At 72.5% G+C, this 52,017-nt stretch carries 39 protein-coding genes, 1 rRNA gene and 1 other RNA gene; 18 read left to right on the top strand and 23 right to left on the bottom strand.

From position 1 onward, the window contains the following. Positions 1–489: SH3 domain-containing protein (locus ACZ518_RS20585; RefSeq protein ID WP_469114401.1), on the top strand; the 489-nt coding region annotated here is incomplete at its 5' end. A gap of 70 nt (positions 490–559) precedes the next feature. On the opposite strand, the gene ssrA is transcribed toward ACZ518_RS20585, so the two are convergent. The 5 genes from ssrA to ftsE all read right to left on the bottom strand — a co-directional run bounded on the left by ssrA (position 560) and on the right by ftsE (position 4,528). Beyond that, positions 560–949: a transfer-messenger RNA gene (ssrA, locus tag ACZ518_RS20590) on the bottom strand. Positions 950–1,051: 102 nt separating this feature from the next. Next, positions 1,052–1,537 carry an SsrA-binding protein SmpB gene (gene smpB, locus ACZ518_RS20595; protein ID WP_469114402.1) on the bottom strand — a complete coding sequence of 162 codons (486 nt, stop codon included), beginning with the start codon at positions 1,535–1,537 and terminating at the stop codon, positions 1,052–1,054. 18 nt (positions 1,538–1,555) lie between these two features. Next, positions 1,556–2,764 carry a S41 family peptidase gene (locus ACZ518_RS20600; protein ID WP_469114403.1) on the bottom strand — a complete coding sequence of 403 codons (1,209 nt, stop codon included), beginning with the start codon at positions 2,762–2,764 and terminating at the stop codon, positions 1,556–1,558. A gap of 67 nt (positions 2,765–2,831) precedes the next feature. Continuing rightward, complete coding sequence (gene ftsX, locus ACZ518_RS20605) at positions 2,832–3,821, bottom strand: permease-like cell division protein FtsX (RefSeq protein WP_469114404.1); 990 nt, start codon at positions 3,819–3,821, stop codon at positions 2,832–2,834. 17 nt (positions 3,822–3,838) lie between these two features. Next, positions 3,839–4,528 carry a cell division ATP-binding protein FtsE gene (ftsE, locus tag ACZ518_RS20610; protein ID WP_007264414.1) on the bottom strand — a complete coding sequence of 230 codons (690 nt, stop codon included), beginning with the start codon at positions 4,526–4,528 and terminating at the stop codon, positions 3,839–3,841. Between the two features lie 228 nt (positions 4,529–4,756). Between ftsE and ACZ518_RS20615 the strand changes: the two genes are divergently transcribed. Beyond that, positions 4,757–4,945, top strand: coding sequence for a hypothetical protein (locus tag ACZ518_RS20615; protein WP_007264415.1), 189 nt, complete (start codon positions 4,757–4,759; stop codon positions 4,943–4,945). A gap of 119 nt (positions 4,946–5,064) precedes the next feature. On the opposite strand, the gene prfB is transcribed toward ACZ518_RS20615, so the two are convergent. Then, entirely contained in the window at positions 5,065–6,174 is a 1,110-nt protein-coding gene (prfB, locus tag ACZ518_RS20620; RefSeq protein ID WP_469114405.1) for a peptide chain release factor 2, read from the bottom strand. A gap of 315 nt (positions 6,175–6,489) precedes the next feature. Here prfB and ACZ518_RS20625 point away from each other — a divergent pair, with 315 nt between their 5' ends. Continuing rightward, complete coding sequence (locus ACZ518_RS20625; protein WP_469114406.1) at positions 6,490–7,542, top strand: isopenicillin N synthase family dioxygenase; 1,053 nt, start codon at positions 6,490–6,492, stop codon at positions 7,540–7,542. A gap of 18 nt (positions 7,543–7,560) precedes the next feature. On the opposite strand, the gene ACZ518_RS20630 is transcribed toward ACZ518_RS20625, so the two are convergent. Together ACZ518_RS20630 and ACZ518_RS20635 are read right to left on the bottom strand one after the other, a co-directional pair. Beyond that, entirely contained in the window at positions 7,561–8,826 is a 1,266-nt protein-coding gene (locus tag ACZ518_RS20630) for a serine/threonine-protein kinase (RefSeq protein WP_469114407.1), read from the bottom strand. A gap of 181 nt (positions 8,827–9,007) precedes the next feature. Further along, complete coding sequence (locus ACZ518_RS20635; RefSeq protein WP_469114408.1) at positions 9,008–10,786, bottom strand: serine/threonine-protein kinase; 1,779 nt, start codon at positions 10,784–10,786, stop codon at positions 9,008–9,010. A gap of 450 nt (positions 10,787–11,236) precedes the next feature. Here ACZ518_RS20635 and ACZ518_RS20640 point away from each other — a divergent pair, with 450 nt between their 5' ends. The 6 genes from ACZ518_RS20640 to ACZ518_RS20665 all read left to right on the top strand — a co-directional run bounded on the left by ACZ518_RS20640 (position 11,237) and on the right by ACZ518_RS20665 (position 21,718). After that, positions 11,237–14,233 carry an FtsK/SpoIIIE domain-containing protein gene (locus ACZ518_RS20640; protein WP_469114409.1) on the top strand — a complete coding sequence of 999 codons (2,997 nt, stop codon included), beginning with the start codon at positions 11,237–11,239 and terminating at the stop codon, positions 14,231–14,233. A 102-nt stretch (positions 14,234–14,335) separates the two neighbouring features. Continuing rightward, on the top strand, positions 14,336–15,721 hold the full coding sequence (locus tag ACZ518_RS20645) for an ABC transporter substrate-binding protein (RefSeq protein ID WP_469114410.1): 1,386 nt from the start codon (positions 14,336–14,338) through the stop codon (positions 15,719–15,721). Positions 15,722–15,723: 2 nt separating this feature from the next. Then, positions 15,724–17,055 (top strand): carbohydrate ABC transporter permease, encoded by a 1,332-nt coding sequence (locus tag ACZ518_RS20650; RefSeq protein ID WP_469114411.1) that lies wholly within the window; start codon positions 15,724–15,726, stop codon positions 17,053–17,055. After that, complete coding sequence (locus ACZ518_RS20655; RefSeq protein WP_469114412.1) at positions 17,052–17,939, top strand: carbohydrate ABC transporter permease; 888 nt, start codon at positions 17,052–17,054, stop codon at positions 17,937–17,939. Before ACZ518_RS20650 ends, ACZ518_RS20655 begins: the two co-directional genes overlap by 4 nt. A gap of 134 nt (positions 17,940–18,073) precedes the next feature. Beyond that, positions 18,074–20,329, top strand: coding sequence for a bifunctional glycosyltransferase/CDP-glycerol:glycerophosphate glycerophosphotransferase (locus ACZ518_RS20660; protein ID WP_469114413.1), 2,256 nt, complete (start codon positions 18,074–18,076; stop codon positions 20,327–20,329). 195 nt (positions 20,330–20,524) lie between these two features. Then, complete coding sequence (locus ACZ518_RS20665; protein WP_469114414.1) at positions 20,525–21,718, top strand: hypothetical protein; 1,194 nt, start codon at positions 20,525–20,527, stop codon at positions 21,716–21,718. 43 nt (positions 21,719–21,761) lie between these two features. Here ACZ518_RS20665 and ACZ518_RS20670 read toward each other — a convergent pair whose 3' ends face one another. Continuing rightward, positions 21,762–22,394 carry a TetR/AcrR family transcriptional regulator gene (locus ACZ518_RS20670; protein ID WP_469114415.1) on the bottom strand — a complete coding sequence of 211 codons (633 nt, stop codon included), beginning with the start codon at positions 22,392–22,394 and terminating at the stop codon, positions 21,762–21,764. Positions 22,395–22,528: 134 nt separating this feature from the next. Here ACZ518_RS20670 and ACZ518_RS20675 point away from each other — a divergent pair, with 134 nt between their 5' ends. Together ACZ518_RS20675 and ACZ518_RS20680 are read left to right on the top strand one after the other, a co-directional pair. Continuing rightward, positions 22,529–23,428 (top strand): ABC transporter permease, encoded by a 900-nt coding sequence (locus ACZ518_RS20675; protein ID WP_469114416.1) that lies wholly within the window; start codon positions 22,529–22,531, stop codon positions 23,426–23,428. Further along, complete coding sequence (locus ACZ518_RS20680; RefSeq protein WP_469114417.1) at positions 23,421–24,197, top strand: ABC transporter ATP-binding protein; 777 nt, start codon at positions 23,421–23,423, stop codon at positions 24,195–24,197. The genes ACZ518_RS20675 and ACZ518_RS20680 overlap by 8 nt, the downstream gene beginning before the upstream one ends. A gap of 88 nt (positions 24,198–24,285) precedes the next feature. Here the strand turns inward: ACZ518_RS20680 and ACZ518_RS20685 are convergent, their stop codons facing one another. The 5 genes from ACZ518_RS20685 to secA all read right to left on the bottom strand — a co-directional run bounded on the left by ACZ518_RS20685 (position 24,286) and on the right by secA (position 35,893). Continuing rightward, entirely contained in the window at positions 24,286–29,253 is a 4,968-nt protein-coding gene (locus tag ACZ518_RS20685; protein WP_469114418.1) for an NAD-glutamate dehydrogenase, read from the bottom strand. A 366-nt stretch (positions 29,254–29,619) separates the two neighbouring features. Further along, complete coding sequence (locus ACZ518_RS20690) at positions 29,620–30,300, bottom strand: HAD family hydrolase (protein ID WP_469114419.1); 681 nt, start codon at positions 30,298–30,300, stop codon at positions 29,620–29,622. Beyond that, entirely contained in the window at positions 30,297–30,797 is a 501-nt protein-coding gene (locus tag ACZ518_RS20695) for a DUF6912 family protein (RefSeq protein ID WP_469114420.1), read from the bottom strand. Before ACZ518_RS20695 ends, ACZ518_RS20690 begins: the two co-directional genes overlap by 4 nt. A gap of 63 nt (positions 30,798–30,860) precedes the next feature. Next, positions 30,861–31,310, bottom strand: a complete 450-nt coding sequence (locus ACZ518_RS20700) for an Rv3235 family protein (protein WP_469114421.1) — start codon at positions 31,308–31,310, stop codon at positions 30,861–30,863. 1,790 nt (positions 31,311–33,100) lie between these two features. Continuing rightward, positions 33,101–35,893, bottom strand: a complete 2,793-nt coding sequence (secA, locus tag ACZ518_RS20705; RefSeq protein WP_469114422.1) for a preprotein translocase subunit SecA — start codon at positions 35,891–35,893, stop codon at positions 33,101–33,103. A 227-nt stretch (positions 35,894–36,120) separates the two neighbouring features. On the opposite strand from secA, the gene ACZ518_RS20710 reads away from it, so the two are divergent. Both ACZ518_RS20710 and ACZ518_RS20715 read left to right on the top strand, forming a co-directional pair. Further along, positions 36,121–36,711 (top strand): GNAT family N-acetyltransferase, encoded by a 591-nt coding sequence (locus ACZ518_RS20710; protein ID WP_469114423.1) that lies wholly within the window; start codon positions 36,121–36,123, stop codon positions 36,709–36,711. A gap of 9 nt (positions 36,712–36,720) precedes the next feature. Further along, positions 36,721–37,887, top strand: a complete 1,167-nt coding sequence (locus ACZ518_RS20715; RefSeq protein ID WP_469114424.1) for a winged helix-turn-helix domain-containing protein — start codon at positions 36,721–36,723, stop codon at positions 37,885–37,887. A gap of 57 nt (positions 37,888–37,944) precedes the next feature. Here ACZ518_RS20715 and ACZ518_RS20720 read toward each other — a convergent pair whose 3' ends face one another. The 6 genes from ACZ518_RS20720 to mtrA all read right to left on the bottom strand — a co-directional run bounded on the left by ACZ518_RS20720 (position 37,945) and on the right by mtrA (position 45,323). After that, entirely contained in the window at positions 37,945–38,676 is a 732-nt protein-coding gene (locus ACZ518_RS20720) for a response regulator (protein WP_401252267.1), read from the bottom strand. Between the two features lie 186 nt (positions 38,677–38,862). Continuing rightward, on the bottom strand, positions 38,863–39,558 hold the full coding sequence (gene hpf / locus ACZ518_RS20725) for a ribosome hibernation-promoting factor, HPF/YfiA family (RefSeq protein WP_469114425.1): 696 nt from the start codon (positions 39,556–39,558) through the stop codon (positions 38,863–38,865). A 368-nt stretch (positions 39,559–39,926) separates the two neighbouring features. Further along, on the bottom strand, positions 39,927–40,676 hold the full coding sequence (locus tag ACZ518_RS20730; RefSeq protein ID WP_469114426.1) for a ComF family protein: 750 nt from the start codon (positions 40,674–40,676) through the stop codon (positions 39,927–39,929). 121 nt (positions 40,677–40,797) lie between these two features. Continuing rightward, positions 40,798–42,672 (bottom strand): LpqB family beta-propeller domain-containing protein, encoded by a 1,875-nt coding sequence (locus ACZ518_RS20735; RefSeq protein WP_469114427.1) that lies wholly within the window; start codon positions 42,670–42,672, stop codon positions 40,798–40,800. Further along, a complete protein-coding gene (mtrB, locus tag ACZ518_RS20740; RefSeq protein ID WP_469114428.1) occupies positions 42,659–44,632 on the bottom strand; it encodes an MtrAB system histidine kinase MtrB in 1,974 nt (657 codons plus the stop codon). Before mtrB ends, ACZ518_RS20735 begins: the two co-directional genes overlap by 14 nt. A 1-nt stretch (position 44,633) precedes the next feature. Continuing rightward, complete coding sequence (mtrA, locus tag ACZ518_RS20745; RefSeq protein WP_007264442.1) at positions 44,634–45,323, bottom strand: two-component system response regulator MtrA; 690 nt, start codon at positions 45,321–45,323, stop codon at positions 44,634–44,636. Between the two features lie 251 nt (positions 45,324–45,574). Here mtrA and ACZ518_RS20750 point away from each other — a divergent pair, with 251 nt between their 5' ends. From ACZ518_RS20750 to ACZ518_RS20770, 5 genes are read left to right on the top strand one after another with little or no spacing between them, the layout of a single operon-like run. Continuing rightward, positions 45,575–46,840 carry a hypothetical protein gene (locus tag ACZ518_RS20750; protein WP_469114429.1) on the top strand — a complete coding sequence of 422 codons (1,266 nt, stop codon included), beginning with the start codon at positions 45,575–45,577 and terminating at the stop codon, positions 46,838–46,840. A gap of 7 nt (positions 46,841–46,847) precedes the next feature. Then, positions 46,848–47,510, top strand: a complete 663-nt coding sequence (locus ACZ518_RS20755; RefSeq protein ID WP_469114430.1) for a DUF4129 domain-containing protein — start codon at positions 46,848–46,850, stop codon at positions 47,508–47,510. Further along, complete coding sequence (locus ACZ518_RS20760; RefSeq protein ID WP_469114431.1) at positions 47,507–48,721, top strand: DUF4350 domain-containing protein; 1,215 nt, start codon at positions 47,507–47,509, stop codon at positions 48,719–48,721. Before ACZ518_RS20755 ends, ACZ518_RS20760 begins: the two co-directional genes overlap by 4 nt. Then, positions 48,718–49,680 (top strand): AAA family ATPase, encoded by a 963-nt coding sequence (locus ACZ518_RS20765; RefSeq protein ID WP_469114432.1) that lies wholly within the window; start codon positions 48,718–48,720, stop codon positions 49,678–49,680. Before ACZ518_RS20760 ends, ACZ518_RS20765 begins: the two co-directional genes overlap by 4 nt. Beyond that, complete coding sequence (locus ACZ518_RS20770) at positions 49,680–50,990, top strand: DUF58 domain-containing protein (protein ID WP_469114433.1); 1,311 nt, start codon at positions 49,680–49,682, stop codon at positions 50,988–50,990. The genes ACZ518_RS20765 and ACZ518_RS20770 overlap by 1 nt, the downstream gene beginning before the upstream one ends. 14 nt (positions 50,991–51,004) lie before the next feature. Here the strand turns inward: ACZ518_RS20770 and ACZ518_RS20775 are convergent, their stop codons facing one another. From ACZ518_RS20775 to rrf, 3 genes are all read right to left on the bottom strand, one after another. Further along, positions 51,005–51,391, bottom strand: coding sequence for a PIN domain-containing protein (locus ACZ518_RS20775; RefSeq protein WP_469114434.1), 387 nt, complete (start codon positions 51,389–51,391; stop codon positions 51,005–51,007). Further along, positions 51,388–51,660: a hypothetical protein gene (locus ACZ518_RS20780; RefSeq protein WP_469114435.1), complete on the bottom strand. Its 273-nt coding sequence runs from the start codon at positions 51,658–51,660 to the stop codon at positions 51,388–51,390. Before ACZ518_RS20780 ends, ACZ518_RS20775 begins: the two co-directional genes overlap by 4 nt. A gap of 102 nt (positions 51,661–51,762) precedes the next feature. Beyond that, positions 51,763–51,879, bottom strand: a 5S ribosomal RNA gene (rrf, locus tag ACZ518_RS20785). Positions 51,880–52,017 lie beyond the last annotated feature (138 nt).

Consider the following 52,017-nt stretch of genomic DNA (forward strand, 5'->3'; position numbering starts at 1 on the left):
GGAGAGAAGGGCGAGAAGGGCGACCCCGGCAAGAACGGCAAGGACGGCCGGCGCGGCCCCCGCGGCCACGACGGCAAGAACGGCGCCACCGGCCCGCAGGGCCCCCAGGGCCTCCCCGGCCCGAGGGGCGAGAAGGGCGAGAAGGGCGACCCCGGCAAGGACGGCAAGCCCGGCGGCACCTGCAAGAAGTGCGGCGACCACCACGGCAAGGACGACCACCACGGCAAGGGCGGCAAGGACGACCACAAGGCCACCTCGAAGGCCCGCGTCATCCCCTCCGGCCACGGCCGCGGCCTCGGCATCCGCTCCGGCCCCGGCACGGGCTACCGCAAGACCGGCAAGATCGCGGCCAACACGGTCGTGGCGGTCCAGTGCAAGGTCAACGGCCAGACCGTGGGCGACAACTCGATCTGGTACAAGCTCGCCGACGGCCGCGGCTGGATCGCCGCCCGCTACGCCCTGAACCTCAACAAGATCCCGTACTGCTGACGGAACCCCCCACCCGGCATGACGAAGGCCCCGCAGCCAGCCGGCTGCGGGGCCTTCGCCCACATGGGATGAGTGGAGATGGCGGGAATCGAACCCGCGTCCAACGGTGCAGAAGCAGGGCTTCTCCGAGCGCAGTCCGCTGCGATTTTCTCGGCCCCGGAGATCACACGGACAAGTCTCCGACGGGCTCAGTCACTGTTTGGTTTCCCTCCAACCCCCGTGACCGGGGCTAGAGGTTTAAGATCCCTAGTTGACGCCAGGATCCGGACCGGGACCACTTCCGGGCTGACGCTCCTCACAGAGGCTTCAGCTCACTGTTATTAGGCAGCGAGGGTGAAGCGGGAGTTATCGCTCTTGGAGTTGGCGATTATTTTTTGCGACATGTGGTTAGCGAGATCATTGCCGCTTCCTCGGCTCGCTTCCCCTGCATCGACAGCCGCTGTCGAAACCGATCATCCCCATGTTTCACGCTTTTGAATTATGTACTACACACGGTGCCCCCACCGCGAGCGGCGGGTGCTGACGCCATGGTACGCGAAGTGGACCACCACGTGCCAGGAGATTAAACCGTGCCCCGCTGCTTGCGCCGGACCGCCGAGATCGCCCGCTGCGTCTCGCGCGTGTCCTGCTTCTCGCGCAGGGTCTGGCGCTTGTCGAACTCCTTCTTGCCCTTCGCCAGCGCGATCTCGACCTTCGCGCGGCCGTCCTTGAAGTACAGGGACAGCGGGACGACCGTGTGGCCCGACTCCTCCGCCTTGCGCTCCAGCTTGTCGATCTCCTCGCGGTGCATGAGGAGCTTGCGCTTGCGGCGGGCGCTGTGGTTGGTCCAGGTGCCCTGGCTGTACTCCGGGACGTGCACGTTGTACATCCAGACCTCGCGGCCCTCCACCGACACGAAGCCGTCCACCAGCGAGGCCCGGCCCTGACGCAGGGACTTGACCTCGGTGCCGGTCAGGACGATCCCGCACTCGTAGGTGTCGATGATCGCGTAGTCGTGCCGCGCCTTCTTGTTCTGGGCGATCAGCTTGCGCCCTTTTTCCTTAGCCATAGTGCGGTCATTTTCGCACTACGACCCCACCCCTAGGCCACCCAATACCGTGCGCGCCCGCTCCTCCGCCCCGTCGCCGGCCGCCAGGTCCGGGGTGATGCCCCCGCCGTCGAGGCTGCGGCCCGCCGGGGTGCGGTACGTGCCCACCGTCAGCTCCGCCACCGCCCCGCCCGGGAGCTCGGTCGGCATCTGCACCGAACCCTTCCCGAAGGTGCGGGTGCCCACCGTCACGGCGCGGCCCCGGTCCTGGAGGGCGCCGGTGACCAGCTCGGCCGCGCTCATCGTGCCGCCGTCGACGAGGGCCACCAGGGGGCGGGCGGTGTCCCCGCCCGGGTCCGCGTAGAGGGCGTGCTCGGAGCCGCGTACGTCGTACGTCGCCACGAGCCCGCCGTCCAGGAACGCGGAGGCCGCGGCCACCGCCTCGGTGACCAGCCCGCCCGGGTTGCCGCGCAGGTCCAGCATGACCCCGCCGCCGGGCGGGGCCTCGCGCACGGCCGTCCTGACGCGCTCCCCGGAGCCCCGGGTGAAGGAGGCCACCTTGATCACGGTGATGCCGCCCGCGAGGCGGCGTACGGTCACCGGCTCGGTACGCAGCTGCGCGCGCCGGACGGTCACGGTGCGGTCGGCGGCGCCGTCCCGGCTGAGGCCGAGCACCACCGGGGTGCCGGCTTCCCCGCGCAGCAGCGCCACCACGTCGGCCACCGCCAGCCCGGTCACGCTCCGGGCGTCCACGCTCAGCAGCCGGTCCCCGGCGCGCAGGCCGGCCCGCTCGGCGGGGCTGTCCGGCTGGACCCGGTCGACCTCGATCCGGCCGTCGCGGCGGAGTCCTGCCCAGAGCCCGACCCCGGTCCAGCGGCCGTCGAGTTCCTCGGCGAAGGCGGCGTACTCGCCCCGGTCGTAGACGGTGCCCCAGCGGTCGCCGCTGCGGCTGACGACCTCCTGGGCGGCCTTCTTGCCCGACTTCCCCTCGGCGACGGCCTCGGCGGCGGCCCGGGCGACGGCCTCCCGGTCGGCCGTCCCGGAGCCGGATCCGGGGCCCGGCCCCGGGGAGAAGAGTTCCGGTACAGGGCCGCCGGCGAGGTAGGCGCGGCTGGTGTCGTCCGTCTCGTGCGGGGACCAGCACCCCGTGCCCGCGGCGGTGCCCACGCAGACGAGGAAGACCAGCGTCAGAACGGCCCCGCGACGCAGGTCGCGGGGCCGGAGACAGAGGGCGGGCAGACCCGGCATGCCGCCGAGTCTAGGACAAGCCCCGCCGCGGCAAGCCTGGTTGACCACAGAGCGCAGGAGGCGCTCGTCATACCTTCAGGTACTTGCGCAGCGCGACGAACGCGGCCAGGGAGGGCATCAGCAGACCGATGACCAGCACCAGCGGCAGCTTGGTGAGGACCGCGTCCCAGCCGATGAAGTTGATCAGCTGGAGCTTGTCGCGGAGCGCGATGCCGTGGTCGATCACGAAGTACTGGCCGGTGCCGAGCATCGCGCAGGCGAAGACGGCGCCGATGAGGCCGGCCACGGCCGCCTCCATGATGAACGGCACCTGGATGTAGAAGCCGGACGCTCCCACCAGCCGCATGATGCCGGTCTCCCGCCGACGGCTGAACGCCGAGACGCGCACCGTGTTGACGATCAGCAGCAGGGCCACGATCAGCATGACGAGCATGATGCCGAGGGCCGCCCAGTTGAGGGTGCCGAGCAGGGCGAAGAGGTTGTCGAGCTCGGTGGACTGGTCGGCGACCGACTGGACGCCGTCGCGCCCGGCGAAGGCGGAGGTGATGACGTCGTACTTCTCCGGGTTCTTCAGCTTGACCCGGAAGGAGTCGGGCATCTGGTCGGGGGTGACGACGGACGCCAGGGCCGTGTGGCCGAAGCGCTCCTTGTAGTGCTTGTAGGCCTCGTCCGAGGACTCGTACATGACGGTCTGGACGAGGTCCATCTTCTTCAGCTCGGACTCGATGCCCGTCTTCTGCTCGGGGGTGACCGCCCCCTTGGAGCAGGGCCGGCCGCTGCCCGCGGAGGCGCCGGCGGAGGCTGCCGGCGCTCCGGCGGCGGCGCCGGGGGCGGCGGCGCCGGCCGCGTCCAGGGCGTCGTTCTTCGTGCAGAGGTAGACGGTGACGTTGACCTTGTCGTACCAGTACCCCTTCATGGCGCTGACCTGGTCGCGCATGAGCAGGGAGCCGCCGAACAGGGCCAGGGACAGGGCCACGGAGATGATGACCGCGAAGGTCATGGTGAGATTGCGGCGGAGGCCGACGCCGATCTCCGACATGACGAACTGGGCGCGCATGACGTCTCAGGGGCCTTTCAGTGCTGGTAGCCGTAGACGCCGCGCGACTGGTCGCGCACGAGCCGGCCCTGTTCTAGTTCGATGACGCGCTTGCGCATCTGGTCCACGATCTGCTGGTCGTGCGTGGCCATGATGACGGTGGTGCCGGTCCGGTTGATCCGGTCCAGGAGCTTCATGATGCCGACGGAGGTCTGCGGGTCGAGGTTGCCCGTCGGCTCGTCGGCGATCAGCAGGGCGGGGCGGTTGACGAAGGCGCGGGCGATGGCGACGCGCTGCTGCTCGCCGCCGGACAGCTCACCGGGCATCCGCCCCTCCTTGCCGCCCAGGCCCACCAGCTCCAGGACCTGCGGTACGGCCTTGCGGATCTCGCCGCGCGGTTTGCCGATGACCTCCTGGGCGAAGGCGACGTTCTCGGCGACCGTCTTGTTGGGCAGCAGGCGGAAGTCCTGGAAGACGGTCCCCAGCTGGCGCCGCATGTGCGGGACCTTCCAGTTGGAGAGCTTCGCGAGGTCCTTGCCGAGGACGTGCACCTGGCCGTGGGTGGCCCGTTCCTCGCGCAGGACGAGCCGCAGGAAGGTGGACTTGCCGGAGCCGGAGGAGCCGACCAGGAAGACGAACTCGCCCTTGGCGATGTCGAGGGAGACATCTCTGAGTGCGGGCCGGTTCTGCTTCGGGTAGGACTTGGAGACGTTGTCGAATCGGATCACGGGAGCACCACGGTCGCCGGGAGTAGGTGACCGTGACCATACGCGACCGGACGCCGGGTGGGGACCCGGCATCCGGAGTTGCCCGATATATCCCCGGGTGCAGGAGGAGCCGGACCGTGATTGCCCGGACGGGCCGCGCCGAATGTCGGCGGAGCTGGCACAGTGGTAGGGGGAACGGACCGCGTCCCCGTGCCGTTGACCATGACGAGGGGACGAGAGGAGGAGCGCATGACATATGACCGGCTCGTGTGCGCGAACTGCGCCGCACCCGTCAGCCAGGGCCGCTGCCCGGTGTGCCGGGCGAACCGGGAGCGCCTCCAGCAGGAGGGCCCCTTCGCCGGGCTGAATCCGGCGACGCTCATCGCGCTTCTGGTGGTGCTGGTGGCCGCGCTGGCGCTGGTGGCACGGACCGCGTAGGCCGCGTCGCGTCCCGATCAGCAGGCATCACCGTGTGATCGCGTGGATCACACGTAATGGGGAAGGGCCCGGACACCACCTGGTGTCCGGGCCCTTCCTCGTGCTCGTGTGCTCACGCGTTACGCGGTCTGCTCCTGCTGCTTGCGCCAGCGGATGCCGGCCTCGAGGAAGCCGTCGATCTCGCCGTCGAGGACCGCCTGCGGGTTGCCGACCTCGAACTCCGTCCGCAGGTCCTTGACCATCTGGTACGGGTGCAGGACGTAGGACCGCATCTGGTTGCCCCAGGAGCTGCCGCCGTCCTTGAGGGCGTCCATCCTGGCCTGCTCCTCCTGGCGGCGGCGCTCCAGCAGCTTGGCCTGGAGCACGTTCATCGCGCTGGCCTTGTTCTGGATCTGCGAGCGCTCGTTCTGGCAGGAGACGACGATGCCGGTCGGGATGTGCGTGATGCGCACGGCCGAGTCGGTCGTGTTGACGCCCTGGCCGCCGGGGCCGGAGGCGCGGTACACGTCGATGCGCAGCTCGGACTCGTCGATCTCGACGTGGTCGCTGGTCTCGACGACCGGCAGCACCTCGACGCCCGCGAAGGAGGTCTGGCGGCGGCCCTGGTTGTCGAAGGGGGAGATGCGCACCAGGCGGTGGGTGCCCTGCTCGACGGAGAGGGTGCCGTAGGCGTACGGGGCCTTGACGACGAAGGTGGTCGACTTGATGCCGGCCTCTTCCGCGTACGAGGTCTCGTAGATCTCCGTCGGGTAGCCGTGGCGCTCCGCCCAGCGCAGGTACATGCGCTGGAGGCGCTCGGCGAAGTCGGAGGCGTCGACGCCGCCGGCCTCGGCGCGGATGTTGACCAGGGCCTCGCGCTCGGCGTACTCGCCGGAGAGCAGGGTCCGGACCTCCATCTCGTCCAGCGCCTTGCGCACGGACGTCAGCTCGGCCTCGGCCTCGGCGAGGGTGTCCGCGTCGTCCATCTCCTGGGCGAGCTCGAACAGCACCGCGAGGTCGTCGATGCGGCCGCGCAGGGTCTCGGCCTTGCGGACCTCGGCCTGGAGGTGCGAAAGCTTGCTCGTGATCTTCTGGGCGGCGTCCGGGTCGTCCCACAGGGACGGCGCGGCGGCCTGCTCCTCGAGCACGGCGATATCTGCCCTCAGCTTGTCGAGGTCCAGGACGGCCTCGATCGACCCCATGGTCGAGGAGAGGGACTTCAGCTCTTCGGAAACATCGACGACTGCCACGGGTCAAGCCTAGCCGGTCCTCGGACGGCGCTGTCCGGGCAGGCCGGATCGGACCGTACAGAGGAGCGCCGATACGGGCGTACGCTCCTCGTATGACCGTTCTACTCGTGAAGCGCCGCCATGTGGACCACATGCGTGTGACCACGACGAGCTGTCTGCCGCCGGACCCAGCACAAGCCTGATCACCCCCGATCCGACTTCGGTCCTGCACGCGGCCACGCCGCCCCGGCGCCATCCCTGCCGGAGGCGGGCTCCCTCCGCACGCCCCGCCATCTCTGGGGCACAGGACCCTGTGACATCCGAAACGGAGCCGTCATGCCGTCCGCGCACCCCTCTTCTCCTTCCTCCTACGCCGCCTCCTCCGCCGCCCCGTCCGCACCCGCCCTCGCCGTCATCGACCTCTCGCGGGCGGACGATCCCGCAGAGCGCGCCGACTTCCTGAAGCAGCTGCACGCCGCGGCCCGGGACACCGGCTTCCTGTACCTGACCGGGCACGGCATATCCGAGGCGGAAACCGCCCGCATCCTGGAGCTGACCAGGGCTTTCTTCGCGCTCCCGGAGGCCGACCGGCTGGCCGTGAGCAATCTGAACTCCCCGCACTTCCGCGGCTACACCCGCATCGGCCACGAGCTGACCGGCGGAGCCTCCGACTGGCGGGACCAGCTGGACGTGGGCGCGGAGCGGCCCGCGCCGGTACTGGGGCCGGAGGACCCCGCGTACCTGTGGCTGGAGGGCCCCAACCAGTGGCCGGCGGCGCTGCCGGAGCTGAAGGAGGCGGTGCTGGGCTGGCAGGAGCGGCTGGCCGCGGTGGCGCACCGGCTGCTCCGGGAGCTGCTGGCCTCGATCGGCGCCCCCGCGGACTTCTTCGACGCGGCCTTCGCGGACCGCCCCCACCTGCACACGAAGCTGATCCGCTACCCCGGGTCCGCCCCGTCGGGCGCCGACCAGGGCGTCGGCGCGCACAAGGACTACGGCTTCCTGACGCTGCTGCTCCAGGACTCGGTGGGCGGGCTCCAGGTCGTCCGGGACGGCGGCTACGTCGACATCGAGCCACGGCCGGGGGCGTTCGTGGTGAACCTGGGCGAGCTGCTGGAGATCGCCACCGAGGGGTACCTGCGGGCCACCGACCACCGGGTGGTCAGCCCTCCGGGGGCGGTGGAGCGGTTCTCGGTGCCGTTCTTCTACAACCCGAGGCTGGACGCGGTCGTGGAGACCGTCCCCGGGGACTACCTGCGCTCGGCGCCGGGCGTGGCGCACGACGCCTCGAACCCGCTGCACGCCGAGTACGGCCGCAACGAGCTCAAGGGCTGGGTCCGCGCCCACCCGGAGGTCGCCCGCCGCTGGCACCCGGACCTCACCGCGGTGTAGTCCGGGGCGCCCGGCGGCCTACCTGGGCTGGGACGGGGCCGACTGCCGGCCCTTGCCGTCGCGCGGCGGGGGTGCCGGGTCGTCGCCGGAGACGGCGATCCAGCTGCCCAGGCCCACCGCCGCCACCAGGGCCAGCGCCGACGCGGAGAGCACGAGGCGCCGCTTGCGTTCGGCTTCGGCGCGGTGCCGGGCGGAGCCGGGCCGGTGCCCGCCGGCCGGGCGGGGGACGCGGGCGGTGCCCAGTGCCCCGCCCGCCAGCTCGTCCGGGCCCGGGACCCGCATGGAGGTGTGGGTGTCCCGGTTGGAGTCGGTGGCGGAGCCGGGCACCAGCGGTACCACGCCCCGCCTGCGCACCGGGTCGGCGGCGGCGTCGGGCTCCCGTTCCGGCTCGGGCTCGGGGTCGGCGTCGTCCGGCTCGTCCACGTCGAGCGGCGGCATCCCGGCCAGCAGCGGCAGCAGTTCGCGCAGCCGGACGGACAGCTCGGAGGCGCGCAGCCGGGAGGCGGGGGCCTTGGCCAGGCACTGGACCATCAGCTGCCACAGCTCGTCGGGGATGCCCGGGAGCGGGACCACGGTCTCGGTGACGTGCCGGCGCAGCACCGCGCCGGGGTGGCCGCCGCCGAAGGGGGTGAAGCCGGCCAGCAGCTCGTACAGCACCGTGGCCAGGGCGTATATGTCGACGGCCGCCCTCGGCGGCAGGCCCTCCACTATCTCCGGGGCCAGGTAGTCGGGGGTCCCGATGATCCGGGTCGTGGGGGCGGTGCTGCGGCCGCCGGCGGCCCGGCGCGGGGAGTCGATGAGCTTGGCGACGCCGAAGTCGGTGAGCAGCGCGGGGTGCGCGCCGCCTGGGCCGAGCGGTCCCTGCATGTCGAGCAGGACGTTCTCCGGCTTGACGTCCCGGTGGACGACGCCGGCCGCGTGGGCGGCGGCCAGCGCGTCGGCGACGTCCGCGACGATGGCCACGGCCGCCTCGGGGGCGAGCCGGCGCTCGCGGTCGAGGCGGGTGCGCAGGTCCGTTCCGCGTACGAGGTCCATGACGAGGGCGAGGTCGTTGCCGTCGACGACGAGGTCGCGTACGGAGACGATGTGGGGGTGCTCCAGTCCGAGGAGCGCGCTGCGTTCCTGGACGAAGCGTCCGACCAGTTCCTGGTCGGAGGCGAGGTCTTCGCGCAGGAGTTTGACGGCGACGGGGCCGTCCGGGCCTTCGCCGAGCCACACCGTGCCCGCGCTGCCGCGCCCCAGGATCTGGTGGGCGGTGTACCGGCTGCCGATCTTCCGTGCCACGACTGCTCCCTCAGCGGCTGGCGTAACGGACCAAAACTACGCGGCCGAGTGGGTGTTGGGGTCGCCGGATCGCGGCGACCTTCACTTCTGCGGGCGAAATCACGTCCTGGATGTCGACAAATCCACAAGGTCGGCGCTACGGGAGGCTCCGGAGGGCCCTCGGGGGCCCTCCGGCGGAGGTTCAGGAGCCGCTGCCGCTGCTTCCGGCGGTGTCCCCGACGGAGCCGATGAAGTCGACGATGTCGGTGCCCCAGCTCCAGACCTGGTCCCACCAGCCCTTGCCGGTGCCGATCCATTCCTGGAGCGGGGTGAGCTCCCAGACCAGCCAGCCGCCCACGAAGAGCAGCAGGATCAGCACCAGGCAGCCCTTGAGGCAGCCCAGGCCCGGGATCCAGACCGGGTTGGCGCTGCGGCGGCGCGGCTCGCGCGGCGGCCGGGGCTCGCGCGGGGGCGGCTGCGGCCGGCGCTGCTGCGGCGCGGGAGGCGGCTGCGGCGGCTGCTGCTGGGGCGGCGGCTGGGGCTGGCGGTACTGCGGCTGCTGCTGGGGCGGCTGCGGCTGCTGGTACTGCTGGGGCTGGTAGTGCTGCGGCGGCTGCTGCGCGTACTGCTGCGGCGGGGGCTGCGGCTGGTACTGCTGCTGCGGGGGCGGCGGCGGAGCCTGGCGGTACTGCTGCTGCTGCCGGGGCGGCTGCTGCGGGGGCGGCGGCATCTGCGGGGCCGGGCGCTGGGGGCGGCGGCGCAGGGGGTCCTCGGAGGGGTCGAGGTAGTGCATCTGCGTCTGCTCGTTGCGGTCGCGCGCGGCCCGCATCTGCGACTGCCACGGGTGCGGGGCGTCGGGCTGCTGCACCGGGGGCATGACGGAGGTCGGGTCGGGCGCGCCGCCGGAGGCGCCGGGGGTGGCCGGCAGCACGGTGGTGGCGTCGGCCCCGCCGACCGGCGGGAGCACGCTCGTCATGGCGTTCGGGTCGTACGCGTTCGGGTCGTACGCCTCGGCCTGCGCGGTCGCGGCGGAGCCGGGAGCCACGGGGGCGCCGGGGACCGGGGCGGGCGAGGGGTCGGGCGCGAGCAGGGCGGCGACGCCGAGGGCGGCCTCGACCTCGTCGGGCGAGGAGTGGACGCGGATGCCGGCGGCGACCACGCGCAGGCCGCGGGCCAGGCTCTCGGCACTGGGGCGCTCGTCGGGCTCCTTGCGCAGGCAGTGCTCGATGACGATCCACAGCGCCTCGGGCACGGAGGGGGGCCGCTGCGGCTCCTCGCTGAGGTGGCGGTGGAGGACTTCGAGCGCGGTGCCTCCGGCGAACGGCGGGCGGCCGGTGACCAGCTCGTAGAGGAGGATGCCGGCGCCGTAGATGTCGACGGCGGAGGTCTGCGGGCGGCCCTCGGCGGACTCGGGGGCCACGTAGGCGGGGGTGCCGACGAACTCGTGGGTGCGGGTCAGGCCCGGGGAGTCGGCCAGGCGCGCGATGCCGAAGTCGGTGAGCATCGGCTTCATCTGGCCGTTGGTCTCGTCGAGCAGCACGTTGGCGGGCTTCAGGTCGCGGTGGACCACGCCGTCGGCGTGGCTGGCGGCGAGCGCGTCCGCGATCTGGGCGGTCAGCAGGCTCGCGGCGACCGGGCTGAAGGGGCCGTTCTGCCGGATGTACTTGTGCAGGTCCGGGCCGTCGATGAGGTCCATGACCAGGGCGAGCAGGTCGCCCTCGACGACGAGGTCGCGGGTGCGCACGATGTTGGGGTGCGTCAGGCGCAGCAGGACGGAGCGTTCACGCAGGAAGCGCATGACGATGTCCGCGTCCTGGGCCAGCTCCTCCTTGAGGACCTTGATGGCCACGGTCTCGCCGGGCTGGCCAGCGACGGCGGCTTCCGCGCCGGCGGTCTCCCGCTGGCGGGCGCGCCAGACGGTGCCCGTGGCGCCGCGTCCGAGCGGCTCCTCGAGCAGGTACTTGCTGCCGACTGGCCGCACGTCTCGCGCTCCCTGCTGTCGTCTTTCCGGCTGATTCCGCCGAGTGGGTTTCCGGCCCAACTCTAGGGGGTGTCCCGATGGAAGACGCGGGTCGACGGAGGTTGGTTGCCGCACATATGTGCGAAGGGTGAGTTTTGCGGGGTATGCCGGGGGCTCATTTCCCCGGTTTTCCCCCGACGGGGTGGCCGCATTCGTACCGGTGGGTGAACCGCGCCACCCGAATCCAAGATCATTTATTGGCGGGTGCCGGGCGTGTTGCGGGCGACAGGTGCGAGGATGCACCCGTACGGAACGGCCGGGACGGGAGCCCCGCCTTCCGGCAGACCTGAACGGACGAGGCGTCCGTGCCGGGCGGGGGGTCGATCGGGCGGGGCAGCTGCCGCCGTCCCCCTGCCGGGCGCACGCACGCACCGCGCACTGCGCTCCGCGCAGAAGGGACCGCTGACGGCGATGCAGATCCGGCTGACCGTCCTCGGGTCGCGCAGCGGCCACCAGGCCGCCACCGCGCCCGCCGGCTGTGACGTGCTCGTCACCGCGCCCGCCGGGACCGCGCTGGCCGCGGTCGCCTCCGGACTCGCCGCGGCCGCGGGCGGCCCCGACACCGGCGGCACCACCGTGCTGTACGCCGGTTCGCGCCGCCTCGACCCGCAGCGCGCCGTACTCGGCGAACCGCCCCTGGTGGACGGCGCGGTGCTGCACCTGCACGTCCCCGGACCGGACACAGCCGCCGTCCCGGCCGCGGACGGCCCGGCCACCCCGCAGCTGCACGTGGTGGCCGGACCCGACGCGGGCGGGGTCCACCTGCTGCACGCCGGGTCGGTGCGGATCGGGCGCTCGGCGGACGCCGACGTACCGCTCGACGACCCGGACGTGTCGCGGCTGCACTGCGCGGTGACCGTGCTGGCGGACGGCCGGGTCACGGTCGCCGACCTCGGCTCGACGAACGGCACCACGCTGGACGGCGCCGACGTCGGGGCCGCGTCGGTCCCGCTGGCGCCCGGCGCGCTGCTGCGGATCGGCGAGTCCACGCTCCGGCTCGCCCCGGCCGGCGGCGAACGGCCGCTGGCGGTGGTCCCGGACCTGGAGGGCCACCTCGGCCTGCCGGCCGCCTCCGGCAATGGCACGGGGGCCGACGGCGCCTCCGGCGGAACGCAGCCGGGCGCGGGCCCGCGTACCCCCGGCGGCCGTACCGGCCCGCAGGCCCCGGCAGCCGGCCCGCACCCCGCCCCGGAGCTCGGCCGGGAGACCCCCCGCCCCGACACCCCCCGCCCCGCGCCCGCCGCCGGGCCCGAGGCGTACCCCGGCACCGACCCGGACGGCGGAGCCAGGCCGCGCCGCCGCGGCGGGATCGGCGCGTGGGCCCGCAAGTGGGTACGCGGCGACGAGGACGCCCCCGGGCAGCCGGCCGGGCCCGAGGCGCCCGCGCAGGCCGCTCCGGACGAGGACGACCCCGCGGCGCTGCTGCTGGCGGCGCTCGGACCCACCGGACGGCTGTGGTCGCGCGGGGCCGGGCACCCCCGGTTCCTGGAGGCGGGGCTCGGTGCGGGCAGCCGGGCCGCGTTCCCCGAATGCGGCTCGCTCGGCATCGCCGGACCCCGGGCCCGGCTGACGGGGCTGGCCCGGTCGGTGGTCGCCCAGCTCGCGGGACTGCACTCGCCGACCCGGCTGGAGATCGTCCTGCTGGCCGCCGACCGCGCCCGGCCCGTGGCGGAGCGCCGCCGCGACTGGGGCTGGCTCGGCTGGCTGCCCCACGTCCGGCCCGCGCACGGCCAGGACTGCCGGCTGCTGCTGGCCTACGACCGCGACCAGGCGGCCGCCCGCACCGCCGAACTGACCCGGCGGCTGGAGGACGGCCCGCTCGGCACCAACTGGGCGGCCGCCGACCCGGCGGCGCTGCGGCAGGCCGCCGCCGCGTACGAGGGCCCGCGCACGCTCGTGGTCCTGGACGGCGACCCGGACAGCGCGCCGCTGCGCGACCTCACCGGACGTCTCGCCTCGCACGGGGCCGCGGCCGGCATCCACCTCCTGGTCCTCGCGGAGACCCCGGCCGCCACCGCCGCCTCCCCGGTCGCGGCTACGTACGAGTCGGCCTGCGCCGCCACCCCGGCGTTCCGCGACTGCGGCCGGATCGCCCTGCTCAGCGGCGATGTGGCCACGGCCGTACGCAGCTTCGCGGTCAGCGGCGGACGCCCCGTCCCCGCCGGCCGCACGGCGGTGGCCGACGGCGTCTCGGCGGCCTGGGCGGAGCGGTTCGCCCGGGCCCTGGCCCCGCTGCGCGCGGACGGCGCCCAGCCCGGCGGCGGCGCGTCCCGCCCGGCCGCGGCCACCCTCCCGGCGGCGTCCCGGCTGCTGGACGAGCTGGGGCTGGCCCGTGCCACCCCGGCCTCCCTGATGGCCCGCTGGGCCGAGGCCACCGATCAGGGCCAGGGCGTCGGCGGCCTCGCGGAGATCGTCCTCGGCTCCGGCCGGCGCGGGCCCGTCGGCGCCGAGCTGGTCCACGACGGCCCGCACCTGCTCGTGCAGGGTCCCGCCGGGAGCGGCCGGACGGAGCTGCTGCGCTCCATCGCCGCCTCCCTGGCCGCCGCGGCCCGCCCCGACCGCCTCGGCCTGCTCCTCCTCGACGGCGCCGGCGGCGAGCGCGGCGACGGCCTCCTGCCGTGCACGGAGCTCCCGCACGTGTCGGCCCACCTCGTGGCCTCCGACCCGCTGCGCATGCGCGAGTTCGCGCAGGCCCTGGGCGCCGAGCTCAAGCGCCGCCACGAGCTGCTGGACGGCGTCCCCTTCACCGAGTGGCACGCCCGCCGCGAGCTGTCCGACCGGATGGTCTCGCCCCGCCGGCCGGCCCCCGGCGAGCTGAACGGGGACCTCGACTCCCCGCGCACCGGCACCCTGCGGCTGCGCGCCGCCGCCACCCGCACGGAGCCGGCGGCCGGGCCGACCCCGCTGCCCCGGCTGGTGGTGCTGGTGGACGACTTCGACGCGCTGGTGGCCCCGGCCCTGGGCAGCCCGGGCCGGCCGGCCGCCGGTTCGGTGGTGCGGATCCTGGAGGGGGTCGCCCGGGAGGGCACCCGGCTGGGCGTGCACCTGGTGGTGGCCAGCGCCCGCCCGGAGCGGACCGCCGAGACCGAGCCGGCCCGGCTGGCGACGCTGCGGGTCGAGCTGGACGCGCCCGACCAGCCGGGGCCGGGCCGGGGGCGGCTGCTGTACGCCGACGGCCGTGCGGTGCCGTTCCAGACGGGCCGCGTAACCGGCCGGATCCCGCGCACGGCGACCCTGAGGCCGACCGTGGTGCCGGTGGAGTGGGAGCGGATGGGCGATCCGCCGGCCCGCCGCCCGGTGCGCGAGCTGGGCAACGGGCCGACCGACCTCGCGCTGCTGGCCAGCGCCCTCGACCGGGCCTCCCACCTGGTCTCGGCGATACCGGTGCCGTTCCCGCAGACCCCCTGACCCGTCCCGGCTCTCCGGCGCGCGCTATTGCGGGGGTGCGCGGGTCGGCGTAGACCTTGTGGCACGCGGCACACCACGGGCACGACGGCATCGGGGGCGACCATGCGGACACAGCACGGAACCGGCCACACGAAACGTACGGCGGCCAGACTCTGGGCGGCACTGGCCGCGGCGGGCGCGCTCGCGCTCACCGCCTGCGGCGGCGGGGGCGGTGACGGCGGCGGCACGGGCGGGTCCACGCCGTCCGGGCAGCAGAACGCGCACACCGTCGATTTACCGGAACTGCCCGGCGAGAAGCTGGAGGTCGCCGCGGTCTGGACGGGGCCCGAGCAGGCGAACTTCACGAAGGTGCTGAAGGAGTTCGAGAAGCGGACGGGCGCGAGCGTCACCTTCGTCCCGGCGCAGGACCCCATCGTCACCTTCCTCGGCACCAAGGTCGCGGGCGGCCAGCCGCCGGACGTGGCGCTCCTCCCCCAGGTCGGGGCGCTGGCGGCGGCGGTGCAGAACAAGTGGGCGCAGCCGGTGGGCCCGGAGGCCCGGGCGCAGCTGGAGAAGAACTACTCGCCGGGCTGGCGGAAGCTGGGCGCGGTGGACGGCACCCAGTACGGCGTCTACTACAAGGCGGCCAACAAGTCGCTGGTCTGGTACAACGCGAAGGCCTTCGAGGCGGCGGGCGTGAAGCCCCCGGCGACCTGGAAGGACTTCCTGTCGGTCGCCGACACGCTCTCCGCGTCCGGCACCGCGCCGGTGTCGGTGGCGGGCGCGGACGGCTGGACCCTCACGGACTGGTTCGAGAACGTCTACCTCTCGCAGGCGGGTCCGGAGAAGTACGACCGGCTGGCCCGGCACGAGATCAAGTGGACGGACGACAGCGTCAAGCAGGCGCTGACCACCCTGGGGCAGCTGTTCGGCCGCAAGGACTTCCTGGCGGGCGGCCCGGCCGGGGCGCTGGCGACGGAGTTCCCGAAGTCGGTGACGCAGACCTTCACGGGCGGGGACCGGCCTGCGGCGGCGATGGTCTTCGAGGGCGACTTCGTGGCCGTGAACATCGCGCAGACCAAGGCGAAGGTGGGCGAGGACGCCCTGGTCTTCCCCTTCCCGGCGGTGGGTGCGAAGGCGCCGGTGGTGTCGGGCGGCGACGTGGCGGTGGCGCTGAAGCCGGGCAAGGGCGCGCAGGCGCTGCTGACGTTCCTGGCGTCGGCGGACGCGGCGGCGATCCAGGCCCGGGAGGGCGGGTTCGTCTCGCCGAACAAGGCGGTGGACTTCGCCGCGTACCCGAACGACATCCAGCGGGGCATCGCGAAGGCGCTGATCGCGGCGGGCGACGACTTCCGCTTCGACATGTCCGACCAGGCTCCGGCGGCCTTCGGCGGGACGCCGGGCACCGGCGAGTGGAAGGCGCTCCAGGACTTCCTGGCGAACCCGTCGGACCTGGCGGGGATCCAGGAGAGGCTGGAGGCGGAAGCGGCCAAGGCGTACGGGAACTAGCCGTGGCGGCGACGGCCAGGGCCGGGGCCCGGCCCCGGGCCCAACGCAAGGACGTGACGCGCCGGCGGCTGGTCGCGGCGGTGTTCCTGCTGCCCGCCCTGGTGCTGCTGGGCGCGCTCGTGGTGCAGCCCATCGGCTACTCCCTCTACCGCAGCCTCTTCGACCGCTCCGGCGACACCTTCGTCGGGGCGGGCAACTACCGGCAGATCCTGAGCGATCCGGTGATCCGCACGGCGCTGCGGAACACGGCGGTGTGGGTGGTGTTCGCCCCGGCGACGGCGACCGCGCTGGGGCTGGTCTTCGCGGTGCTGACGGAGCGGGTGCGCTGGGGGACCGCGTTCAAGCTGCTGGTGTTCATGCCGATGGCGATCTCGATGCTGGCGGCGGGCATCATCTTCCGGCTCGTCTACGACCACGACCCGCACCGGGGCGTGGCCAACGCGGTGTGGGTCGGGGTGCACGACACCTTCGCGGAGTCCTCCGCCTTCCCGGGGGCCCGTCCGGGCCGGGACTCCCCGCTGGAGCCCGCCGCCGGCGGCGCCCTGGTGACGCGGGGCACGGTCCGGGCGGGCGAGCCGGTGCTGCTCCCGCTGGTCGGGGTGGCGCCGGAGGCCCTGCCCCCGGGGACCCGTACGGCGGGCAGGGCCGGGGCGGTGCCGGGGAAGGTGACCGGCACCGTCTGGCAGGACTTCACCCGGGGCGGCGGCGGGCTGCCGAACGTGGTCGACGCGGCGGAGTCGGGCCTGTCCGGGATGCGGGTGCAGGCGGTGAAGGACGGCCGGGTGGTGGCCTCGGCGACGGCCGGCCCCGACGGCACCTTCACGCTGCCCGCGGAGGCGGACGGGGCGCGGCTGCGGCTGCCGGAGTCGAACTTCCGGGCGGCGTACGCGGGGGTGGAGTGGCTCGGCCCGGTGCTGGTGACCCCGGCGGTGATCGGGGCGTACGTGTGGATGTGGGCCGGGTTCGCGATGGTGCTGATCGGGGCGGGGCTGGCGGCCGTGCCGCGCGAGCTGCTGGAGGCGGCGCGGGTGGACGGGGCCGGGGAGTGGCAGGTGTTCCGCCGGATCACGGTGCCGCTGCTGGCGCCGGTGCTGGTGGTGGTCCTGGTGACGCTGGTCATCAACGTGATGAAGGTGTTCGACCTGGTGTTCGTGATCGCGCCGGGCGCGGTGCAGGACGACGCGAACGTGCTCGCGCTCCAGCTGTACCGGACGTCCTTCGGGACGGACGCCGATCCGGGGCTCGGCAGCGCCATCGCGGTGCTGCTGCTGGTGCTGGTGGTGCCGGTGATGCTGGTGAACATCCGCCGGATGCGGAAGGAGGCCTCCCGATGAGCACTCCGTCGAGCACTCCGCCGGGCACCCCGCCGAGGACTCCGCCGGGTGTCCTGCGGCGCCTGGCGGGGAGCGTGCTGCTGCGCGCCTTCCTGGTCCTGGCCGGGCTGTTCTGGCTGCTGCCCACGCTCGGGCTGCTGGTGTCCTCCCTCCTCTCCCCGGACGACCTGAACCGCGGTGGCTGGTGGCAGGTGCTGACCGAGCCCTCGCGGCTGACCGCGTCCAACTACGCGCACCTGCTGGAGAACGACACCATCACCGGCTCGCTGCTGAACACGGTGGCGATCGCCGTCCCGGCGACGCTTCTCGTCCTCACCCTCGGCGCGTTCGCCGGATACGCCTTCGCCTGGCTGGAGTTCCCGGGCCGGGACTGGCTGTTCCTGGTCGTGGTGGGGCTGCTGGTGGTCCCCGTGCAGGTGGCGCTGATCCCGGTGTCGGAACTCTTCGGCTCCATCGGCCTGTTCGAGACCACGGCGGGGGTGGTCCTGTTCCACACCGCCTTCGGGCTGCCCTTCGCGGTGTTCCTGCTCCGGAACTTCTTCGCGGAGATCCCGCGCGAGCTGCTGGAGGCGGCCCGGCTCGACGGGGCGGGCGAACTGCGGCTGTTCGCGCGGGTGGTGCTGCCGCTGGGCGGTCCTGCGATCGCCTCGCTCGGCATCTTCCAGTTCCTGTGGGTGTGGAACGACATGCTGGTGGCGCTGGTCTTCGCCGACTCGGCGCACCCGCCGGTCACGGTGGCGCTCCAGCAGCAGGTGCGGCAGTTCGGGAACAACATCGACGTGCTGGCGCCCGGCGCGTTCCTGTCGATCGTGGTGCCGCTGCTGGTCTTCTTCGCCTTCCAGCGGCAGTTCGCCACGGGGGTGATGGCCGGCGCCGTGAAGTAACCCACGGCCACCGGAACGGCCGGGTCCGACATGGGGTGTTGACGCTGCGTAACCCGAATGCCACACGCAGCGTAACCCGATCGCCGAGCCCGCGGTTCCTGGGCAATATGCCCGCGCCGACCCCTGGATGTGCCGTGCCCCGGTTCAGCGTCATCGTGCCCGCGTACAAGGTTCAGGCGTACCTCCAGGAGAGCCTGGACTCGGTCCTGTCCCAGTCGTACCCGGATCTGGAACTGATCGCGGTCGACGACGCCTCCCCGGACGCCTGCGGTTCGATCATCGACGAGTACGCGGCCCGCGACCCCCGGGTCACCGCGGTGCACCTGGCGCACAACCTGGGCCTGGGCCCGGCCCGCAACGCGGGTCTGGCCCGGGCCACCGGCGACTACCTGCTCTTCCTCGACGGCGACGACACCCTCACCCCCGGCGCCCTCCAGGCGATCACCGACCGGCTCAAGGCCACCGGCTCCCCCGACGTCCTGGTCTACGACTACGCGCGCGCCTTCTGGACCGGCGAGACCGTCCGCAACCGGCTCGCGCACCGGCTGTCCGAGGAGGGCCCGGCCAGCTTCCGGCTCGCCGACCGCCCGGCCCTGCTCGGCATGCTGATGGTGGTGTGGAACAAGGCGTACCGCCGCGAGTACGTGGAGCGCGAGGGCCTGGAGTTCCCGCCCGGCCTCTACGAGGACACCCCCTGGACCTACCCGGCGCTGCTGGCCGCCGAGTCCGTGGCCGTCCTCGACCGGGTCTGCGTCCACTACCGCCAGCGCCGCACGGGCTCGATCCTGACCACCACCAGCCGGCGCCACCTCGACGTCTTCGACCAGTACGACCGGGTCTTCGGCCACCTCGCCGCCCGTCCCGAGCTGGACCGCTGGCGCCCCGCGGTGCACCGGCGGATGGCCGAGCACTTCTGCGCCGTGTACGCGGACCCGCGCCGCCTCCCGCGCGCCGCCCGCGCCGAGTTCTTCGCGCGGGCCTCGGCCCTGCTGCGCCGCCACCGCGTCCCGGGCGGCCCCGGGTCCCTGCCGCTGTCGCTGTCCCGCACGGACCGGCTCCGGCACACCCTGATGCGGCTGGGCCTCCGGCGCGCCTACGGGCTGGCCTCGGCCGTCCGCGCGGGCGCCCTGGCCGCGGGCCGCGCCGGCTCGGCGGTGTGGCGGGGGCTGCGCGAGAGCACCCTGCGGCTGCACTACCGCGTCCAGCGGCTGCTCCCGCTGCGGCCCGAGCTGGCGGTGTTCTCCGCGTACTGGCACGGCGGCTACGCCTGCAACCCGGCGGCGATCGAGGCGAAGCTGCGCGAGCTGGCCCCGCGCATGCGCACGGCGTGGATCTGCGACCCCCGCCACGCCCCGACCCTGCCGCCCGAGACCACCCTGCTGCGGCCGGGCTCGGCCGCGTACTGGAGCGCCCTGGCCCGCGCCGGGTACCTGACGACGAACGTCAACTTCGACCGTGCCCTCGTCAAGCGGCCCGGCCAGATCCTGCTCCAGACGCAGCACGGCACGCCGCTCAAGCGGGTCGGCCTCGACCTCCAGGACCGTCCGGCGGCCACCCCGACCACGGACTTCGAGGGGCTGCTGCGGGGCGCCGACCAGTGGGACTACCTGCTCTCCTCCAACCGCCACTCCACCCTCGTGTGGGAGAAGGCCGTGCCCGCCTCCTACACCACCCTGGAGTACGGCTACCCCCGCAACGACCCCTTCCACCGGGCCGGCCAGGAGGAGGTGCTGGCCCTGCGCGAGCGCCTGGGCATCGCCCCGGGCACCACCGCGATCCTGTACGCCCCGACCCACCGCGACTACCGGCGCAGCCGGCCCGAGCACCTGGACTTCGAGCGGGTCCTGCGGGACCTGGGCCCGCGCTTCACGATCCTCACCCGCGCCCACCTGACGTACGCGGGCACCGAGTCCGCCCGGGACCCGCACCCGAGGCTGCTGGACGTCTCCGCCCACCCGTCGGTGGAAGAGCTGTGCCTCGCCTCGGACGCGCTGGTCACGGACTACTCGTCCCTGATGTTCGACTACGCGTCCCTGGACCGGCCGATCGTGATCCACGCGGACGACTGGGAGGCGTACGAGGCCGCCCGCGGCACCTACTTCGACCTGCGCTCCTGTCCCCCGGGCGCGATCGCCCGCACGGAGGACGAGTTGGTGGACATCTTCGCCACCGGCCACTGGCGGGGCTCCCGCTCGGCCCAGCTGCGCGCCGCGTTCCGCTCGCGCTTCTGCTCGTACGACGACGGCCACGCGGCCGAGCGCGTGGTCCGCCACGTCTTCCTGGGCCAGCCCACCCCGGTCCCGGCGATCACCCCCCTGGAGGACCGCCGCCCCGCCCCCGCGGCCTCGGCCCCGGACCTGACCCCCCTCGCGGCGGGCCTCTGGCCGTAGGCGGGCCCTTCCGATCATCCGACCACTTCGGCCGTGCGGGCTAGCGGGGAAAACCACAGGCGTGGACTTCGTGGTGCGGTGCGGCCGGACGCCGGGTTTCCCCCCGGATCGACCGGTATCAACCCACATGTCATCCAGGCGCGGCCCGGCCTGTCCGGCCGAGGCGGCCCCTGGGCAACAGTGGAAGGAAAGCCCATGAAGCTGCGCCTCCTCCTCGCCTGCTCCGCCACGGTGGCGAGCCTCGGACTGTGCGCCACGGCCACCCCGGTCCTGGCCGCACCGGCCCAGGCCGCGCCGTTGAACGTGACGGTGGGGTGCGCCGACACCGCGGCGCTCATCGCCGCGGTCCAACAGCTGAACGCGAATCCCGACGGCGGCACGATCCATCTCGCCGAACGGTGCGCCTACCCCTTCGCCGACGACTTCGCGAACAGCGGAAACGCACTGCCGGCCATCACCGGCAAGGTCACCATCAAGGGGGACGACTCCACGCTCATCCGGTCCGAAGGGGGCACGCTGTTCCGGCTGGTCCAAGTGGCCGCGTCAGGAACGCTCACGCTGCGGGGGCTCACCCTGACAGGTGGCCACGTCCCCAGCGACGGCGGCGGCGTCCTCAACCTGGGGGGCACCCTGCGCGTGGAGAAGAGCACGGTGGCCGGCAACCGGGCCAACGTGTCCGGCGGCGGCATCGCCAACCTGAGCGGCGGCAGGGCCACCCTGGTGAACAGCTACGTGCAGGCCAACACGGTCACGCAATCCAGCTCTTCGGACGCGGTCGGCGGCGGCATCATCAACGAGCGATCGACCCTCACCCTCGTCAAGACCACCGTGTCGGGCAACTCGGCGGATCAGAACGGTGGCGGCATCATCAATGTGGGGACGCTGGACGTCAAGGACAGCCGCATCGAGAACAACGTGGCCAGGACGGGCAGCGGAGGCGGGATCTACAACGGCTCCGAGGGCAACCCGGGCAACGCGGTCATCAAGGACACGAAGATCATCGAGAACTGGGCCGGCCGGAACGGCGGCGGCATCCAGAACAACCCCACGGGGACCCTGGAGGTCCACGGCGGCGAGATCCGCCACAACAAGGCCGGCCACGACGGCGGCGGTCTGAACAACTACGGCCGGGCCACCCTGTCGAAGACCAAGGTCCTCAAGAACCAGGCCGGCGACGACGGCGGCGGCATCAACAACGAGCCGGTGTTCAACTCCCCCGCCCCGGTGCTGAAGCTCAAGCACGCGGTCATCAAGCAGAACCGGGCCGGCGACGACGGCGGCGGCGTCAACAACGTGGCCCCCGCCGTCGTGGAGAACGAGAAGAGCGAGATCACCAGGAACAGGCCCACCAACTGCGCGGGCAACGTGCCGAACTGCGACAACCACTGACCCCCACCGGGCCCCGGGCTGACCGCCCGGGGCCCGGCGAGGACTATTGGCCGGCGCCCCGGTCCGCCCGCAGGCCGGCGACCGCCGAGCGGGCCAGCTCGTCCAGGAAGGCCGCGGGCGTGCCGTCGCCGACGACGACCTGGCGCCAGTACAGCGGGCCGATCGCCAGGTCGAGGGCATGGCCGGGGTCGGTACCGGGCGGGAGTTCGCCCCGGTTGACGGCCTCGGCCACGATGCCCTCGGCCATCCGCCGCTGCCCCTCGAGCAGCGCGCCGCGCACCGCGTCGGCGATCTCGGGGTTGCGGGAGGCCTCCACCAGCAGGTCCGGGATGACCGCGGACGCCACCGGGTGGCGCAGCACGTGGGACATGACCTCCAGCAGCGCGCGGACGTCCCCGTACAGGGAGCCCGTGGCGGGCACCGGCAGCCCGTCCGCGGCGAAGGCGCCGATCAGGTCGAGCACCAGGTGCAGCTTGGACTTCCAGCGGCGGTAGACCGCCGTCTTGCCGACCCCGGCCCGGCGCGCGATCGCCTCGATCGACATCCGGGAGAAGCCCACCGCGGCGAGCTCCTCCAGCACCGCCGCGCGGATCGCCTCGGTCACGTCCTCGCGCAGGACGGCGGCGCCCGCGGGGGCGCGGCGGGCGGGCGGGGCGGCGGCAGGCTCCTTGGTCATGGACAGAGCATAGCCGGGCACGACGCCACCCACCCGTCACGACGAGACGGTTGCGTTGCGACGTCCTGACGCCTAACCTCGCCCGTAGCGACGATACGGCCCCGTCCCGACGACGAAACCGGCGAGAGCGATCCATGACCACAACCCTGACCACACCGCCGGGGCGGCTCAGCCCCGCGGAGCTGGCGGCAGCCCACGGCCTGACCGTCAGCGGCGCCCGCCCCTCCCTGCCCCGCTACGTCGCGCAGCTGTGGAACCGGCGCCACTTCGTGACGGCGTACGCGACCGCCCGGATGCACGCCACGTACAGCACGGCCAAGCTGGGCCAGGTCTGGCACCTGATGACCCCGCTGCTCAACGCGGCCGTCTACTACTTCGTCTTCGGCATCGTCATGCACGCCAGCCACGGCGTCCCCGACTACGTGCCGTTCCTGATCACCGGCGTCTTCGTCTGGGACTTCATCGGCAGCTCCGTCAACGCCGGCACCCGCGCCGTCCACGGCAACCTCGGCCTGGTCCGTGCCCTGCACTTCCCCCGCGCCAGCCTGCCCATCTCCTCCGTGGTGCAGCTCTTCCAGCAGCTGCTCGTCACCATGGCGGCCCTGGTGGTGCTGCTGCTGGCCTTCGGCCAGACCCCCTCCCCCTCCTGGCTGATCGCCGTTCCGGCGCTCTTCCTGATGGCCGTCTTCTGCGCGGGCTGCGCGATGGTCATGGCCCGCATCGGCAGCAAGAACCCGGACGTCAGCCAGCTGATGCCGTTCGTGCTCCGCACCTGGATGTACTCGTCCGGCGTGATGTGGTCCATCGACACCATGCTCAAGACGGACGACCTGCCGCACTGGGTCTCGCTGCTGCTCAAGACCAACCCGGCGGCCGTCTACATCGACCTGATGCGCTTCGCGCTGATCGACAGCTTCAAGGCGGGCTCGCTCCCGCACCACGCGTGGCCGATCGCCATCGGCTGGGCGCTGCTCGCCGGCGTCGGCGGGTTCGTCTACTTCTGGAAGGCAGAGGAGGAGTACGGCCGTGGCTGACACCGACACGCGTGTCCCGACCGTCATCGCGGACGAGGTCCACGTCATCTACAAGGTGCACGGCGGGGGCCGCAAGGGCGGCGCCACCGCCGCGCTCAGCCGGATCTTCTCCCGCAAGCCCGCCCCCGGCGTCCGCGAGGTCCATGCCGTCAAGGGCGTCAGCTTCACCGCCCACAAGGGCGAGGCGATCGGCCTGATCGGCTCCAACGGCTCGGGCAAGTCCACCCTCCTCAAGGCCATCGCCGGGCTCCAGCCGGTGGCCCGGGGCGCGGTCTACTCGCACGGCCAGCCGTCCCTCCTCGGAGTGAACGCCGCCCTGATGAACGACCTCACCGGTGAGCGGAACGTCGTCCTCGGCGGGCTGGCGATGGGCATGACCAAACAGCAGATCCGCGAGCGCTACCAGGGCATCGTCGACTTCTCCGGCATCAACGAGAAGGGCGACTTCATCTCCCTGCCCATGCGCACGTACTCCTCCGGCATGGGCGCCCGGCTGAGGTTCTCCATCGCCGCCGCCAAGGACCACGACGTCCTGATGATCGACGAGGCCCTCGCCACCGGCGACGCCGCCTTCCAGCGCCGCAGCCAGGCCCGCATCGAAGAACTCCGCGCCCGGGCCGGCACCGTCTTCCTCGTCAGCCACTCCATCGGCACGGTCCGCGAGACCTGCGACCGGGCGATCTGGCTGGAGTCGGGCGTACTGCGCATGGACGGCCCCTCGAAGGAGGTCTGCGACGCCTACGAGGCCTTCACCTCGGGCAGGAAATAGCCGCACCCCAAGACACACGAACGGGCCGGGCCCGGAACCCCCAAGGGGTCCCGGGCCCGGCCCGTACCGTCACCGGTCGCGCGGGCGGCTACGCGTGCGTGCGCAGCAGCGAACGCATCGTCCGCATCGCCACCGACAGGTTCGCCAGGTCGAAGTCGTCCGAACCCCGGATCTCGTCCAGGGTCGTCCGCGCCCGGCCGATGATCGCCGCGTTCTTCTCCTCCCACGCCTTGAAGCGCTCCTCGGGAGTGGAAGAGCCGTTGCCCACCGCCAGCACGTCGGCCGTCAGCGCCGCGTGCGCCGCGAACAGGTCCTCGCGGATCGACGCGCGGGCCATCGACTGCCAGCGGTCCGACCGCGGCAGCTCGATGATGCGGTCCATCAGCTGGGTGATGTCCAGGCGGTCCGCCAGGTCGTAGTACACCTCGGCGACGGACAGCGGGTCCACGCCCGTCCGGTCCGCGATGGCGACGATGTCCAGCGTCGGGAACGCGGACGAGAAGCCGGCCACCTTCGCCGCGAGCTCCTCCGGCACGCCCTCGCCGGTCAGCTCGTCCATGATCGACTGGTACCACTCCAGGTCCGCGCCGCGCACCAGCTTCGGCAGCTCCGACCAGACCTCCGCCACCCGGGCCCCGAAGAGCTCGATGGTCTCGGTGATCTGCAGCGGCTGCGGCCGGTTGTTCAGCAGCCAGCGGGTACCGCGCTCCACCAGGCGCCGCGAGTGCAGCCGCACCCGCGTCTGGACGTCGGCCGCGACCTTGTTGTCCAGCGCCTCGACCGCGTCCCACACGTCGGCCAGGCCGAAGATCTCGCGGGCCGCGAGCTGCGCCCGGACGATCTCCTCCGTGGACGCGCCGGTCTCCTCCCGCAGACGGTGCAGGAAGGTCGAACCACCGGTGTTGACGGTGTCGTTGACCAGCAGGGTGGTGATGATCTCCCGGCGCAGCGCGTGCCCGTCGATCTGCTCCGGGAACTTCGCGCGCAGGGCGCCCGGGAAGTACGCGTGCAGCAGGCGGCGCAGGTACGGGTCGTCCGGCAGCCCGGTGTGGATGAGCTCGTCCGCCACCGTGATCTTGGTGTAGGCGAAGAGCACCGCCAGCTCCGGCTGGGTCAGGCCCTTGCCGGTGTTGAGCAGCTCGCGGATCTGCCGGTCGTTGGGCAGGAACTCCAGCTGGCGGTCCAGCAGCCCGTCCCGGCCCAGGCGGCGCATGAAGCGCTGCTGGGCGTGGAGCAGGCTCGGGGCCTGGGCGGCGCCGTTCGCGAGGGCCGTGTTCTGCGCGTAGTTGTTGCGCAGCACCAGCGAGCCGACCTCGTCGGTCATCTCGGCGAGCAGCTTGTTGCGCTGCTTGACGGTCATGTCGCCGTCCGCGACCACCGAGTTCAGCAGGATCTTGATGTTCACCTCGTGGTCGGAGGTGTCCACGCCCGCGCTGTTGTCGATGGCGTCGGTGTTGACCTTGCCGCCCTCGCCGCCGGCGCCGGTGCGGGCGAACTCGATGCGGCCCAGCTGGGTCAGGCCCAGGTTGCCGCCCTCGCCGACGACCTTGGCGCGGACGTCGGAGCCGTTGACGCGGATCGCGTCGTTGGCCTTGTCACCGACGTCGGCGTGCGTCTCGGCGGTCGCCTTGACGTACGTGCCGATGCCGCCGTTCCACAGCAGGTCCACGGGGGACTGCAGGATCGCCTGCATCAGCTCGGCCGGGGTCATCTTGGTGACGCCCGCCTCGATGCCGAGGGCGGCCCGCATCTGCGCGTTGACCGGAATGGCCTTGGCGCTGCGCGGGTGGATCCCGCCGCCCGCCGACAGCAGCCCGGTGTCGTAGTCCGCCCACGAGGAGCGCGGCAGCTCGAACAGGCGCCGGCGCTCCGCGTACGAGGTCGCCGCGTCCGGGTTCGGGTCGATGAAGATGTGCCGGTGGTCGAAGGCCGCCACCAGGCGGATGTGCTCGGAGAGCAGCATGCCGTTGCCGAAGACGTCGCCGGACATGTCGCCGACGCCGACGACCGTGAAGTCCTCGGTCTGGGTGTCGTGGCCCAGCTCGCGGAAGTGCCGCTTGACGGACTCCCAGGCGCCGCGGGCGGTGATGCCCATGCCCTTGTGGTCGTAGCCGGCCGAGCCGCCCGACGCGAAGGCGTCGCCCAGCCAGAAGCCGTACGACTCCGCGACGCCGTTGGCGATGTCGGAGAAGGTCGCGGTGCCCTTGTCCGCGGCGACGACGAGGTAGGTGTCGTCCTCGTCGTGGCGGACCACGCCCTTGGGCGGCACGACCTCGCCGCCGACCATGTTGTCGGTGATGTCCAGCAGCGCCGAGATGAAGATCTTGTACGAGGCGATGCCCTCGGCGAGCCACGCGTCGCGGTCCACCGACGGGTCCGGCAGGTTCTTCGCGACGAAGCCGCCCTTGGCACCGACCGGCACGATCACCGTGTTCTTGACCATCTGCGCCTTGACCAGGCCGAGCACCTCCGTACGGAAGTCCTCGCGCCGGTCGGACCAGCGCAGACCGCCTCGGGCCACCTTGCCGAAGCGCAGGTGGACGCCCTCGACGCGCGGGGAGTACACCCAGATCTCGAACGCGGGGCGCGGGGCCGGCAGGTCCGGGATGGCCTGCGGGTCGAACTTCATCGACACGTACGAGTGCTGCTCGCCCGCCTCGTCGAGCTGGAAGAAGTTCGTCCGCAGGGTCGCCTTGATCAGCGTCAGGAAGGAGCGCAGGATGCGGTCCTCGTCGAGCGAGGCGACCTGGTCCAGGGCCCCGTCCAGCTCCTCCATCATCGCGTCGATCAGCTCGGTGCCGGCGGCCTGGCGGCCCGGCGACATCCGCGCCTCGAAGAGCGAGACCAGCAGCCGCGTGGTGTGGACGTTGTTGCGGAGGGTGTCCTCCATGTAGTCCTGGCTGAAGGTGGAGCCGGCCTGGCGCATGTACTTGGCGTAGGCGCGCAGCACGACGGCCTGACGCCAGGTGAGGCCGGCGCCCAGGACGAGGGTGTTGAAGTTGTCGTTCTCGGCGGCGCCGGTCCACACGGCCGCGAAGGCCTCCTGGAACCGCTCGCGCGCGTCGTCGCCGAGGTAGGCGCCCCCGTTGCCCGTGGACAGCGGCATCCGCAGACCGAAGTCGTAGATCCAGGCGCTGACCCGGTCGCTGCGGCGCAGCTCGTACGGCCGCTCGTCGGTGACCTCGACGCCCAGGCGCTGGAGGACCGGCAGGACCGCGGAGAGGGAGACCTGCTCACCCGTGCGGTAGATCTTGAAGCGGCGCTCGCCGGGGCCCGCGCCGACGGGCTCGTACAGCGACAGCGCGAAGGGGCGCTCGCTGGCGGACAGCTTCTCCAGGTGGCACAGGTCGGCCACGGCCGCACGCGGCGAGTGGTCGGCCTTGTAGCCCTCGGGGAAGGAGGTGCCGTACTTGCGGCTCAGCTCGGCGGCGCGCTCCTCGCCCAGCTCGGCCGTCAGCGCCTCGCCGAAGCCGTCGGCCCAGGAGCGGGCGGCCTCGACCAGGCGGGCCTCGACGCGCTCGACGTCGGCGTCGGTCAGCAGGGGCAGCTCGGTGCCCTGCGGGACGCGGACGACGAAGTGGATGCGGGAGAGGATGGACTCGGTGTTCCAGGCGGTGAAGTCGACGCTGGTGCCGCCGAGCTCCTCCTTCAGGATGTCCATCAGACGCAGCCGGACACCGGTGGTGAAGCGGTCGCGCGGCAGGTAGACGAGCGCCGAGTAGTAGCGGCCGTACTCGTCCTGGCGCAGGTACAGCCGCAGCCGGCGGCGCTCCTGCAGGTACAGCACGGAGGTGGCGATCTCCCGGAGCTTGTCCACCGGGGTCTGGAACAGCTCGTCGCGCGGGTAGGTCTCCAGGATCTGGAGCAGGTCGCGGCCGTCGTGGCTGGACGGCGAGAAGCCCGCGCCCTCCAGGACCTCGGACACCTTGCGGCGGATCACCGGGACGCGGCGCACCGACTCGGTGTACGCGGCGGAGGAGAACAGGCCGAGGAAGCGGCGCTCGCCCACGACGTTGCCGTCGGCGTCGAACTTCTTCACGCCCACGTAGTCCAGGTACGAGGGACGGTGCACAGTGGCGCGGCTGTTGGCCTTGGTCAGCACCAGCAGGCGGTGCTCGCGGGCCTTGGCGCGGGCGTCGGCGGGCAGCCGGTTGAAGGACGGCGAGACGGGGTGCGCGTCCTCCTGGCCGTGGTGGACCGGGTCGGAACGCAGGATGCCGAGGCCGGTGCCGGGCACGGCGGAGAGGGCGTCGCCGTCGACGAGGTTGTACTCGCGGTAGCCGAGGAAGGTGAAGTGGTCGTCGGACAGCCAGCGCAGCAGCTCACGGGCCTCTTCGAGCTCGTACTCGCGCAGGTCCGGAGCGGTGGGCTCGTTCGGCAGCTCGTCGGCGATGCGCAGCGCGGCGTCGCGCATCTTCTCCCAGTCCTCGACGGACTCGCGGACGTCGGACAGGACGCGCAGCAGGTCTCCGGTGATCTGCTTGAGGTCGGCCTTGTCGGTCTCGCGGTCGATCTCGACGTGGATCCAGGACTCGACGAGGGAGTCGTGGGGGCGCGCGGTCTTGGGACCGTGGGCGTCGCAGTCGGGACCGAGGATCTCGATCAGCTTGCCGGTGACGTCACGGCGCACGACGACCTGCGGGTGGATCACGACGTGGATGCCGCGGCCCTGGCGGGACAGCTCGTTCGTCACGGAGTCCACGAGGAACGGCATGTCGTCCGTCACGACCTCGACGACCGAGTGGCTGGAGGTCCAGCCGTTCTCCTCGACCGTGGGGGTGTGGACGCGGACGTTCGCGGTGCCCTGCGGCCGGGTCTCGGCGAGCCGGTAGTGGGAGAGCGCCGCGCCGAACACGTCGACCGGATCCCGGTCGGCGAGGTCCTCGGGGGCGGTGTGCAGGTAGTAGCGCTGGAGGTAGGAGAGCGTCGTGCCCTGATCGGGGCGCTCACCGTGCTCGGACCCAGTCGGAAGTAGCCCCCCGGCCGGGCTGTTCTCAGCTACCCGTGCCGCCCGCGCGAGCAGCTCGGCCTTTGCTTCGTCCAGCTTGGTCTGCATGTCCTCTGGCTCCTGTCGCGCGCCATTGCGTGACGTAGGTGGTGAAGGAAGGAATGACAAAGCGCCGCGATGAGGCGGGATGTCCGTCCGGATCGGTTTTCGACGCCGCGGCGTCGGGAGAGCCGCCGGAGAGGGATTCGACCGTGATCGACAGGTCCCGGCGGCGGGGATCAGCGAAGGCCCGGCCGCGGAGACGCGCCGGGCGCGGGTCGGGGGCGTCAGTGCCCCCGATGACTATCGCGCTGATCACGGGTACAAGGCTATCTCGCCCTACCCCCCGGTCGTCATTCACTGCATCTGTACAAAACCGGGGGTAAAACCTGGACAGTCTGGCCAGAGCCTTGGCCGGAACGGTCCGTTACCGGCCTATCCGGCCAGCTCACGGGCCATGGCGACGGCCTCGGCCAGGGTGTCCACGACCGGGACCCCGGCGGACTGCAGGCTGGCCCGGCTGTGCGATCCGCCCGTGTACAGAACGGCGTGCGCCCCTACGTGCCGCGCGGCCGTCGCATCGTCCACGGCGTCCCCCACCAGGACCGTACGGAGGGCGGTCACACCGGCTGCCTCCAGTGCGGCCATATGGCGTACGAGGTGCCCGGCCTTTGACGTGTGCGAGGGCCCGACGCGCCCGTCGACGCGCAGGAAGTGCACGTCGATGCCGTGCTCGCGGACCAGGGGCACGAGCTTCTCGTGGGGCGCGAGGGACAGCAGGGACTGGGTGAGCCCGTCCGCCTGCCAGCCCCGCAGCAGCTCCCGCGCCCCCTCGGCGAGCCCCGCGTCCTCGGCGGCGGCCCAGTAGTGACGGTGGAACGCCTCGTCCATCACGGCCCACTCGGCGTCCGTGGGCAGCCGGCCCATCAGCCGCTCGTAGAACTTCGGCACCGGCACGACGTACAGCTCGCGGTACCGCTCCAGCGTGATCGGGTCGAAGCCGAACTCGGCGAAGGAAGCGTTGGTCGCGGCTATGACGGCGTCGATGTCGTGCAGCAGAGTGCCGTTCCAGTCCCACACGATGTGGGCTGCACCGGCCTTCGTCCCGGTGTTCATCCCAGCAGCCCCGGGATCTCCTGGACGCCGAACCACAGCAGCTCGTGGTCCTCGGCGCCGTCCACGGTGAACTGCGCGTCGCCGTCCCCCGCATCGGCGGCCGCGAGGGCCCCGGCGGCGGCCGCGACGTCGCCCTCGGCGTCATCGGCGTCGGCGTGCACGGCGGCGGCCACCTTCAGCCGCACGGCCGCGGCGAGGGTGACCTGCCCGAGGGTGGCCTCGTCCAGCCCGGGCACGGCGGTGGCGGCCTTTTCGTCGACGTCGACCGCGACGACGACCCGCCGGCGGGGGGCGGCCGCGTCGGCGGCCAGCATGCGCAGCGAGGCGAGGGCCGCCCGGCTGAGGGCCGCGTACTCCAGCTCCTCGATGTCGTCCGACACGTACCACTCGCGCAGCCCGGGCGTGACGGCGTACGCACGGAGCGGGGCGGGCCCCAACTCCCCCGCCTCGTGCGCCTCGGCGAGCCCGGGGAGGGTCAGGGGGACGTACACGCGCATGGCCGGCTGCTTTCGGTAGTCGGAAAACGCCCTCAGGATACGACCCGGTCCCGGGGGCGGGGCCTACGGCCTCGGGCCCCGGACCTCCACCGCCGCGCACCGCCACCGCCGGTCGGGGCCCTGCTCCAGCCGGAACGCCATCGCCGAGACCCGGTCCCCCGTCGCGATGCGGGCGAAGGCCTCGATCACCCCGGGGCCGGGGTGGAAACGGCCGCAGTGGCGCAGCACCGGGCGCAACCGGTCGCGCAGCGGCCCCGCGGGGGCGAGGGTGACCAGCTGCTCGTACGCCTCGCCCACCGTGAGGCCGAGCAGCGAGTGGACGGGCCGCTGGCCGCTCAGCACCGCCAGCAGGCGCTCCGCGAACCAGTCGTGGGGGGCCAGCCTGCGCACCTGCCGCGGCACCCCCGCCGGACGCCGCTGGTCCCGCCGCCCGGCGGGCCGGCTCCTGCCGGACCCCCCGGGCCTGCTGCGACTGCCCTCGCCGCCGACCGTGCCGCGCGTGGTGGTGTCCATGGTGATTCCCCCGATCAGACCGAGCCCGGCGGTACCAGGCGGTAACTTGATGCGGGTTTTCTACGACCGCCGAACACGCTCCGCAACCGCCGCCGGGCCCCTGAACCCACCCCGCCGAGGTTCACCTATCCGTGTGGCGACCCCCCGCCCCAAAGCCCCCGAACACCCCCGCAACGCCCCTCAGGTGGACGCCGGAACCCCCGCCCCGAAGAGCTCGATGGAGTACCCCCGCATCACCCTCCCGGCCCCACGCGGCCCCACCCGCGGCCGACGGCCACGGTCACTCTCCGCACGCGGGGTGCTCACGGTGGGGGCCGGCCATCTCCCCCTCGAGGGACGGGGGCCGCGCGGCGGCTGCCCACCCACCTCCTTGTCTGCGGGCCGGGGGGGGCGGTCCGGCGGCCCGGCGGCCCGGGGAGCGGCACCCCCTCGGGCGGTCTCAGGGAGGCTTGGGGGCTTCCCGTCAGTCCCATCGTCCTTCCGGTTCGGGCCGGTCCCTCAAGAGCGCTCCCTTCGGTCGCGTCGCTACGCGATGTCGCTTCGCTCCACTCTTGACCGACCGACCCGCCCCGGAAAGCCGAAAGACTGCCGGGAAACCCCCAAAAGAACGGTCACGGGGCAGGGGAGGAGGAGCGGCTCCCTCAGCGATGAGGCGACGGGGCTGCGCCTTGGCCGGCCGGGCATCCGGGCCCTCAAAGGTCGCGCTTCCGGGCCGGGGCGCGACTACCCGCACGAGAGGCTGATCAGAGCGACCTACGGAGCCCCCAGACGCGCCAGATCGCTACGCGCTTCTCATTTATCAGCGTCCGTCGACCGTCCTGGGCTGATACCCGCACCAAATGACGACCAGAGCAGCGCGGGAAGCGCATGGGCGCGCCAGATCGCTACGCGCTTCTCCCATCTCGGCGGCCGGCGGCCGCCTTGAGCTGGCCATAGGCCACACAGGAGACCAACTCGCCCCTTTTGTACCCATCTGGGAGGCCTTGGCGAGGGTGGAAGGCCCCCTCTCGGAGTCTGCGGTTGAAAAGGACACTCTCAGACTCCGACAAGCCGCCGAAGGCCCTGCGAGAGGCGCCATTCGCCCCTCGAAAGCGCTCGCCCGCCCCTTTCCCGCCCACCCCAGCCCCAGACGGCCGTCCGACGCCGAGACGGGAGAAGCGCGTAGCGATCTCACGCGCCCATCCGATCCCTGAGCTGCTCTGATCAACCTCTGGTGCGGGTATCAGCCCCGGACGGTCGTCGGACGCCGAGACGACAGGAGCGCGTAGCGATCTGGGGCGCCTGGGGGCTCCGCAGGTTGCTCTGATCAACCTCTCGTGCGCATGTCGCGCCCCGGGCCCGGAATCCGGCATCACGGGCCCGGATGCCCGGCCGGCCAAGGCCCGACCCCTCGCATCGTCACTGAGGGAGCCGCTTGCCTTCTCCTGCCCCGTGACCGTTCTTTTGGGGGCTTCCCGGCAGTCTTTCGGCTTTCCGGGGCGGGACGGGCTGTCAAGGGTCGCCGAAGGCGATCACGAAGTGACGCGACCGCAGGGAGCGCCCTTGACAGGCCGGCACGACACGGAAGGACGATGGGACTGACGGGAAACCCCCAAACCAGCTGCGAGACCGCCCCGCCACGACACCGCTCCCCCCGCCCCCGGACCTGCACCCGGAGGCGGGTGGGCAACTACCGCCCGGCCCCCGCCCCTCGAGGGGGAGAGGGCGGGCCCGCACCGCGAGTCGGCAACGCGGCCGGGGCCGGACACCCTTCGGTGTCCGGCCCCGGCCGGGTGTTGCTTCGTATCGCGTTACTTCTTGCGGCGGCGGCCGCCCGAGGCCTTCTGGGCCTTGCGGCGCTCCGCGCGCGTCATGCCGTCGCCGGCGGCGTCGGAGTCGAAGTCGCCCTCGACGACGCCGCCCTCACCGTCGACCGTCGGGGCGGAGAAGTGCAGGCGGTCCGGGCGCTGCGGGGCGTCCAGGCCCTTGGCGCGGATCTCGGGGCGGGCCGACGGGACCGGCTCCTTCACCATGGAGGGGGCCGTGTCCTGCACCGGGAGCTCCTCGACCTGCTGCTCGACCTGGACCTCCAGGTTGAACAGGTAGCCGACGGACTCCTCCTTGATGCCCTCCATCATGGCGTTGAACATGTCGAAGCCCTCGCGCTGGTACTCGACCAGCGGGTCCTTCTGGGCCATCGCACGCAGGCCGATGCCCTCCTGGAGGTAGTCCATCTCGTAGAGGTGCTCGCGCCACTTGCGGTCCAGCACCGACAGGACCACGCGGCGCTCCAGCTCGCGCATGACCTCGGAGCCGAGGGCCTTCTCACGCGCCCCGTACTGCTCGTGGATGTCGTCCTTGACGGACTCGGCGATGAACTCGGCGGTGATGCCCGCGCGGTCGCCGGCCGCCTCCTCCAGCTCGTCCACCGTGACCTTGATCGGGTAGAGCTGCCGGAAGGCGCCCCACAGCCGGTCGAGGTCCCACTCCTCGGCGAAGCCCTCGACCGTCTCGGCCGAGATGTAGGCGTCGATGGTGTCGTCCATGAAGAAGCGCACCTGCTCGTGCAGGTCCTCGCCCTGCAGGACGCGGCGGCGCTCGCCGTAGATGACCTCGCGCTGGCTGTTGAGGACCTCGTCGTACTTCAGGACGTTCTTGCGGGTCTCGAAGTTCTGGGTCTCGACCTGCGACTGCGCGGACGCGATCGCGCGGGTCACCATCTTGTTCTCGATCGGGACGTCGTCCGGCACGTTGGCCATGGCCATGACGCGCTCGACCATCTGGGCCTTGAACAGGCGCATCAGGTCGTCGCCCAGCGAGAGGTAGAAGCGGGACTCGCCCGGGTCGCCCTGGCGGCCGGAGCGGCCGCGGAGCTGGTTGTCGATGCGGCGCGACTCGTGGCGCTCGGTGCCCAGCACGTACAGGCCGCCGAGCTCCTTGACCTCTTCGAACTCGGCCTTGACGGCCGCCTCGGCCCTGGCGAGCGCCTCGGGCAGGGCGTGCGCCCACTCCTCGATGTGCTCTTCGGGGTCGAGGCCGCGCTGGCGCAGCTCCGCCTCGGCGAGGTCGTCCGGGTTGCCGCCGAGCTTGATGTCGGTACCGCGGCCGGCCATGTTCGTGGCGACGGTGACGGCGCCGCGGCGGCCGGCCTGGGCGACGATCGTGGCCTCGCGCTCGTGCTGCTTGGCATTGAGGACCTCGTGCGGGATGCCGCGCTTGGAGAGCTGCTGCGAGAGGTACTCGGACTTCTCGACCGAGGTGGTGCCGACGAGGATCGGCTGGCCCTTCTCGTGCTTCTCCGCGATGTCGTCGACGACGGCGGCGAACTTGGCGACCTCGGTCCGGTAGATGAGGTCGGCCTGGTCCTTGCGCTGCATGTCCCGGTTGGTGGGGATCGGGACGACGCCGAGCTTGTAGATCTGGTGGAACTCGGCGGCCTCGGTCATGGCCGTACCGGTCATGCCGGACAGCTTCGAGTAGAGGCGGAAGAAGTTCTGCAGGGTGATCGTGGCGAGGGTCTGGTTCTCGTCCTTGATGTCCACCCCTTCCTTCGCCTCGATCGCCTGGTGCATGCCCTCGTTGTAGCGGCGGCCGGCGAGGATACGGCCGGTGTGCTCGTCGACGATCATGACTTCGCCGTCGATGACGACGTAGTCCTTGTCGGCCTTGAAGAGCTCCTTGGCCTTGATCGCGTTGTTGAGGTAGCCGACGAGCGGGGTGTTCACCGACTCGTAGAGGTTGTCGATGCCGAGCCAGTCCTCGACCTTGGCGACACCGGCCTCGTGGATGGCGACGGTGCGCTTCTTCTCGTCGACCTCGTAGTCGCCGGTCTCCTCGATGCCCTTGAGCGGGTTGCCGGCCTCGCCCTTGGTCAGGCGGGTGACCAGCTTGGCGAAGTCGGCGTACCACTTGGTGGCCTGGTCGGCCGGGCCGGAGATGATCAGCGGGGTGCGGGCCTCGTCGACGAGGATCGAGTCGACCTCGTCGACCACGGCGAAGTTGTGGCCGCGCTGCACCAGCTCGTCCTGCGACCACGCCATGTTGTCGCGCAGGTAGTCGAAGCCGAATTCGTTGTTGGTGCCGTACGTGATGTCGCAGTCGTACTGCTCGCGGCGCTGGGCCGGCGACATGTTGGCCAGGATGCAGCCGATGGACAGGCCCAGGAACTTGTGGACGCGGCCCATCATCTCGGAGTCGCGTTCGGCGAGGTAGTCGTTCACCGTGATCAGGTGGACGCCCTTGCCCGAGAGGGCGTTGAGGTACGCGGGGAGCGTGCCGACGAGGGTCTTGCCCTCGCCGGTCTTCATCTCGGCGACGTAGCCGAGGTGCAGCGCGGCGCCGCCCATGATCTGTACGTCGTAGTGCCGCTGGCCGAGGACGCGCTTGGCGGCCTCACGGACGGTGGCGAAGGCCTCCGGCAGCAGGTCGTCCAGGCTCTCGCCGTCCTGGTAGCGCTGCTTGTACTCGTCCGTGAGCGCGCGCAACTCGGCGTCGGAGAGGTTGACGAAGTCCTCTTCGATGGAGTTGACCTGGTCCGCGATGCGGTGCAGTTTGCGCAGGATCTTGCCTTCGCCTGCACGCATGAGCTTGTTGAAGACGGACACTGAGGCTGGTCTCCTTGCCGGTCGGGCCTGGGCACTTTACGTACACGGGCACGGCAGGTGGGCCCCACCGCAACGGCCATCGTAAGCGAGGACGTGGTCGCGTCGGGAGGTCCGCCGTGTCCGCAGGGCACGGGCGCCCGGAATGAGAACGTACGGGGGACGGATTCGGTGCCGGTGTGGACGAAAACCCCTCGCCCGGGTTACTCCGGCGCGGCAACAATCCGTTCATGGAACCCGTCACTCTGACCACCGGGCGCCTCCTGCTGCGCCCCTTCGCCCCCTCGGACGCCGACGAGGTGTACGCCGCCTGCCAGGACCCCGAGATCCAGCGCTGGACGATGGTGCCCTCCCCCTACGAGCGGGCGCACGCCGAGGACTGGGTCACGCGGGTCTCCCGGAGCGCCTGGCTGGAGGACCGCGAGTACGGCTTCGCCGTGCGGCTCGGGGCGGAGGGCGCCGAGGGACCGCTGGTGGCCGCCATCGGGGTGCACGTGCGCGGCCCCCAGGGGTACGAGATCGGCTACTGGGCCGCGAAGGAGCACCGGGGCAACGGCTACGTGGCCGAGGCGGCCACCGGGGTCGCGCGGTGGCTGTTCACCGAGGTCGGCGCCGGCCGGCTGGAGTGGCGCGCCGCCGTGGGCAACGCGGCTTCCCGGGCCGCCGCGGAGAAGGCCGGTTTCCGGTTCGAGGGGACGCTGCGCGGCGCGCTCGACCTCGGCGGCACCCTGCGCGACTGCTGGGTCGCCGGTCTGCTGCCCTCGGACCTCGGCCTGCCCTCGCGGCTGCCGTACCTGCCCGCTGTCAGTGCCACCCTCTAGGGTCGCGGCATGACGACGCTCTCGCTGTCCGCCGACGAGGCCCGCCGGATCGCCCTGCGCGCGCAGGGGTTCCTCGGGGCGCCCGACCGCCGGGGCGGGGTCCGGGGGGTGCTGCGCCATCTGGGCGCCGTGCAGCTGGACACCATCTCGGTCCTGGCGCGCTCGCACGAGCTGATCCCGTACGCGCGCCTGGGCGCGGTGGGCCGGGAGGCCGTGGAGAGGGCGTACTGGTCGGACAGCCACGCCTTCGAGTACTGGTCGCACGCGGCGTGCATCCTGCCGATCGAGGAGTGGCCGCACTTCGCGTTCCGCCGCCGGTCGCGTCGGGCGCGCGGGCACCGCTGGCACGTCCTGGAGGACAAGGACCGCTCGACGAGGGCGGTGCTGGACCGGCTGAAGGCCGACGGCCCGCTGACCTCGACCGAGCTGGGCGGCGCGAAGAACGGCGGCGAGTGGTTCGAGTGGTCCGAGACCAAGATCGCGGTGGAGTGGCTGCTCGACACCGGTGAGGTGGTCTGCTCCGAGCGGCGCGGCTGGAAGCGGGTCTACGACCTGGCCGAGCGGGCCGTCCCGGACGCGCTGCTCCACGACGACCTGGACGACGGCGAGTGCCTGCGCCGCCTGGTCGCGCTGGCGGGGCAGTCGCTGGGGGTCGGTACCCGCGCCGACATCGCGGACTACCACCGCCTCAAGGGCGAGCAGGTCGACGCGGTGATCGCGGATTCCGGGCTGGTGCCGGTGGAGGTCGAGGGCTGGGGGAAGCCCGCCTGGGCGGATCCTCAGGCGCTGGCCACGGTCCCGCGCGGCCGCCACCGTACGACCCTGCTGTCCCCGTTCGACTCGCTGGTCTGGGACCGGCCGCGCACGGAGCGGATCTTCGGCTTCGCGCACCGGCTGGAGGCGTACGTGCCCAAGCCGCAGCGGATACACGGGTACTTCGCGATGCCGCTGCTGGCCGGCGGGCGGCTTCAGGGGCGGGTCGACCCGGCCCGCGAGGGCCGCACGCTGGTGGCCCGCCAGGTCTCCCTGACGACGCCGAAGGCGGCGGGCGCGATGGCGGAGGCCCTGCGGGAGGCGGCGCTGTGGGTGGGCTGCGACGCGGTCCGCGTCGAGCGCGCACAGTCGCCGGCGGAGGCGGCCGCGATCACGGCGGAACTGGCGGCGCTGGGGGCCTGACGGCGACGGGCCGGCCGGCGCGCACCCCGGGCGTCCGCGTCCGGCCGCCGCGGGCGGTCAGCGGATCTCCAGGATCTTCTCCCGCATCGCGTACACGACGGCTTCCATCCGGGAGTGCAGCTGGAGCTTCTCCAGGATGTTGCGCACGTGGTTCTTCACGGTGTTCTCGGAGATGAACAGCTGCTTGGCGATGTCCCGGTTGTTCATGCCCGTGGCCACCAGCTTGAGGACTTCGAGTTCCCGGTCCGTCAGCCGCGGCGCCGGGACCAGCCGCCGTTCGTCGGTGCGCTGGATCATCGACTTGAACTCGGTGAGCAGCTTCGACGCCATCGACGGGCTGATCTGCGACTGGCCGTCCGCGACCGCGCGGATCGCCGTCGCGACCTCGTCCGTCGAGATCTCCTTGAGGAGGTAGCCGGTGGCACCCGCCTTGATCGCGTCGTAGAGGTCCGCCTCCTCGTCGCTGATCGTCAGCATGATGATCTTCGCGGAAGGGGCGACCTCCTTGATCGAGGTGCACGCCTCGATCCCGCCGCGCCGGGGCATCCGTACGTCCATCAGCACGATGTCGGGCAGCAGGTCGGCGGCCTTGTCCACGGCCTCCGCCCCGTCCCCGGCCTCGCCGACGACCTGGATGTCCTCCTCCTGGGCGAGGACGATCTCCAGTCCGCGCCGGAAGAGGGCGTGGTCGTCGACCACGAGCACCCGGATCGGCTCCCCGGCCGGGTCCTGCGCCCCATGACAGTCGGCGCCGTCGTCGTCGCGCGCCGGCCCGAAGCTGTCCGCCATCGTTCCTCCCCCTGCATGTGCTGAGCTGCTGGGCCAACCCGGCGGGGTCGGCCGCAGGTTGACTGCCCGACATGATTCCATGCCCGCGCTACGGGACGGGGTTCTGGCGGAATCCATATGGCTCATTCGAGTCATGCAGGTGCCCCTGCGGAACGCGGGGCGTTCCGCAGGGGCAATGGTTGAATTTCAGCCTCCGAGCGCGCCGCCCGCGCCCGCTCCCGAGGGCTCCGAGCTGGACGCCCCGTCGGGGTCCACGTGGATGACGCCGTAGTCGTAGGCGTGGCGCCGGTAGACGACGCTGGGCATCTTTGTCTCGGAGTCGACGAACAGATAGAAGTCGTGGCCGACCAGTTCCATTTCGTACAGAGCCTGATCGAGCGACATCGGCCGGGCCGAGTGGGTCTTCTCGCGGACGATGAGCGGGCCTTCGCCCTGCACCTCCAGGGAGCCGATCCGCTTGACCGGGACCCCTTCCTCCATGTCCTCGTAGACCGGCTCGCCGTTGCTGTTGAGGGTTGCGACGCCCGGCACGCGGTCGGCGACCTCGGCCGCCGAGATCCGTCCGGTGCCACGGCGGGTGAAGCGCTTGTCGTGCTGCTTGCGCAGCCGGGCCTCCAGCTTGTCCTGTGCCAGGTCGAGTGCCGCGTACGGGTCTGCGGCAGCGGCCTCGGCCCGGATCACCGGGCCCCGCGAGTGCAGGGTGATCTCCACGCGGTCGGAACGGTCGGCCTGGCGCGGGTTGTGCTCCTTGGACACCTCGACGTCCAAGCTGATCACCTTGGCGTCGAGCTTCTGGATCCGCTCCGGATTCAGCTTCTCGGCCACGTGCTTGCGGAACCGCTCGGGCACCTCGGTCTTGCGGCCCTTGACGACGATGTCCACGCAGAACTCCGTTCCCGGAGACCCCCGCCCTCAACGGCGGAGCGCCTCCCTTTCGCACCAGGCCCCGGTGAACACCGGAGCCTCGGACTTGGCGACTTTCACCTCCTCCTCCCCCATCGGCAAGATCTACATCCCACCGACTTCGGAGTAGAGAGAGCCCCCCTCACAGGTACTGCACACGAAGATTCCAATAAACGGACGGACTGCTGCTCCGATACCCGGGGCCGAAGGTTCGCCAGTTCCTCACAACCGAACATATCTCTCAAAGCCGGTTGTCGGCACCCGCTACCGGAACGTACCTCCGATCAGGTGGGTCTTCCCTCTTACTACCTGCAACGATGCGCATTCCCCAGTGGTTCCAAATCTATTCACAAGATTTTTGCTCTGTCCGGGTTGTCGCCGTTGTCGCCGTTCGCCGCGAAGGAACCGGCCGGAGCCGCCACCACGGCAGCAGCTTCCGCCCGCAGACCCGCCGCGCGCAATGCCCTCGCCGCCTCCGCGAGCGTGGCTCCGGTGGTGATCACGTCGTCCACCAGCACGATCCGAGCCCCCGCCGTCAGCGCGACCCCGTCCGGACGCACCTCCAGGGCCCCCGCGAGGTTCTCCTGCCGCTCCCGGGCCCCCAGGCCCGCCTGGTCCGCGACGGCCCGCCGCAGCCGCAGTACGGGCGCCACGCGCGCGGCCGCACCGGCCCCGCGCAGCCGCCCGGACGCGGCCAGGGCGATTCGGCGCGCCGGGTCGTGCCCCCGCGCCCGCACCGCCCGCCGCGCGGAGGGCGCCGGCACCAGCACGAGCTCCGCCCCGCCCGCCGCCCCGCAGGCGCCCGCACGGGCCACCGCCGCCGCCAGAGCGGCTCCGAGCGGGCCGGCCAGGGGCAGTGCCCCGCGCTCCTTGTGCGCCAGCAGGACCGCCCGTACGGCGTCCTCGTAGCGGGCCCCCGCGTACACCGCGGGCAGCCCCGCCGGACCCGCCCGCCGCACCGCGGGACGCACCCGCCCCGCGCCGGCGCCGCTCAGCGCGCCCCGGCAGGCCGCGCACAGCACCACGCGGGCGGCCCCGCAGCCGGCGCAGTCCGCCGGCAGGACCAGCCCGGCCAGCTCCCGCCACCACTCCCGCACGCGTCCACCCTGCCGCGCCGGGCGGAAGCCCGCGACCCCTGTGGACGAGCAGCCCCGGGAGACCGGGTGGAAGGCAGTCAGCCCGGGTGGACCGGCAGCCGGCCTACCCGGGGGCAGGCGGTCAGCCCGGGTAGACCGGCAGCCGGCCGCCCGCCGCCACCGTGCGCCACTGCGCGCCCGAGGGCAGCCACACGATGCCGTCCTCGCCGAACCCCACCACCGGCTTGCCCTCGTCCTCCGAGGCCGCGATCGCGCTCAGCCCCGTCGCGCCGGGCAGGCTCGCGGCGACCATCGACCCGTCCGACAGCATGTAGCGGGCCTGGTCCACCCCGCCGCTCTCCCGGCCCACCACCAGCAGCCGGCCGCGCGGCGCCCAGCTCATCGCCGTCACCTCCGCCATCTGCGGGGCCGCCGGGCGCAGCTCGCGCACCGAGATCCGGGGGGAGTCGCCCTTGCCCTCGGGCCGTTCGATCCGCCCGATGAAGAGGTTCTTGCGGGTGCCCTCCTTCTCCACGAGGAGCGCGATGCGCACCCCGTCCGAGGAGGCCTTCAGCCCGCTGATCTTCCCGCCGTCGAGTCCTGCGACGTCCACCTTCTGCGGGGTGCCGGTACCGGCGGGCACCCGCCACAGGCCCTGGGTCTGCGGGTCGAGGTCGGCGATCCACAGGTCGCCCTGGGCGTCCCAGCTGGGCGCGGTGAGCTTCCCGGACTTGCTGGTCAGCAGCGGCTGCTGCGGCATGGGACCCGCCGTCGTCAGCGTCACCACGAAGAGGTTGTGCCCGTCCTCGGAGACGACCGCGGCACGCTTCTCGTCGTACGTCACGGCCGCGGAACCCACCTTGAAACCGGCGGCGGTGGCCAGCGGGCCGGGGGCCGGCTCCGGCTTGTCCTGCTGCTGCTCCTCGCTGTTGGCGTCGAGCATCATCCGGACGAGCCTGGCGTCCTTGTCCACGTAGTACTGGTGCTCCGGCGACGGCGGCCGGTTGGCGACGGCCGCGGCGGCCGAACCGGTGACCCAGCACAGCGAGGACTTGCCGTCGGAGCGCAGCAGTTCGACCCGGTCGAGCTTGGAGGTCGTCAGGTCCCGGACGGTGTAGAGGAGTTGGGTGGCCATCTTCTGGCACTGCGGCTGCGCGACGTTCGCGGCGATGCCGTTGAGCGGGACGCGCAGCGTGTTCTGGCCGTCGTACGACAGGGACTTGGTGCCCTCGCGCAGTTCGCTGCCGGTGGGGAACGCGGTGGAGACGACCGGGCCGAGCCACTTGGACGGGCCGGCCAGCAGCGACTGCACGGTCTGCGTGGTCGGGTCCATACGGGAGTCGGGGTCGGTGCGCTGGCGCACGTACACCGGGTCGGCGACGAGGGTGTTGCCCGCGAAGTAGTACTTGTTGACCGGCTTGTAGATGCGCTGGAAGTCGGACTCGCTCAGGACGAGGTTGCTGGGCGGGGTCGCGATCCGCCACTGCTTGTTGACCTGGACCAGCTGGAGGTACTCCTCGTAGCGTCCGCCGCCGGTCTCCGGCTGGTACGCGCTGCGCTCGTCCACGGTCGCGAGCTTCTTGCCGTAGATCTTCCAGCGGGGTTCCTCGGACTCCTTGTCGCCCGGGGCGGGGACCCGGCCGAGGCCGGCGGAGAGCACGGTGACGGCCGAGCCCGGCCGCCAGTTCTCCGCGGCGCTCTGGGTGAGGTACTTGCGGGCCGTCGCGAGCTGCGGGTCGTCGCTGGTCATCGCTTCGAGGAAGCCGTCGACGATGTCGGCCGGGCTGGCCTTGTCGGCCGGCGGCACGCCGAAGACGCGGACCTGCGAGTCGACGCCCTGCGAGGCCTCCACCCGGCGGATCTCGCCGCGGTCGGGCATGGAGGCGCAGCCGCCGACCAGCAGGCCGACGGCTCCCAGGGCCAGCGCCACCAGGGTGCCCGGGTGCCGCCCGGCCGCCCGGGTCCGTTCGCTCCGTGCGCCCCGGCCGCCTGCCCGCGCGCGCTCAGCGTCCTCCACCGGATCCATCCTCCTGTGCTGCGCTCTGGTCGGCGGGCCTGGCCACGACGCGGGAGCCGTTGCCGGGCAGCGCCGTGGGGTCGGCGGGCACCGGCAGGGCGGTGGTGACCGCCGGCCTGGGCGGTATCGGGTCGCGGTCGGGGCGCTCGGTGCGCCCGTCGGGGTGGGTGCCGGGCCCGCCTGCGGCGCCCGCGCGCCCGGCGGCCTCGGTGGCGGCCCTGGCCCGGTTGCCGCGGGAGTCCTCGGGCTCCAGCGGGATCGGGGATCCGCGCAGGGGCTCGTCGGCGGTGCGGGGCAGGGTGAGGCGGAACTGGGAGCCGCCGCCGGGCTCGCCCCAGGCCTGGAGCCAGCCGCCGTGCAGGCGGGCGTCCTCGACGGCGATGGACAGGCCGAGGCCGGTACCGCCGGTGGTGCGCGCCCGCGCGGGGTCGGCCCGCCAGAAGCGGTTGAAGACGCGGGTGGCCTCGCCGGGCTTGAGCCCGACGCCGTAGTCGCGGACGGCGACGGCGACGGCCCCGCCTGCCGAGGCGAGGCGGACCACCACGTCGCGGCCCTCGCCGTGCTCGACGGCGTTGACGACGAGGTTGCGCAGCACCCGCTCCACGCGGCGGGCGTCGGCCTCCGCTATGACGGGCTGGGTGTCGCCGAGGACCCGGATCCGGGTGCCCTTGTGCTCCGCGAGCGGTTCGGCGCCGTCGATGACGCGGCGTACGACGTCCCGCAGGTCGATGGGCTCGGCCTGGAGGTCGGCGGCGCCCGCGTCGAAGCGGCTGATCTCCAGCAGGTCGGAGAGCAGCGACTCGAAGCGGTCGAGCTGTCCGGCGAGGAGTTCGGCGGAGCGGGCGGTGACGGGGTCGAAGTCGACGCGGGCGTCGTGGATGACGTCGGCGGCCATGCGTACGGTCGTGAGGGGGGTCCGCAGCTCGTGCGAGACGTCCGAGACGAACCGGCGCTGCAACCGGGACAGGTCCTCCAGCTGCTGGATCTTGTTCTGGAGGTTCTGGGCCATCTTGTTGAAGGCCTCGCCCAGGCGGGCGATGTCGTCCTCGCCGGTGACCTTCATCCGCTCCTGGAGCCGCCCGGCCGAGAGCCGCTCGGCGACCCCGGCGGCCATCCGGACCGGAGTGACGACCTGGCGCACCACGAGCCAGGCGATGGCGCCGAGCAGCACGACCACGAACACGCCGGCCGTGGCGATGGTGACCTTGACCAGGTTGAGGGACTCCTCCTCCTGGGTGAGCGGGAAGAGGTAGTACAGGTCGTACGGGTCGCCGTTGATGTCGGTGAGGCGCTTGCCGATGACCAGCGCGGGCTCCGGGGGCTTCTCCCCGGCCCCGGCGGTGTACCGGATCTGCCAGAAGGTCTTGAAGGTGCCGGTGGCGTGGTTGACGGACCGGCGCAGTGTGAGCGGGACGCTCGCGGTGGGGTCGACGTTGCCGGAGGCGCGGGCGCCCTTGACGCCCTGGGCGCCGGGGGCGGTCTGCTCGCCGGTGCCGGTGCCGGCGCCGAGGGCGACCACCTCGAAGGCGGTCTGTCCGCCGCTGGCGAGCTGCTTGACGAGCGAGTTCATCCAGGTGCTGGCGTCCCGGCCGACCTTGTTGTCGGTGGCGTCGGGGCCGTCGACGGCGAAGGGCGTGTTGGCCTTCTCCTGTGCGACCGCGAACCCTCCGGCGGCCTGGCTCTGGGCGGCCTCCTCCTTGGCGTCCAGGAGCCCCTTGGAGACCTGGGCGATGACGACGAAGCCGAGCGCGAGGACCACGGCGAGCGACATCAGCAGGGTGGCGGCGACCACCCGGAGCTGGATGTTGCGCCGCCAGATCCGGACAGCCGGAAGCAGCGGCCGGCGTACGAGGCGTACGAACAGCCGCAGGAGGGGGCCGCCGGGTGCTCCGTCCTGGAGCAGCCGGCCGCCCCGCAGGACTCCCCGCCGGGAGCCGCCCCGGGCCTTGCCGGGCTGCACGTCAGCTGGGTCCGGCCTTGTAGCCGACACCGCGCACCGTCACTACGATCTCGGGGCGCTCCGGGTCCTTCTCGACCTTGGAGCGGAGCCGCTGCACATGCACGTTGACCAGGCGGGTGTCCGCCGCGTGCCGGTAGCCCCAGACCTGCTCCAGCAGCACCTCGCGGGTGAAGACCTGCCAGGGCTTGCGGGCGAGCGCGACCAGCAGGTCGAACTCCAGCGGGGTGAGCGCGATGGAGGCGCCGTCGCGCTTGACCGAGTGGCCGGCGACGTCGATGACCAGGTCACCGATGACGAGCTGCTCGGGCGCGGGCTCCTCCGACCGGCGCAGGCGGGCCCGGATGCGTGCCACCAGCTCCTTCGGCTTGAACGGTTTGACGATGTAGTCGTCGGCGCCGGACTCCAGGCCGACCACGACGTCCACGGTGTCGCTCTTGGCGGTGAGCATGACAATAGGCACGCCCGATTCGGCGCGGATCAGCCTGCACACCTCTATGCCGTCCCGTCCGGGCAGCATGAGGTCGAGCAGCACGAGGTCCGGCTTCGCCTCCCGGAAGGCAGCCAGTGCCTTGTCACCGTCCGCTACGAACGACGGCTCAAAACCTTCTCCACGCAGCACAATGCCGAGCATCTCGGCCAGCGCAGTGTCGTCGTCGACGACGAGGACGCGTCCCTTCATGGTTGACATCATCCCATTAGCTAATCGTTACCCGGCGGTGAGCTGCCCCACAGCCAAAAGGGCTGGAAATCGCCCCTCGGACCTGCGTGGAGATCAGGACGACCAGTCTGCCCCGGATCCGCGCGACAATTGAAGGGCGAGCGGCACGGGATCCGGGGGACTCCCGGTGATCCGGGGACGGCCCGTCCGATCCGAGCGCCCCCATGGCACGATGGCAGCCGACCAGCGCGCCCGCCACGGCAGGTGCACGTGAAGGAGCGACGATGACTGACTCTCCGGGCTGGGCCGCGCCCGGATCCCCGTCCGACGGCCAGGGCTCCGACGCCGACCGGCCGGCCGCTCAGCCGTCCGGCACCGCACCCGGTGAGGGCACCGCACCCGCCCAGGGCCCCGGCTCCGCCGACGGCAAGTGGTCCGCCGCCCAGCCGCCGCCCGGCCAGTGGTCCAGCCCCGCCACCGGCCAGAGCCCGCAGCCCGCGGCCCCGCCCGCGCAGCAGCCGCAGACCGCCGGCTGGGGCACCCGGCCCGGCACCCCGTACCAGTACCCCGGCGGCTGGGGCAGCACGCCGCCCGCCGCCAAGCCCGGCGTGATCCCCCTGCGCCCCCTGGGCCTCGGCGAGATCCTCGACGGCGCCGTCGGCACCCTGCGCGGCCACTGGCGCTCCGTGCTCACCATCAGCCTCGTCGTCGCCGCCCTCTCCCAGGTCACCCTGCTCCTCGTCCAGCGCGCCTGGATGGACGGCCTCCCCGTCGCCGACAAGAGCCTCACCCGGTCCCAGGCCGTGGACGTCATGGGCAACACCGCCCTCTTCTACGCCTTCCAGTACTTCCTGGAGATCCTCGGGCTGCTCCTCGTCACCGCACTCCTCGCACCCGTCGTCAGCCGCGCCGTCCTCGGCCAGGCCTCCACCCTCTCCGGCACCCTGAAGGCCGTACGCCCCCTCGCACCACGCCTGCTCGCCCTCACCGGCATCCTGCTCCTGGGCGCCGTCGCCGCCGTCCTGCTCCCGGCACTCCCCGGCATCCTCGCGGGCAGCGCCGTCCTGACCGCCCTCGGCATCCCCTTCGGCTTCGTGCTCCTGGCCTGGTTCTACGTGACCTTCGCGCTGGCCCCGCCCGCGCTGATGCTGGAACGCGGCTCGGCCGTCGCCTCCCTCAAGCGCTCCGCGAAGCTGGTCAAGGGCGCCTGGTGGCGGATCTTCGGCATCAGCCTGCTCACCTGGCTGATCCGCACCATCACCGCCATGGTGATCGTCATGCCCTTCGCCGGGCTCGCCCTCATCGCCGCCCCCGAGGGCATGACCAGCCTCTTCAACGGCTCCGCCACCCCCAGCTGGACCTTCCTGATCATCACCGCCATCGGCGGCGTCGTCGGCGCCACCGTCACCCTGCCGATGCAGACCGGCGTCACCACCCTCCTCTACATCGACCAGCGCATCCGCCGCGAAGCCCTCGACCTGGAACTCGCCCGCGCCGCCGGCCTCGACGGCTACGGCACCCCGAGCACCGCCGAACGGCCCGGAGGCTGACGCACCGATGAGCACGGGGGGACTCATCACCATCGCCGGCGGCGAGACGCCACCACTGACCACCCCGCGCGACGCCGCCCGCGAGGCGGCCGAACGCGAGCTGGCCAAGCCCGCCTACCACCAGGACGAGCCCGGGCTGCTCCAGCGCGCCCTGGACCGCTTCTGGGACTGGCTGGGGGACTTCTTCGACCACGCCTCCGGAGCCACCCCCGGCGGCTGGGCCGGCCTCCTCACCATCGCCGTACTGGTCCTCCTCGTCATCGCCGCCCTCTGGTGGCGGCTCGGCACCCCCCGCCGCACCGCCACCGGCACCGGCACCCTCTTCGACGAAGGCCCCCGCAGCGCCGCCGACCACCGCACCGCAGCCGACGCCCACGCCGCCGCGGGCCGCTGGAACGAAGCCGTCCAGGAACGCATGCGCGCCGTCGTCCGCTCCCTGGAAGAACGCACCCTCCTCGACCCCCGCCCCGGCCGCACCGCCGACGAGGCAGCCGCCGAAGCCGCGCTCTCCCTCCCCGCGCACGCCGCCGACCTCCACGCCGCAGCCCGCGCCTTCGACGACGTCACCTACGGCGGCCGCACCGCCGACCCCGACGCCTACGCCCGCCTGCGCACCCTCGACCTCACCCTGGAACGCGCCAAGCCGCTCCTGACGGGACCCACCGCATGACCGGCCCCACACCCCCGGCCCGGAGCGCCACCGGCCCGACCTCCACCGCCCCCACCGGCGCCCAGCGCTGGGCCCGCGCCCGCGGACTCCTCCTCGGCCTCGGCATCCTCCTCGCCGCCGCCGTCACCCTCGCCGGACTCCAGGCCGGCGACCACCACGGCCGCCTCGACCCCCGCTCCGCCGACCGCGACGGCAGCCGCGCCATCGCCCAGCTCCTCCAGGAACGCGGCGTCACCACCCGCGTGGTCACCAGCGCCGACGAAGCCGCCGCCGCGGCCGGCCCCCGCACCACCCTCCTCGTCACCGACCCCGACCTGCTCGGCGAACCCCAGCGACGCGCCGTCCGCTCCGCCATCGACCTCTCCGGCGGCCGCACCGTCCTCATCGCCCCCAGCAGCCTCAGCCTCCCCGACCTGGCCCCCGCCACCCACACGAAGTCCTTCGCCCACCGCGACGACCTCGACCCCGACTGCACCCTGCCCGCCGCCACCACCGCCGGCCGCGCCGGCACCGGCGACGGCCTCCGCTACACCACCACCCACCCCGGAGCCACCGCCTGCTACCCCAGCGACGGCCACCCCACCGTCCTCGTGCTCCCCAGCACCACCAAGGGCGGCGACACCGTCCTCCTCGGCTCCGAACGCCCCCTGCTCAACCAGCACCTCGCCGAACAGGGCAACGCCTCCCTCGCCCTCCAGCTCCTCGGCTCCCGCCCCGACCTCGTCTGGTACCTGCCCACCCTCGCGGACATGCCCGCCGACGGCCCCGCCGAGGAGAAGAGCCTCCTCGGCCTCGTCCCCTCCGGCTGGCTCTGGGCCCTGCTCCAGCTGTTCGCAGCCGCCGCCCTCGCCGCCCTCTGGCGCGCCCGCCGGCTCGGCCCCCTCGTCACCGAGAACCTGCCCGTCGCCATCCGCGCCTCCGAGACCACCGAGGGCCGCGCCCGCCTCTACCGCAGGGCCTCCGCCCGCGACCGCGCCGCCACCGTGCTGCGCGCCGCCGCCCGCGAACGCCTCGCCGCACTGGTCGGCGTACCACCCGCCCGGGCCCACGACCCCGCCACCCTGGTCCCCGCCGTCGCCGCCCGCCGGCCCCGGGCGACCGGACCCGACACGGCCACCACCCTCTTCGGCACCACCCCCGCCGACGACGCGGCACTCGTCGCGCTCGCCGACCACCTCGACGCCCTCGAAAGAGAGGTCCGCACCTCATGACGGCCACCACGGACAGCGCCCGCTCCTCCCTGGAAGCGCTCCGCACCGAAATCTCCAAGGCCGTGGTCGGACAGGACTCCGCCGTCACCGGACTCGTCGTCGCACTCCTGTGCCGCGGCCACGTCCTCCTCGAAGGCGTCCCCGGCGTCGCCAAGACCCTCCTCGTCCGCGCCCTCGCCGCCTCCCTCGCACTCGACACCAAGCGCGTCCAGTTCACCCCCGACCTGATGCCGAGCGACGTCACCGGCTCCCTCGTCTACGACGCCCGCACCGCCGAGTTCTCCTTCCAGGACGGCCCCGTCTTCACCAACCTCCTCCTCGCGGACGAGATCAACCGCACACCCCCCAAGACCCAGTCCTCCCTCCTGGAGGCCATGGAGGAGCGGCAGGTCACCGTCGACGGCACCCCGCGCCGGCTCCCCGACCCCTTCCTCGTCGCCGCCACCATGAACCCGGTCGAGTACGAGGGCACCTACCCCCTCCCCGAAGCCCAGCTGGACCGCTTCCTCCTCAAACTGACCGTCCCCCTGCCCTCCCGCGAGGACGAGATCGGCGTCCTGACCCGGCACGCCGCCGGCTTCGACCCGCGCGACCTGCACGCCGCCGGCATCCGCCCCGTCGCGGGCGCCCGGGAACTCGAAGCCGCCCGCAAGGCCGTCGAGGAGACCACCGTCTCCCCCGAGATCGCCGCCTACGTCGTCGACCTCTGCCGCGCCACCCGCGAATCGCCCTCCCTCACCCTCGGCGTCTCCCCGCGCGGCGCGACCGCCCTCCTCGCCACCTCCCGCGCCTGGGCCTGGCTCACCGGCCGCGACTACGTCACCCCCGACGACGTGAAGGCCCTCGCCCTGCCCACCCTGCGCCACCGCGTACAGCTGCGCCCCGAAGCCGAGATGGAGGGCGTCACCGCCGACTCCGTCATCTCCGCGATCCTCACCCACGTCCCCGTCCCCCGCTGATGGCCCCCACCGGACGCGCCGCACTGCTCGCGGCCCTCGGCAGCCTCCCCGTCGGCCTCCTCGAACCAAGCTGGACGGGCCTCCTCGCCGTCAACGGCACCATCGGCCTGGCCTGCGCCGTCGACTACGCCCTCGCCGCCCCCGTACGCAGCCTGCGTCTCACCCGAACGGGTGCCACCGCGGTCCGCCTCGGCGACACCGCCGACGTCCACCTCACCCTCTCCAACCCCGGCACCCGCACCCTGCGGGCCCGCCTCCGCGACGCCTGGCCTCCCAGCAGCTGGCACCCCGGCACCGAAACGGACGCCTCCCGCCACACCCTGACCGTCCCCGCCGGCGAACGCCGCCGCCTCACGACCCGCCTGCGCCCCACCCGGCGCGGCGACCGCAAGGCCGCGCTCGTCACCATCCGCTCGTACGGGCCGCTCGGCCTGTGCGCCCGCCAGGGCAACCACGACGTCCCCTGGACGGTCCGCGTCCTGCCGCCCTTCACCAGCCGCAAGCACCTCCCGTCCCGCCTCGCGCGCCTGCGCGAACTCGACGGCCGCACCAGCCTGCTGACCCGCGGCGAAGGCACCGAGTTCGACAGCCTCCGCGACTACGTCCCCGGCGACGACACCCGCTCCATCGACTGGCGCGCCACCGCCCGCCAACAGAAGGTCGCCGTCCGCACCTGGCGCCCCGAACGCGACCGCCACATCCTGATCTGCCTCGACACCGGACGCACCTCGGCGGGACGCGTCGGCGACGCCCCCCGCCTGGACTCCGCCATGGACGCGGCCCTGCTCCTGACCGCCCTGGCCACCCGCGCCGGAGACCGCGTGGACCTCCTGGCCCACGACCGCCGCCCCCGCGCCCAGGTCCAGGCCCGCTCGGCCGCCGACACCCTCCCGGCCTTCGTCAACGCCATGGCCGGTCTCGAACCCGAACTGGTCGAGACGGACGCCCGCACCCTCGTCTCCACCATCCTGCGCAGCGCCCCGCGCCGCTCGCTGGTGGTCCTCCTGACGAGCCTGGACGCGGCCCCCGTCGAAGAGGGCCTCCTCCCGCTCCTCCCCCGGCTCACACAGCGCCACACGGTCATCCTGGCCTCCGTGGCCGACCCCCACATCGCCGCGATGGCCGGGGCCCGCGGCTCCCTGGACTCCGTCTACGAGGCCGCCGCGGCCACCCAGACCCAGTCCCAGCGCCGCCGCACGGCGGAACAGCTCACCCGCCACGGCGTCCACGTCGTGGACGCCACCCCCGACGCCCTGGCCCCCGCCCTGGCGGACACCTACCTGGCCCTGAAGGCCGCCGGCCGCCTCTGACGACACCAGCACGGTCAGCGATTGAGGTCGAACACCCCCACGCCGAGCCCGTCGTATGCCTTCGCCTCAACCGTCGCCACCAATGCCCCCGCACCCCAGTCGGGCAGGTGCCCGGCGGCGTGCACCGCCGCCGCGACACCGAGGGGTACGCCTTCCCTGCACAGACGCCCCACGGCCAGGGCCGCCGGGTAGTCGAGGTCGACGGTGTGAATGACATCGAGCTGACCGATCTGCTCGGCGGTCCCCAACCGCTGTAGCTCTGCTTCAAGGATCGACAGCGTCGGCGCCCACAAACATGTATCGGCGTCCAGGTAGGCCCTGTGGATCAGGGCGGACACCTGTCGATTGCCCGACAGCGCGAGCAAGGCAGGCGTGTCCAGGACCAGGTGGTGCTGGATCACGCGGCAGCGCCTTGGGCACCAGGCTCTTGAGCGAAGGCGTCGCGGATCTTCCGCCCCATTGCCTCGCTCTCCTCGTCGGTGACGTGCACACCGAAGTGCTCAGCCAGGTAGACACGAGCCCGTTCCGCCCGCTCAAGCCGTTCCTCAGCGGTCAACGTGGTCTCCGCGAACTCCTGGACCAGTGCGCGAATGGACGTCCCACGGGACTCGGCAATGACCGAGAGGCGGTCTCTCACCTCTGCCGGCACACGGATCATGGCATCAGACATGGTCCGAGTATACGGCGCGTATACGGCTGAGCGGGCCCGTAAACGCAGAAAAGCCCCGCACCGAGCCCTGAAGGGCTGGTGCGGGGCTTTCCCACAATGATTGTTCGGCGGCGTCCTACTCTCCCACAGGGTCCCCCCTGCAGTACCATCGGCGCTGAAAGGCTTAGCTTCCGGGTTCGGAATGTAACCGGGCGTTTCCCTAACGCTATGACCACCGAAACACTATGAAGTTGGAACTCAAGCCGGCAAGGCGAGTTCGTTACTTCAGAACTAACACAGTGGACGCGAGCAACTGAGGACAAGCCCTCGGCCTATTAGTACCAGTCAGCTCCACCCGTTACCGGGCTTCCACATCTG

The sequence above is a fragment of the Streptomyces sp. NPDC033966 genome, assembly GCF_055575955.1.

What these genes read in the sequence shown, in the direction of transcription:
- smpB (WP_469114402.1), bottom strand. Translation starts at nt 1,537, where the DNA reads ATGGCTAAGGAAAAAGGGCGCAAGCTGATCGCCCAGAACAAGAAGGCG.
- ACZ518_RS20600 (WP_469114403.1), bottom strand. Translation starts at nt 2,764, where the DNA reads ATGCCGGGTCTGCCCGCCCTCTGTCTCCGGCCCCGCGACCTGCGTCGC.
- ftsX (WP_469114404.1), bottom strand. Translation starts at nt 3,821, where the DNA reads ATGCGCGCCCAGTTCGTCATGTCGGAGATCGGCGTCGGCCTCCGCCGC.
- ACZ518_RS20615 (WP_007264415.1), top strand. Translation starts at nt 4,757, where the DNA reads ATGACATATGACCGGCTCGTGTGCGCGAACTGCGCCGCACCCGTCAGC.
- ACZ518_RS20625 (WP_469114406.1), top strand. Translation starts at nt 6,490, where the DNA reads ATGCCGTCCGCGCACCCCTCTTCTCCTTCCTCCTACGCCGCCTCCTCC.
- ACZ518_RS20640 (WP_469114409.1), top strand. Translation starts at nt 11,237, where the DNA reads ATGCAGATCCGGCTGACCGTCCTCGGGTCGCGCAGCGGCCACCAGGCC.
- ACZ518_RS20645 (WP_469114410.1), top strand. Translation starts at nt 14,336, where the DNA reads ATGCGGACACAGCACGGAACCGGCCACACGAAACGTACGGCGGCCAGA.
- ACZ518_RS20655 (WP_469114412.1), top strand. Translation starts at nt 17,052, where the DNA reads ATGAGCACTCCGTCGAGCACTCCGCCGGGCACCCCGCCGAGGACTCCG.
- ACZ518_RS20665 (WP_469114414.1), top strand. Translation starts at nt 20,525, where the DNA reads ATGAAGCTGCGCCTCCTCCTCGCCTGCTCCGCCACGGTGGCGAGCCTC.
- ACZ518_RS20670 (WP_469114415.1), bottom strand. Translation starts at nt 22,394, where the DNA reads ATGACCAAGGAGCCTGCCGCCGCCCCGCCCGCCCGCCGCGCCCCCGCG.
- ACZ518_RS20675 (WP_469114416.1), top strand. Translation starts at nt 22,529, where the DNA reads ATGACCACAACCCTGACCACACCGCCGGGGCGGCTCAGCCCCGCGGAG.
- ACZ518_RS20685 (WP_469114418.1), bottom strand. Translation starts at nt 29,253, where the DNA reads ATGCAGACCAAGCTGGACGAAGCAAAGGCCGAGCTGCTCGCGCGGGCG.
- ACZ518_RS20690 (WP_469114419.1), bottom strand. Translation starts at nt 30,300, where the DNA reads ATGAACACCGGGACGAAGGCCGGTGCAGCCCACATCGTGTGGGACTGG.
- ACZ518_RS20695 (WP_469114420.1), bottom strand. Translation starts at nt 30,797, where the DNA reads ATGCGCGTGTACGTCCCCCTGACCCTCCCCGGGCTCGCCGAGGCGCAC.
- ACZ518_RS20700 (WP_469114421.1), bottom strand. Translation starts at nt 31,310, where the DNA reads ATGGACACCACCACGCGCGGCACGGTCGGCGGCGAGGGCAGTCGCAGC.
- ACZ518_RS20710 (WP_469114423.1), top strand. Translation starts at nt 36,121, where the DNA reads ATGGAACCCGTCACTCTGACCACCGGGCGCCTCCTGCTGCGCCCCTTC.
- ACZ518_RS20715 (WP_469114424.1), top strand. Translation starts at nt 36,721, where the DNA reads ATGACGACGCTCTCGCTGTCCGCCGACGAGGCCCGCCGGATCGCCCTG.
- ACZ518_RS20720 (WP_401252267.1), bottom strand. Translation starts at nt 38,676, where the DNA reads ATGGCGGACAGCTTCGGGCCGGCGCGCGACGACGACGGCGCCGACTGT.
- mtrA (WP_007264442.1), bottom strand. Translation starts at nt 45,323, where the DNA reads ATGATGTCAACCATGAAGGGACGCGTCCTCGTCGTCGACGACGACACT.
- ACZ518_RS20750 (WP_469114429.1), top strand. Translation starts at nt 45,575, where the DNA reads ATGACTGACTCTCCGGGCTGGGCCGCGCCCGGATCCCCGTCCGACGGC.
- ACZ518_RS20755 (WP_469114430.1), top strand. Translation starts at nt 46,848, where the DNA reads ATGAGCACGGGGGGACTCATCACCATCGCCGGCGGCGAGACGCCACCA.
- ACZ518_RS20760 (WP_469114431.1), top strand. Translation starts at nt 47,507, where the DNA reads ATGACCGGCCCCACACCCCCGGCCCGGAGCGCCACCGGCCCGACCTCC.
- ACZ518_RS20765 (WP_469114432.1), top strand. Translation starts at nt 48,718, where the DNA reads ATGACGGCCACCACGGACAGCGCCCGCTCCTCCCTGGAAGCGCTCCGC.
- ACZ518_RS20770 (WP_469114433.1), top strand. Translation starts at nt 49,680, where the DNA reads ATGGCCCCCACCGGACGCGCCGCACTGCTCGCGGCCCTCGGCAGCCTC.
- ACZ518_RS20780 (WP_469114435.1), bottom strand. Translation starts at nt 51,660, where the DNA reads ATGTCTGATGCCATGATCCGTGTGCCGGCAGAGGTGAGAGACCGCCTC.